Annotated in this window: 53 protein-coding genes and 1 pseudogene (1 of these 54 cut by a window edge); 22 read left to right on the plus strand and 32 right to left on the minus strand. The window is 72.7% G+C overall.

The window, feature by feature from the left end:
- Positions 1-71: 71 nt before the first annotated feature.
- The gene (locus BIV23_RS18935) at positions 72-1709 is read right to left on the minus strand and encodes a FadD3 family acyl-CoA ligase (RefSeq protein WP_071382079.1); all 1638 of its coding nucleotides are present in this window, start codon (positions 1707-1709) and stop codon (positions 72-74) included.
- A 99-nt stretch (positions 1710-1808) separates the two neighbouring features.
- Here BIV23_RS18935 and BIV23_RS18940 point away from each other — a divergent pair, with 99 nt between their 5' ends.
- The 3 genes from BIV23_RS18940 to BIV23_RS18950 are packed head-to-tail and all read left to right on the plus strand — an operon-like array spanning position 1809 to position 4155.
- Positions 1809-2963 carry a lipid-transfer protein gene (locus tag BIV23_RS18940; RefSeq protein ID WP_071372629.1) on the plus strand — a complete coding sequence of 385 codons (1155 nt, stop codon included), beginning with the start codon at positions 1809-1811 and terminating at the stop codon, positions 2961-2963.
- An 11-nt stretch (positions 2964-2974) separates the two neighbouring features.
- A complete protein-coding gene (locus BIV23_RS18945; RefSeq protein WP_071382080.1) occupies positions 2975-3382 on the plus strand; it encodes a Zn-ribbon domain-containing OB-fold protein in 408 nt (135 codons plus the stop codon).
- Positions 3379-4155, plus strand: coding sequence for an enoyl-CoA hydratase/isomerase family protein (locus tag BIV23_RS18950; RefSeq protein WP_425443499.1), 777 nt, complete (start codon positions 3379-3381; stop codon positions 4153-4155). Before BIV23_RS18945 ends, BIV23_RS18950 begins: the two co-directional genes overlap by 4 nt.
- Before the next feature lie 153 nt (positions 4156-4308).
- Here the strand turns inward: BIV23_RS18950 and BIV23_RS18955 are convergent, their stop codons facing one another.
- On the minus strand, positions 4309-6654 hold the full coding sequence (locus BIV23_RS18955; RefSeq protein WP_071382082.1) for a serine/threonine-protein kinase: 2346 nt from the start codon (positions 6652-6654) through the stop codon (positions 4309-4311).
- 198 nt (positions 6655-6852) lie between these two features.
- Positions 6853-7527 carry an AfsK-binding protein KbpA gene (gene kbpA, locus BIV23_RS18960; protein ID WP_071382205.1) on the minus strand — a complete coding sequence of 225 codons (675 nt, stop codon included), beginning with the start codon at positions 7525-7527 and terminating at the stop codon, positions 6853-6855.
- Between the two features lie 272 nt (positions 7528-7799).
- On the opposite strand from kbpA, the gene BIV23_RS18965 reads away from it, so the two are divergent.
- Positions 7800-8435 (plus strand): TetR family transcriptional regulator, encoded by a 636-nt coding sequence (locus BIV23_RS18965; RefSeq protein WP_071382083.1) that lies wholly within the window; start codon positions 7800-7802, stop codon positions 8433-8435.
- Positions 8436-8511: 76 nt separating this feature from the next.
- On the opposite strand, the gene BIV23_RS18970 is transcribed toward BIV23_RS18965, so the two are convergent.
- A complete protein-coding gene (locus BIV23_RS18970; protein WP_071382084.1) occupies positions 8512-8964 on the minus strand; it encodes an Lrp/AsnC family transcriptional regulator in 453 nt (150 codons plus the stop codon).
- Positions 8965-9046: 82 nt separating this feature from the next.
- Here BIV23_RS18970 and BIV23_RS18975 point away from each other — a divergent pair, with 82 nt between their 5' ends.
- Complete coding sequence (locus BIV23_RS18975) at positions 9047-9691, plus strand: LysE family translocator (RefSeq protein ID WP_071382085.1); 645 nt, start codon at positions 9047-9049, stop codon at positions 9689-9691.
- On the opposite strand, the gene BIV23_RS18980 is transcribed toward BIV23_RS18975, so the two are convergent.
- Positions 9681-10151, minus strand: coding sequence for a nitroreductase family deazaflavin-dependent oxidoreductase (locus tag BIV23_RS18980; protein ID WP_071382086.1), 471 nt, complete (start codon positions 10149-10151; stop codon positions 9681-9683). The two genes, BIV23_RS18975 and BIV23_RS18980, sit on opposite strands and share 11 nt — an antisense overlap.
- On the minus strand, positions 10148-11386 hold the full coding sequence (locus BIV23_RS18985) for an acyl-CoA dehydrogenase family protein (RefSeq protein ID WP_071382087.1): 1239 nt from the start codon (positions 11384-11386) through the stop codon (positions 10148-10150). The genes BIV23_RS18980 and BIV23_RS18985 overlap by 4 nt, the downstream gene beginning before the upstream one ends.
- Positions 11387-11494: 108 nt before the next feature.
- On the opposite strand from BIV23_RS18985, the gene BIV23_RS18990 reads away from it, so the two are divergent.
- The 3 genes and pseudogenes from BIV23_RS18990 to BIV23_RS19000 all read left to right on the plus strand — a co-directional run bounded on the left by BIV23_RS18990 (position 11495) and on the right by BIV23_RS19000 (position 13644).
- Entirely contained in the window at positions 11495-12667 is a 1173-nt protein-coding gene (locus tag BIV23_RS18990; RefSeq protein ID WP_071382088.1) for a thiolase C-terminal domain-containing protein, read from the plus strand.
- A 94-nt stretch (positions 12668-12761) separates the two neighbouring features.
- Positions 12762-12899 (plus strand): annotated as a pseudogene (locus BIV23_RS51945) (pyridoxamine 5'-phosphate oxidase family protein); the annotation flags it as partial.
- A gap of 79 nt (positions 12900-12978) precedes the next feature.
- Positions 12979-13644 carry a pyridoxine/pyridoxamine 5'-phosphate oxidase gene (locus BIV23_RS19000; RefSeq protein ID WP_071382206.1) on the plus strand — a complete coding sequence of 222 codons (666 nt, stop codon included), beginning with the start codon at positions 12979-12981 and terminating at the stop codon, positions 13642-13644.
- A gap of 23 nt (positions 13645-13667) precedes the next feature.
- Here the strand turns inward: BIV23_RS19000 and BIV23_RS51950 are convergent, their stop codons facing one another.
- The 5 genes from BIV23_RS51950 to BIV23_RS19020 form a co-directional block, all read right to left on the minus strand.
- On the minus strand, positions 13668-14057 hold the full coding sequence (locus BIV23_RS51950) for a hypothetical protein (RefSeq protein ID WP_071382089.1): 390 nt from the start codon (positions 14055-14057) through the stop codon (positions 13668-13670).
- A gap of 116 nt (positions 14058-14173) precedes the next feature.
- A complete protein-coding gene (locus BIV23_RS19010; protein WP_071382090.1) occupies positions 14174-14698 on the minus strand; it encodes a GNAT family N-acetyltransferase in 525 nt (174 codons plus the stop codon).
- Between the two features lie 25 nt (positions 14699-14723).
- On the minus strand, positions 14724-16016 hold the full coding sequence (locus tag BIV23_RS19015; protein ID WP_245790574.1) for an asparagine synthase-related protein: 1293 nt from the start codon (positions 16014-16016) through the stop codon (positions 14724-14726).
- Positions 16017-16361: 345 nt separating this feature from the next.
- Positions 16362-16523, minus strand: a complete 162-nt coding sequence (locus tag BIV23_RS50390) for a hypothetical protein (protein WP_177239952.1) — start codon at positions 16521-16523, stop codon at positions 16362-16364.
- A 157-nt stretch (positions 16524-16680) separates the two neighbouring features.
- Positions 16681-17139: an ATP-binding protein gene (locus BIV23_RS19020; RefSeq protein ID WP_079173241.1), complete on the minus strand. Its 459-nt coding sequence runs from the start codon at positions 17137-17139 to the stop codon at positions 16681-16683.
- Between the two features lie 189 nt (positions 17140-17328).
- Here BIV23_RS19020 and BIV23_RS19025 point away from each other — a divergent pair, with 189 nt between their 5' ends.
- The gene (locus BIV23_RS19025; protein ID WP_071382093.1) at positions 17329-18663 is read left to right on the plus strand and encodes an NsdA family TPR-like regulatory protein; all 1335 of its coding nucleotides are present in this window, start codon (positions 17329-17331) and stop codon (positions 18661-18663) included.
- 6 nt (positions 18664-18669) lie between these two features.
- Here BIV23_RS19025 and BIV23_RS19030 read toward each other — a convergent pair whose 3' ends face one another.
- From BIV23_RS19030 to BIV23_RS19040, 3 genes are read right to left on the minus strand one after another with little or no spacing between them, the layout of a single operon-like run.
- Positions 18670-19536: a GNAT family N-acetyltransferase gene (locus BIV23_RS19030; RefSeq protein ID WP_071382094.1), complete on the minus strand. Its 867-nt coding sequence runs from the start codon at positions 19534-19536 to the stop codon at positions 18670-18672.
- Positions 19537-19554: 18 nt separating this feature from the next.
- Positions 19555-19950, minus strand: coding sequence for a Zn-ribbon domain-containing OB-fold protein (locus BIV23_RS19035; RefSeq protein WP_071382095.1), 396 nt, complete (start codon positions 19948-19950; stop codon positions 19555-19557).
- Positions 19947-20399, minus strand: coding sequence for a DoxX family membrane protein (locus BIV23_RS19040; RefSeq protein WP_071382096.1), 453 nt, complete (start codon positions 20397-20399; stop codon positions 19947-19949). The genes BIV23_RS19035 and BIV23_RS19040 overlap by 4 nt, the downstream gene beginning before the upstream one ends.
- A 166-nt stretch (positions 20400-20565) precedes the next feature.
- Here BIV23_RS19040 and BIV23_RS19045 point away from each other — a divergent pair, with 166 nt between their 5' ends.
- The 4 genes from BIV23_RS19045 (at position 20566) to BIV23_RS19060 (ending at position 25600) form a co-directional block, all read left to right on the plus strand.
- The gene (locus tag BIV23_RS19045) at positions 20566-21765 is read left to right on the plus strand and encodes a flavin-containing monooxygenase (RefSeq protein ID WP_071382097.1); all 1200 of its coding nucleotides are present in this window, start codon (positions 20566-20568) and stop codon (positions 21763-21765) included.
- Positions 21766-21909: 144 nt separating this feature from the next.
- Positions 21910-24132, plus strand: a complete 2223-nt coding sequence (locus BIV23_RS19050) for an acetate--CoA ligase family protein (protein WP_071382098.1) — start codon at positions 21910-21912, stop codon at positions 24130-24132.
- Positions 24129-24929 carry an enoyl-CoA hydratase/isomerase family protein gene (locus BIV23_RS19055; protein WP_107471210.1) on the plus strand — a complete coding sequence of 267 codons (801 nt, stop codon included), beginning with the start codon at positions 24129-24131 and terminating at the stop codon, positions 24927-24929. Before BIV23_RS19050 ends, BIV23_RS19055 begins: the two co-directional genes overlap by 4 nt.
- Before the next feature lie 62 nt (positions 24930-24991).
- Positions 24992-25600, plus strand: a complete 609-nt coding sequence (locus BIV23_RS19060) for a flavin reductase family protein (RefSeq protein WP_071382099.1) — start codon at positions 24992-24994, stop codon at positions 25598-25600.
- Here BIV23_RS19060 and BIV23_RS19065 read toward each other — a convergent pair.
- A complete protein-coding gene (locus BIV23_RS19065) occupies positions 25597-26910 on the minus strand; it encodes an MFS transporter (RefSeq protein WP_177239954.1) in 1314 nt (437 codons plus the stop codon). The genes BIV23_RS19060 and BIV23_RS19065 overlap by 4 nt on opposite strands.
- Positions 26911-26981: 71 nt before the next feature.
- Here BIV23_RS19065 and BIV23_RS19070 point away from each other — a divergent pair, with 71 nt between their 5' ends.
- Complete coding sequence (locus BIV23_RS19070; RefSeq protein ID WP_071382101.1) at positions 26982-28007, plus strand: GlxA family transcriptional regulator; 1026 nt, start codon at positions 26982-26984, stop codon at positions 28005-28007.
- Here BIV23_RS19070 and BIV23_RS19075 read toward each other — a convergent pair.
- From BIV23_RS19075 to BIV23_RS19085, 3 genes are read right to left on the minus strand one after another with little or no spacing between them, the layout of a single operon-like run.
- The gene (locus BIV23_RS19075) at positions 27997-29046 is read right to left on the minus strand and encodes a Zn-dependent alcohol dehydrogenase (protein ID WP_071382102.1); all 1050 of its coding nucleotides are present in this window, start codon (positions 29044-29046) and stop codon (positions 27997-27999) included. The genes BIV23_RS19070 and BIV23_RS19075 overlap by 11 nt on opposite strands.
- Positions 29046-30194, minus strand: coding sequence for an acyl-CoA dehydrogenase family protein (locus BIV23_RS19080; RefSeq protein WP_071382208.1), 1149 nt, complete (start codon positions 30192-30194; stop codon positions 29046-29048). The genes BIV23_RS19075 and BIV23_RS19080 overlap by 1 nt, the downstream gene beginning before the upstream one ends.
- 10 nt (positions 30195-30204) lie before the next feature.
- Positions 30205-31140: an SDR family NAD(P)-dependent oxidoreductase gene (locus tag BIV23_RS19085; RefSeq protein ID WP_071382103.1), complete on the minus strand. Its 936-nt coding sequence runs from the start codon at positions 31138-31140 to the stop codon at positions 30205-30207.
- An 86-nt stretch (positions 31141-31226) separates the two neighbouring features.
- On the opposite strand from BIV23_RS19085, the gene BIV23_RS19090 reads away from it, so the two are divergent.
- The gene (locus BIV23_RS19090; protein ID WP_071382104.1) at positions 31227-32153 is read left to right on the plus strand and encodes a cyclase family protein; all 927 of its coding nucleotides are present in this window, start codon (positions 31227-31229) and stop codon (positions 32151-32153) included.
- A gap of 268 nt (positions 32154-32421) precedes the next feature.
- Here BIV23_RS19090 and BIV23_RS19095 read toward each other — a convergent pair whose 3' ends face one another.
- The 4 genes from BIV23_RS19095 to BIV23_RS19110 form a co-directional block, all read right to left on the minus strand.
- Positions 32422-32907, minus strand: a complete 486-nt coding sequence (locus tag BIV23_RS19095) for an ATP-binding protein (protein ID WP_071382105.1) — start codon at positions 32905-32907, stop codon at positions 32422-32424.
- A 564-nt stretch (positions 32908-33471) separates the two neighbouring features.
- On the minus strand, positions 33472-34371 hold the full coding sequence (locus BIV23_RS19100) for an acyl-CoA dehydrogenase family protein (protein ID WP_071382106.1): 900 nt from the start codon (positions 34369-34371) through the stop codon (positions 33472-33474).
- 2 nt (positions 34372-34373) lie between these two features.
- Positions 34374-35507, minus strand: coding sequence for an acyl-CoA dehydrogenase family protein (locus BIV23_RS19105; RefSeq protein ID WP_071382107.1), 1134 nt, complete (start codon positions 35505-35507; stop codon positions 34374-34376).
- Positions 35507-36700: an amidohydrolase family protein gene (locus BIV23_RS19110; protein WP_071382108.1), complete on the minus strand. Its 1194-nt coding sequence runs from the start codon at positions 36698-36700 to the stop codon at positions 35507-35509. The genes BIV23_RS19105 and BIV23_RS19110 overlap by 1 nt, the downstream gene beginning before the upstream one ends.
- Positions 36701-36791: 91 nt before the next feature.
- On the opposite strand from BIV23_RS19110, the gene BIV23_RS19115 reads away from it, so the two are divergent.
- Complete coding sequence (locus BIV23_RS19115; protein WP_071382109.1) at positions 36792-38294, plus strand: class I adenylate-forming enzyme family protein; 1503 nt, start codon at positions 36792-36794, stop codon at positions 38292-38294.
- Between the two features lie 22 nt (positions 38295-38316).
- Here the strand turns inward: BIV23_RS19115 and BIV23_RS19120 are convergent, their stop codons facing one another.
- Together BIV23_RS19120 and BIV23_RS19125 are read right to left on the minus strand one after the other, a co-directional pair.
- On the minus strand, positions 38317-39741 hold the full coding sequence (locus tag BIV23_RS19120; RefSeq protein WP_177239955.1) for a maleylpyruvate isomerase N-terminal domain-containing protein: 1425 nt from the start codon (positions 39739-39741) through the stop codon (positions 38317-38319).
- A complete protein-coding gene (locus BIV23_RS19125) occupies positions 39738-40307 on the minus strand; it encodes a sigma-70 family RNA polymerase sigma factor (RefSeq protein WP_071382110.1) in 570 nt (189 codons plus the stop codon). The genes BIV23_RS19120 and BIV23_RS19125 overlap by 4 nt, the downstream gene beginning before the upstream one ends.
- 355 nt (positions 40308-40662) lie before the next feature.
- On the opposite strand from BIV23_RS19125, the gene BIV23_RS19130 reads away from it, so the two are divergent.
- Complete coding sequence (locus tag BIV23_RS19130; protein WP_071372601.1) at positions 40663-41043, plus strand: STAS domain-containing protein; 381 nt, start codon at positions 40663-40665, stop codon at positions 41041-41043.
- A gap of 176 nt (positions 41044-41219) precedes the next feature.
- On the plus strand, positions 41220-41732 hold the full coding sequence (locus tag BIV23_RS19135) for an EF-hand domain-containing protein (RefSeq protein ID WP_071382111.1): 513 nt from the start codon (positions 41220-41222) through the stop codon (positions 41730-41732).
- Between the two features lie 183 nt (positions 41733-41915).
- Here BIV23_RS19135 and purU read toward each other — a convergent pair whose 3' ends face one another.
- Together purU and BIV23_RS19145 are read right to left on the minus strand one after the other, a co-directional pair.
- Positions 41916-42797 (minus strand): formyltetrahydrofolate deformylase, encoded by an 882-nt coding sequence (gene purU / locus BIV23_RS19140; protein WP_071382112.1) that lies wholly within the window; start codon positions 42795-42797, stop codon positions 41916-41918.
- A 99-nt stretch (positions 42798-42896) separates the two neighbouring features.
- On the minus strand, positions 42897-43397 hold the full coding sequence (locus tag BIV23_RS19145) for an SCO4402 family protein (protein WP_071382113.1): 501 nt from the start codon (positions 43395-43397) through the stop codon (positions 42897-42899).
- Positions 43398-43514: 117 nt separating this feature from the next.
- Between BIV23_RS19145 and BIV23_RS19150 the strand changes: the two genes are divergently transcribed.
- The gene (locus BIV23_RS19150) at positions 43515-44840 is read left to right on the plus strand and encodes an ABC transporter substrate-binding protein (RefSeq protein WP_071382114.1); all 1326 of its coding nucleotides are present in this window, start codon (positions 43515-43517) and stop codon (positions 44838-44840) included.
- Positions 44841-44919: 79 nt separating this feature from the next.
- Here the strand turns inward: BIV23_RS19150 and BIV23_RS19155 are convergent, their stop codons facing one another.
- Entirely contained in the window at positions 44920-46494 is a 1575-nt protein-coding gene (locus BIV23_RS19155; RefSeq protein WP_071382115.1) for a hypothetical protein, read from the minus strand.
- 202 nt (positions 46495-46696) lie between these two features.
- Positions 46697-48082 (minus strand): NsdA family TPR-like regulatory protein, encoded by a 1386-nt coding sequence (locus BIV23_RS19160; protein ID WP_071382116.1) that lies wholly within the window; start codon positions 48080-48082, stop codon positions 46697-46699.
- 283 nt (positions 48083-48365) lie between these two features.
- Between BIV23_RS19160 and BIV23_RS19165 the strand changes: the two genes are divergently transcribed.
- Positions 48366-49031 (plus strand): bifunctional DNA primase/polymerase, encoded by a 666-nt coding sequence (locus BIV23_RS19165; protein ID WP_071382117.1) that lies wholly within the window; start codon positions 48366-48368, stop codon positions 49029-49031.
- Positions 49032-49225: 194 nt separating this feature from the next.
- Here BIV23_RS19165 and BIV23_RS19170 read toward each other — a convergent pair whose 3' ends face one another.
- Together BIV23_RS19170 and BIV23_RS19175 are read right to left on the minus strand one after the other, a co-directional pair.
- Complete coding sequence (locus tag BIV23_RS19170; protein ID WP_071382118.1) at positions 49226-50110, minus strand: alpha/beta fold hydrolase; 885 nt, start codon at positions 50108-50110, stop codon at positions 49226-49228.
- Positions 50111-50443: 333 nt separating this feature from the next.
- Complete coding sequence (locus BIV23_RS19175) at positions 50444-51136, minus strand: iron-dependent transcriptional repressor DtxR (protein ID WP_069780244.1); 693 nt, start codon at positions 51134-51136, stop codon at positions 50444-50446.
- A 217-nt stretch (positions 51137-51353) separates the two neighbouring features.
- Between BIV23_RS19175 and BIV23_RS19180 the strand changes: the two genes are divergently transcribed.
- Positions 51354-52109, plus strand: a complete 756-nt coding sequence (locus BIV23_RS19180) for an SIS domain-containing protein (RefSeq protein WP_071382119.1) — start codon at positions 51354-51356, stop codon at positions 52107-52109.
- Positions 52110-52136: 27 nt separating this feature from the next.
- Here BIV23_RS19180 and BIV23_RS19185 read toward each other — a convergent pair whose 3' ends face one another.
- Positions 52137-53561: a PAS domain-containing protein gene (locus BIV23_RS19185; RefSeq protein ID WP_071382210.1), complete on the minus strand. Its 1425-nt coding sequence runs from the start codon at positions 53559-53561 to the stop codon at positions 52137-52139.
- Between the two features lie 420 nt (positions 53562-53981).
- Positions 53982-54656, minus strand: coding sequence for a pyridoxamine 5'-phosphate oxidase (gene pdxH, locus BIV23_RS19190; RefSeq protein ID WP_177239964.1), 675 nt, complete (start codon positions 54654-54656; stop codon positions 53982-53984).
- A gap of 227 nt (positions 54657-54883) precedes the next feature.
- Between pdxH and BIV23_RS19195 the strand changes: the two genes are divergently transcribed.
- Positions 54884-55669, plus strand: partial view of a citrate synthase 2 gene (locus BIV23_RS19195; RefSeq protein WP_071382121.1) — the 5' portion only. 315 nt of this gene lie beyond the right edge of the window; only the first 786 of its 1101 coding nucleotides appear in the window; it begins with the start codon at positions 54884-54886; the stop codon falls past the right edge of the window.

The following is a 55669-nucleotide window of genomic DNA, read 5'->3' on the forward strand; positions in this document are numbered from 1 at the left end:
TACACACCTCGCGGAAGCACGACACTGGCCAAAGAAGCGGGCGGCCCCAGGGCGACCTCTCCGACCTCGGATCAGTACAACCCCCTGCCTTCACCCCCTCGCCCCCTCCCCCGCAGCTCTCCCTTCATCACCTTCCCGCTCGCGTTCCTCGGCAGTTCGGGGACGAATTCGACTGCCCTCGGGACCTTGTAGTTGGCCATCTCGCGGCGGGACCAGGCGATCAGGTCGTCGGCGGTGAGGGGGGAACCCGGGCGGCGGACGACGTACGCCTTGCCGACCTCCCCCAGCCGTGCGTCCGGTACGCCGATCACGGCCGCCTCCCGCACCTCGGGGTGGAGGGCGAGGAGTTGCTCTATCTCAGCCGGGTACGCGTTGAAGCCGCCGACGATGAACATGTCCTTGATCCGGTCGGTGATGCGGAGGTTGCCCGACCCGTCCAGGACGCCCACGTCGCCCGTGCGCAGCCAGCCGTCCGGTGAGATCGTCTCCGCCGTCGCCCCGGTGTCGCCGTAGTAGCCCCGCATGACGTTGAAGCCGCGCACCAGGATCTCGCCCGCCTCGCCGGTCGGCGCCGGTGCGCCCGATGCGTCCACCACCCTCAGCTCCGTGCCCGGGATCGCACGGCCGGATGTCGATGCGATCAGCGCCGGATCGTCGCCCCGGCGGCACATCGTGACGACCCCGCTCGCCTCGGACAGGCCGTACGCGGTGAGGACCGTCTCCACGCCCAGTTCCCCGCGCAGGCGCTCCACCAGGAGCAGCGGGACGACCGCCGCGCCGGTCACCACCAGGCGCAGGGCGGAGAGGTCGTGGGCGTCCCGGGAAGGGTGGTCCAGCAACGACTGGTGGAGGGCCGGCGGGCCGGGGAGTACCGACACCCGTTCCGCCGCGATGTTCGCCAGCGCCGTCTCCACGTTGAACACCGGCTGCGGGATCATCGTCGCCCCGCGCGTCAGGCAGGCGATCACCCCCGCCTTGTAGCCGAAGGTGTGGAAGAAGGGGTTGACGATGAGGTAGCGGTCCGTGGCGCGCAGACCGGCCAGGTCGGCCCAGATGTCGTACGCCCGCAGTGTCTGCCCGTGTGTGATCATCGCGCCCTTGGGGCGGCCCGTCGTACCCGACGTGTAGACGATGTCCGAGAGTGAGTCGGCCGACAACTCCGCCTCCCTCGACCGTACTTCCTCCCCCGATACCCCCTCCCCTCCCGCCAGGAAGTCCTTCCACGTCCGGAACTCCGGTGGTGCGTCCTCGGACAGGACCACCGCGTCCGTCAGCTCGGGCAGCCCCGGCAGTGGGCCCCGGGTGCCGGTGCCGGGTGCTTCCGTGCCCTCTCCGGCCGCTCTGCGCAGGGATGCCACGTACGACGTGCCGAGGAACGTGCCCGTCACGAAGAGCAGCCGGGCCCCGCTGCGGCGCAGTACGTCCGCCGCTTCCGCGCCCTTGAAGCGGGTGTTGAGGGGGACGAGGACGGCGCCCGCGCTCACCGCGCCCAGCGCGGCGACGATCCAGTCGAGGGAGTTGGGGGCCCAGACCGCGACGCGGTCGCCGGTGCGTACACCGCTCGCGATGCAGGCGGCCGCCGAGCGGTCCACCCGTGCGCCGAGCTCGGCGTACGTGATCCTCGTCCGGCCGTCCACCACGGCCTCGCCGTCCGCGTACCGCTTGGCCGACCACCGCACCAGCTCCGGAACAGTCCCCCAGTCGCCCATGACAGGCTCCCTTCACCACCTCGCACGCACCTGACTGTCCGTCAGATTAGCTGTAATCTGACATGCAGTCAGGTGTGAGGACGCGATGAGGGGGACACCATGGCAGCCGCCGGACTGAAGGACGCCACCGCCGTCGTCGGGATCGGGCAGACCTCGTTCGCCCGGCATCTGCCGGAGGACGAGAAGACGCTCGCCTGCCGGGCCGTGCTCGCGGCACTCGACGACGCCGGGATCGCGCCCGGCGAGGTCGACGCGCTCGCCTCCTACACCATGGAGGAGACCGACGAGGTCGAGCTGGCGAAGGCGGTCGGGTTCGGGGATCTGACCTTCTTCAGCAAGGTGGGGTACGGCGGGGGCGGGTCCTGCGCGACCGTCGCGCACCTCGCCGCCGCCATCGCCTCCGGGCAGGCCTCCGTGGGCGTGGCATGGCGGTCCCGGAAGCGGGGCAGCGGGCCGCGGCCGTGGACGAACACCACCGTCCAACTCCCCACCCCCGCCCAGTGGACCCGGCCCTTCGGGCTGCTGCGGCCCGCCGACGAGATAGCCATGCTGGCGCGGCGGTACATGCACGAGTACGGGGCCACCCGCGACCACCTCTTCAACGTCGCCCTGGCCTGTCGCAACCGCGCCAACCAGAACCCGGCCGCCGTGATGTACGAACGGCCGCTGACCCGCGAGATGTACATGACCGCCCGCTGGATCAGCGAGCCGCTCTGCCTCTTCGACAACTGCCTGGAGACGGACGGGGCGTTGGCCTGTGTGGTCGTCGGGCGGGAGCGGGCGCGGGACTGCCGGCAGCGGCCCGTCTACGTCCACTCCGCCGCCCAGGGGCTGCCCGCACAGCACCACGGGATGGTCAACTACTGGAACGACGACCCGCTCACCGGGCCCGCCTGGAGCACCGCCCGGCAGCTGTGGAAGCACGCCGACCTCACGCCGGACGACGTGGACGTGGCGCAGATCTACGACGCCTTCACCGCCCTCGTCCCGCTCTCGCTGGAGGGGTACGGCTTCTGCGGGCGGGGTGAAGGGGGCGCGTTCACGGAAGGGGGCGCGATCGAGATCGGGGGGCGGCTGCCGCTCAACACCTCCGGGGGCGGGCTCTCCGAGGCCTATGTGCACGGCTTCAACCTCATCACCGAAGGGGTGAAGCAGCTGCGCGGCACCAGCACCGCCCAGGTGCCCGGCGCCGCCACCTGCCTGGTCACCGCCGGCGAGGGCGTGCCCACCTCCGCCCTCCTCCTCAGGAACTGAAGGAGCCGACCATGCTGACCCCCGTCACCGACGCCGACGGCGCCCCCTTCTGGGAGTACGCGGCCCGCGGTGAACTGCGCGTCCAGGCCTGCGGCGACTGCGGTGAGCCGCGCTTCCCGCCCCGGCCCTGCTGCCCGCACTGCCAGTCGTTCGCGAGCAAGTGGCGGGCGGTGTCGGGGAGGGGGCGGATCTGGTCGTACGTCGTGCCGCATCCCCCGCTGCTGCCCGCGTACGCGGAGCAGGCGCCGTACAACGTCGTCGTGGTGGAGCTGGAGGACGCTCCCCGTATCCGGCTCGTGGGCAACGTGGTCGGGCGGGCCGGGGATCCTCTCGACTCCCTCGATCCGGGGCGGCTTCGGATCGGGGCGCGGGTGCGTGTCGTGTTCGCCGGAGGCCTGCCGCAGTGGGTTCTGTCGTGAACACCGTCCGGGTCGACGTCGACAAGGACACCGGTGTCGCCGTCGTCACGCTGGACCGGCCCGCGCGGCTCAACGCCGTCGATCTGGAGATGGTCCGTGAACTGACCGGTGTATGGCGGGAGTTCAGGGTCGACGACGCGGTGCGGGCGGTCGTGCTCACCGGGAGCGGCGAGCGGGCCTTCTGCACCGGGATCGACCGGGACGTCGTCGTGCCGCAGCCGTCGTCGCCGTACATGCAGGACGATCCGCTGCTGCGGCTCGGGCCCAAGGCGAACGACCTGTGGAAGCCGGTCGTGGCCGCCGTGCGCGGGATGGCCTGCGGGGGTGCCTTCTATCTGCTCGGCGAGTGCGATGTCGTCGTCGCCGATCCGACGGCCGTCTTCTTCGATCCGCACACCTCGTACGGCATGGTCAGCGCTTACGAGTCCATGCTGCTGGCCGCGCGGATGCCGTACGGGGAGGTGGCCCGGATGATGCTCATGGGCACCGCGGAACGGATCTCCGCCCGGCGGGCCCATGAGATCGGTCTCGTGTCGGAAGTCACGGAGGAGGGCGGGGCGTTGGCCGCCGCGGTGCGCTGCGCGGGCGTGATCGCCGGGTATCCGGCGGGGGGTGTGCAGGGGACCGTGCGGGCGCTGTGGGCGGCACGGGAGGCGGCGCTGGCGCAGGCGTTCGCGCAGGCGCCGCACCTCATCGCCCTCGGCAATCTGCCGGCCGGGCGGCAGACGGAGCTGTTCGCGGGGCGGCGCGGCGGAGGCTTCCGGGTGCGGTGACCGTCCGTCGTCACCGGCGGCACCGCATGGCGGGTGTCCGGGGCCGGGGGTAGCGTCAGCCGTGGGACGGCCGCCGTCCGGAGCCCTTTCCGTGACAACCGGTACGACGGCCGTCACGCACGCCGCCGGGCGAGGCCGCGCTGTGCCGTCCCGCTATGCCGTCCGCGCCGTGCCCGTGCCCTTCTCCGCGTCCAGCGCGTACACGCACCGGTCCTTGCTGCACGCGTACACCACGCCGTCCTTGACCACCGGGGAGCCGGTGATCTCGCCGCCCGTCGCCAGCTTCCAGCGCAGCCGGCCGTCGTCGGCCTTGAGGGTGTAGAGGAGGTGGTCGGTGGAGCCGAAGTGGATGCGGCCCTCGGCCACCGCGGGCGCGCCCACGACGTCACCGCCCGCCTGGAAGCGCCACTTGGGCGTGCCGGTGACCGCGTCCAGGGTGTAGAGCGCCTTCCCGCTGCCCACGTGGACATGACCGGCGGCGACCAGGACCGGCTCGATCGAGGAGCGGGCCTCGGTCGCGATGCGCCAGCGGTCGCGGCCGTCGGTGGCGTCGAGGGCGTAGACCGTGCCGAGGTAGTCGGCGAGGTAGACGCCGCCGCCCGTGACCGCCGGGCCGGGCGCGAAGGTCGGCGGGCTCAGGAAGACCGCCGGGGCCTCGAAGTGCCAGCGGACCATGCCGCTCGCCGCCTCGACGGCGATCACCCGGGTGCCCGCGGAGACGTAGACGTAGCCGTCGACGGCCGGGGTGAGGCGCACGGGCACACCGCCGCAGGAGGCCGCGTCGCCGACCGGGTACGACCAGCGCTCCTCGCCGGTGCGGGCCTCCAGGGCGCGCAGCCGGCCGTTCTGCCACACGTAGACCGTGCCGTCGTGGACGAGCGGGCCGGCCTCGGGGGACTCGAAGTCGGTCTGGCAGCCGCTGGTCTCCCACAGCTTCTGCCCGGTGGCGGCCTCCCAGGCCTGGACGCCGCCGCCGCGGGTGCCGGTGACGACCGTGCCGTGGTCGGCCTTCAGGGAGTACACCCAGGCGTCCGTCGACAGCCGCCACAGGTCGGTGCCCTCGCGGGCGTCCAGGGCGAACAGGGTCGGGCCGTCGGAGGCGTGGATACGGCCGTCCGCCACCGCCATGGACCAGGCGACGTCCCGTGTCTTGAAGCGCCGGCGGCCGGTGGCCACGTCCAGGGCGTGCACCTCGAAGGAGGTGACGTAGACCAGGTCGCCGCCCACGGTGGGGGTGCCCCAGACATCGTTGGACATGCGGAACCGCCAGGGGCGCCAGCCGCTCGCCGTCTCCGGGGGCACGGGCGGCGCGGCCGGCAGGGCGGGGTCGGCGCCGGCGACGCCGGGGCGCGGGCGGGACCAGGTGGCCACCAGGCCGGCCTCCGGCGGGGGCGCCTTGACGGCGGCGGCGCGGGCGTCGGCGACGCGCGGGCCGGGGCCGATGGGCACCTGGGCGCCGGCGAGGCGGACCGGTCCGGCGTCGGGGACGCCGACGGGCGCCTGCGGGGCGGGGTCGTACGAGGGCAGCGGGGGGACCGCCGAACGGCCGCCGCTGCGGCCGCCGCCGGTGCCGGCCGGGGTGGCGGGCCTGGGGGCGGGGCGGCCGCCGCCGCGGCGGGACTCGATGAGGGCGACGGCCTTCTCGGGCAGCCAGGCCGAGGCGGTGCCGCTGTCGTCGGAGCCGGAGCCGAAGAGATGGGGGGCGAGCTGGGCCTGGAGGTCGGCCGGGGAGGGGCGGCCCGCGGCCTCCATCTGCATGCAGACCTCGATGAGCGGGCGCAGCTCGTCGGGCAGGCCGGTCAGGTCCGGGCCCTCGCGCAGCAGCATGAAGACCGTCTCGACCGGGTTGGCGCCGTGGAAGGGCGGGTGGCCGGTCGCCGCGAAGACCAGCATGGAGCCGAGCGAGAAGACGTCGCTGGCGCCGGTGACGCTGCGGGAGTCCTTGGCCTGCTCCGGTGACATGTAGGCGGGGGTGCCGACGGCGACGTTCGTCATGGTCAGGCGCGTGTTCGAGACACCGGACGCGATGCCGAAGTCGATCACCCGGGGGCCGTCCTCGACCACGAGGACGTTGGACGGCTTCAGATCCCGGTGCACGAGTCCCGCACCGTGGATGGACTGGAGGGCCTCGGCGACGCCCGCCGCGAGCCAGCGCACGGCCTGGGCCGGGAGGGGCCCGCAGTCGTTCACTATCTCTTCGAGGGAGGGCGCGGGCACGTAGGCCGTGGCCAGCCAGGGCACGGCGGCGCGCGGGTCGGCGTCGACCACGGCGGCCGTGTAGAACCCGGAGACCGCGCGGGCCGCCTCCACCTCACGGGTGAAGCGGACGCGGAAGAGCTGGTCCTCGGCCAGTTCGGTGCGCACCGTCTTGATCGCCACGCGCCGGCCGGACGCCGAGCGCGCGAGATAGACCAGCCCCATGCCGCCGGCGCCCAGCCGCCCCAGCACCTCGAACGGCCCGATCCGCCGCGGATCGTGCTGCGTCAGCTGATCCACCACTTGCCTGCCACCTCCCCGTACTGGCCGCGCCACCCCATATGTACGCGACCGACGTGCAGCGTCTCACCACCGCACCGCCGTGGCGGCACGCACCCTGATTCTTCCTGGCCGGGCGGCTCGTTGCGAACCCGGCGAAAAATCGGGGTGTCTGGCACTTAATCCGATCAAAGCGGACGGATTGCCGCCGCGTCGGCCGGATCATCGCTGCAATAGTGCGAACGACGCCCCCTGATTGTCGGTGACGACCGCCACAGCTCCGTACGACGTCTCGAAGGGTGGCGCCTGCACCCGGCCGCCGAGCCGCTGGACGGCCCCGAGGGCGTCACCCAGGCCGGTGACCCGGAAGTGGGCGAGGACGTGCGGGGGCATCTCGGCCGGGAACACCTCGGTGACCTCGGCCCGCCCGAAGTCGGGCTCGGCGCCCGCGCCGAAGAGGGCGTCGTGGAAGAGCGTGCCGTAGAAGGTGTTGGCGGCGGAGATGTCGCGCGTGTACAGCTGGGCCCAGACGAAGCTGCCGGGCTCGCGGCGGACCCCGAAGCCCCGGTGCCGGCCCGGCTGCCACAGGCCGAACACCGCACCCTCGGAGTCGGCGGCGAGGGCGGCGGTGCCCAGGTCGTCCAGCGGGGTGGGCGCCGTCACCACCTGTCCGCCGGCCGCGAGGATCCGCCGGGTGAAGGCGTCGGCGTCCGGGGTGGCGAAGTACACCGTCCATACGGTGGGCATCCGGCCGTCGGTCTTGGGCACGAGCGCGGCGACCGGCCGCCCGTCCAGCCGGGCCCAGACCGAGGAGCCGTACGCGTCCTCGAAGGACCACCCGAACAGCTCGCCGTAGAAGCGCTTGCCCGCCTCGACGTCGGGCAGCTGGGCGTCCACCCAGCAGGGCACGCCCTCCCCGTACGGCTCAGCCGCGCCTGCCGCCTCGACCACTTCCCCCTCGACCACTTCTTCCGCCCCGTCCACCTCTTCCACCCCATCCGACGCTTCGTTCGCGGATGCCCTGTTTTCGGCCATGCCGCCAACGTAACCGGCCCGCCCGCACCCCGCAGACCAGGCACTCCACCCCCAGAGCACCCATGCACCCCATTTGCAGTCGGCCGAATCGCGCTCCGATCACCCCTCGGTAAGCTGACGGCATGACAGGACAAGTGCGTACCGTCGACGGCCGCGTGGCCGGACGGCGTGGGCAGGCGACCCGGCAGAAGCTGCTCGACTGCCTCAGCGAGATGCTCAGCTCCTCCCCGTACCGGGACGTCAAGGTCATCGATGTCGCCCGGAAAGCGGGCACTTCGCCCGCGACCTTCTATCAGTACTTCCCGGACGTCGAAGGTGCCGTCCTGGAGATCGCCGAGCAAATGGCCACCGAGGGCGCCGGGTTGACCGAGCTGCTCGAAGGGCGGTCGTGGGCCGGCAAGTCCGGGTGGCAGACCGCGCAGGAACTCGTGGACGGATTCCTGGAGTTCTGGCGGAAGAACGACGCCATCCTGCGGGTGGTCGACCTTGGCGCGGCCGAAGGGGACAAACGGTTCTACAAACTCAGGATGAAGATCCTGAACTCGGTGAACAACTCCCTCGCGGACTCGATCGCCGAACTCCAGGCCAAGGGCAGGGTCGACAAGGACGTGAACCCGGCGGCGGTGGCCGGCTCGCTCGTCGCGATGCTCGCGGCGGTGGCGGCCCACCAGAAGGGCTTCTCGACCTGGGGCGTGAAACAGGCCGAACTGAAGCCGAACCTCGCGCTGTTGGTCCACCTGGGCGTGACGGGAAAGAAGCCGAGCAAATAGGCCCTCCTTCTTTCTCCCTCCCCAAGTCCTGTCTGGCAGGCGGCGGTTCACTCATGATGAGCCGCCGCCTGCGCTGTCATGCGGGCAGCGGCCGGTCCCGTACGACGTGCTTCATCACCAGGGTCGACGTCAGCCGCTGCACGCCCGGCAGGGTCGCGAGCCGGTCGTCGTACAGCCGTTGGAAGGCGGCGAGGTCGGCCGTGGCGATGCGCAGCAGATAGTCGGGCTCGCCGAACAGCCGCTGGGCGTCGAGCACGTGCTCCAGCTCGCTGACCGCCCGCTCGAAGTCGGCCACCGTGTCCCGGTCCTCCTGCCGCATGGACACGAAGACCAGTGCCTCGAAGTTCAGCCCGAGCGCGCCCGGGTCGACCACCGCGCGGTAGCCCTCGATGGCGCCGGAGCGCTCCAGCTCGCGCAGCCGCCGGTGGCAGGGCGAGACGCTCAGCCGCACCCGCGCGGCCAGCTCGGTCACGGTCAGCCGCCCGTCCTGCTGGAGCTCGGCAAGGATTTTCCGATCAACGTCGTCCATGAGGCAGATCTTCCCTCTGAATGCTGGAGGACGGGGAAACTTCGGGAACACTTTTGGGCCAATCGCACCTAATGTCACCGGCATGGATTCGGGACTGCTCTTCTCCTTCCTCGCCGTGGACCTGCTGCTGGTGGGCGTACCGGGTGCCGACTGGGCGTACGTCATCGCGACGGCCCTGCGCGGCCGCTCGGTGCCGCGCGCGGTGGCGGGCCTGGTCTCGGGGTACGCCCTGCACACGGTCCTGGCGACGGCAGGTCTGGCGGTCCTGGTGGCGGGCTCGCCGAAGCTGCTGACCGCGCTGACGGTCGCGGGCGCCGGGTACCTGCTGTGGCTGGGGTGGGGGGTCCTGCGGCGCCCGGCCGTACCCGGCGCGGACGGGGCCCCGGACACGGCCCCGGAGGGGACCTCGCAGGCGGCCGAGGGGCGGCTCTTCCTCCGGGGCGCCACGATCAGCGGCCTGAACCCCAAGGGCCTGCTGCTGTACCTCTCCGTCCTCCCCCAGTTCCTCACCCTGCGCGGGGCCCATCTGCCGGTCCCGGCCCAGACGGCGGCCCTCGGCCTGCTGCACATGGCGTGCTGCGCGGCCGTCTATCTCACCGTGGGCGTCCTGGCCCGCGCCCTGCTGTCCGCCCGGCCCGCGGCGGCCCGGGCGGTGACCCGGACGTCGGGGGCGGCGATGCTGGGCATCGGGGCGATACTCCTCGTGGAGCGCCTGGCTACCTTGTGACCAGACGGAACAGCCGGATCTCCCTCGTCACCCGCTCCTGGTAGGCGGCGTACGGCGGCCAGAACGCCACGGCCGACCGCCAGGCCGCCGCCCGCTCCTCCCCCTCCAGCAGCCGGGCCGCCACCGGGATGTCCCGCCCCTTCCAGCTGATCGAGGCGTCCGGATGGACGAGGAGGTTGTGGGTCCACGCCGGATGGCCCGGACGGCCGAAGTTGGAGCCGACGAGCAGCCAGCTCCGTCCGTCCGCCTGCGGCACACAGGCCAGCGGAGTCCTGCGGGGCAGCCCGCTGCGGGCACCGGTGGACGTGAGGATCACGCCGGGCAGCATCTGCGCGCTGAGCAGCACCCGGCCCCGGGTGAGCCGGTGCACGGCGCGGTCGAGGGCCGGGATCACATGCGGGGCGACCTTCGCGAACCCCCGCGTCGAGGACACCTTCTGCACGGTCCGGACGCCGATCACACCGCCACCTCCCCGCGCCCGAACAGCCCGGCGGCCTCGGCGGCGCGCTCCCGCAGCCGGTGCGGCGGGCCGAACAGCAGCTCGTCCCCGGCCGCCCGCTTGAAGTACAGGTGGGCGTCGTGCTCCCAGGTGAAGCCGATCCCGCCGTGCAGCTGGATGCCCTCGGCGGCGGCCAGCCGCAGCGCCTCCAGGGCCTGGGCGAGGGCCAGCCCGCCGGCCGTCCCACCCGCCTCCCGCCGCCGCCCTTCCAACGAGGCGCTTCGCGCCGCACCTTCTGATTCCTGTGCGGTCGCCCAGGCGGCGTAGTACGCGGCCGAGCGGGCCGCCTGCACCGCCACGTACACCTCGGCCAGCCGGTGCTTCACCGCCTGGAAGGAGCCGATCGGCCGGCCGAACTGCTCGCGCTGCCCGACGTACTCCACGGTCCGCTCCAGCGCCCGGTCGGCCGCCCCGACGGCCTCGCAGGCGAGCACGGCGGCGACCGAGCCCCCCAGGCCGGCGAGGGCAGGCAGCACCTCCGTGTCCTCCTCCCCCAGCAACTCGGCGTGCACGTCGCGCAGTTGGACGCGTGCCTGGGGGCGGGTGGCGTCGAGGGCGGTCTGCCGTACCCGGACGACCCCCGGGGCGTCGCCCGGCACCAGGAACAGCCGGGTCCGGGCGCGGGCGAAGCCGCCGGTGTGCGCGGCGACGAGCAGCAGCCCGGCGCTGTGCCCGTCGAGCACCTGGTCGGCCTGCCCGTACAGCAGCCAGCCGTCCGCCGCGCGCCGGGCCTGGACACCGCCGGCCCGGCCGCCGCCGGCCGAGAAGTCGCCGTTGTCGCCGGTCAGGGCGAGCGCGGTGGCGAGGCCGGTGCCCGGTACGGCGAGGGCGGCGGTGAGGGTGCCGGATGCGAGGCGGGGCAGCAGTCCGGCGCGCTGGGCCTCCGTACCGAGGGCGAGCACGAGGGGCGCCACGAGCACGGCCGTGGCGAGCAGCGGGGTGGGGGCGAGGGCGCGGCCGGTCTCCTCGCAGGCGAGGGCCAGTTCGGTGACCGGACAGCCGATCCCGCCGTACCGCTCGGGCAGGGCGAGCCCCGGCAGGCCGAGCCGGTCGGCGAGGGCGGACCAGAGGGCGGGGTCGTGCCCGGCGGGGGCGTCGAGGGCGGCGCGCAGTTCCTCGGGGCCGCAGCGCTTGTGGAGGAGTTCGCGCAGGGTGCGGCGGATCTCGTCCTGTTCGGCGGTGAGACGCGTGTCCATGGCTTTCCCCTGCCTCTTCGCTGCCTCTTCCCGGCCTCTTCCGCCGGATCTGACGGTCCGTCATATTAGGAGCGCCGAAGCGAGATGCACAGGGGACGGAGGACCCGTATGACTGCCGGGAGCCGGAGAGTCGCCGTGGTCGGGGTGGCGCTGTCGGACTGCGGGCGGGTGGCCGACGCGACGCCGTACACGCTGCACGCGCAGGCGGCCCGCCGCGCCCTCGCGGACGCCGGACTGGACCGCGCGGTGGTCGACGGCCTCGCCTCCGCCGGCCTCGGCACGCTGGCGCCGGTCGAGGTCGCCGAGTACCTGGGCCTCCGCCCGACCTGGGTGGACTCCACCTCGGTCGGCGGTTCGACCTGGGAGGTGATGGCGGCGCACGCGGCGGACGCCATCGCGGCGGGCCACGCGAACGCCGTCCTCCTCGTCTACGGCTCCACGGCCCGCGCCGACATCAAGGCGGGCCGCCGGACGGGCGACCTGTCCTTCGGCGCGCGCGGCCCCCTCCAGTTCGAGGTCCCCTACGGCCACACCCTGATCGCCAAGTACGCGATGGCCGCCCGCCGCCACATGCTCGAACACGGCACGAGGGTCGAGCAGTTGGCGGAGGTGGCGGTGCAGGCGCGGGCGAACGCCGCGCTGAACCCGGAGGCGATGTTCCGCACCCCGGTCACGGTGGACGACGTACTCGACGGCCCGATGATCGCCGACCCGTTCACCAAGCTGCACTGCTGCATCCGCTCGGACGGCGGCGCGGCGGTGCTGCTGGCCGCCGAGGAGTACGTACGGGACTGCCGTACGGCCCCCGTCTGGATCCTCGGCACCGGCGAGCACACCTCGCACGCGGCGATGTCCGAGTGGCCGGACTTCACGGTCTCCCCGGCGGCGGTGAGCGGCCGGCTCGCCTTCGAGCGGGCCGGGGTGCGGGCGCGGGAGATGGACTTCGCGCAGATCTACGACGCCTTCACCTACATGACCCTGGTGACCCTGGAGGACCTGGGCTTCTGCGGGAAGGGCGAGGGCGGGGCGTTCGTGGAGAAGGGGCGGCTGCTGGTGCGGGGCGGGGAGCTGCCGGTGAACACGGACGGGGGCGGGCTGTCGGCCCAACACCCCGGGATGCGCGGGCTGTTCCTGCTGGTGGAGGCCGTGCGGCAGCTGCGCGGGGAGGCGGGCGAACGGCAGGTGCGGGGCCGGGACGGTCAGCCGCCCCGGCTCGGGGTCGCCTCGGGGACGGGGGGATGGTTCTGTTCGTCCGGGACGGTGGTGCTCGGCCGGAACTGATCGGCCGGGCGGCCGCGCGGGAAGACGGTCCGTACCGGCCGCCGTTGCCGCGGCCGCACACCGGACAGCTGGAGGAGACCGACTTGGCGCCCGCCGCGCGGAGCGCGAGGCGTTCCCGGCCGAGCCGCACGTCGCCGCGCCGGCGGTGGACGCGGGCCCGGGGCGGGCGCCGCTGACCGTGCCGATCCGGTACCGGTACGAGCCCGGCGGGGGCGTATGGATCATGACGGGGCGGGGTCCCATGAGCACGGGGCGCGGGCACACGGCGGTGACCACGGGGATGTGACCAGCGGGATGTGACCATGGTGGGCATGGCAACTGATCTCCCGGCACTGCTGAGGTCGCTGCGGGTGTGGGACGCGGGCACGACGACGCTGCCCGCCTTCGACCCGGACACCGCCCCGCCGACGCCCCTGCTCCTCTTCACGGACTGGTTCGCGGACGCGGTGGCGGCCGGGCAGCCGGAGCCGCACACGATGTCGCTGGCGACCGTGGACGAGGAGGGGCGGCCGGACGTACGGATCGTGATGCTGCACGGCGCCGACGCGGACGGCTGGGCCTTCGCCACCCACCGCACCAGCCGCAAGGGCCGCGCCCTCGCCGCCCACCCGCACGCCGCCCTGGCCTTCTACTGGCCGGTACTGGGCCGCCAGGTCCGGATGCGCGGCCCGGTGACGGCGGCCCCCTCGACCGAGAGCCAGGCGGATCTGCACGCCCGCTCGACGGGCGCGCTGGCGGCGGCGCTCACGGGCCGCCAGAGCGACGACCTCTCCTCGCTGGACGAGCTGCGCCGGGCCTCGGAGGCCGCCTGGGACCGGGCCCGCGCGAACCCGTCCGAGCCGTCCCCGACCTGGACCCTGTACCGGCTGCGCCCCCGGACGGTGGAGTTCTTCCAGGGCGACCCGGAGCGCCGGCATGTGCGGCTGGAGTACCGGAGCACGGAGTTCGGGTGGAGCAGGGGGTTGTTGTGGCCGTGACGCCGTAGCCGCCTATGCCGCCTTCAGCTCGCTCCCACTCCCATCGGAACCGGGCGGGTACCGGCGCTGACGTGCACACCGTGGATCACGCTCGGCCCCACGTCGATGCCGCGTTCCGACATCTCCAGCGCCCAACGCCGTTCCGCCTGTGCCCGCCGCTTGGGGTCGTCCGGCCGCTTGCCGGGCTCGGCCAGCACATACGGACGTACCGATCCGATCGTGTCCAGGACGGGTCGCCGTTCGGCAACCTCGCGGGCGTACGGACTCTTGTGCTCCGGCAGGGAGTGCACGGACCACGAACACGTGGCGGGTGCCGCGCCCGGCCTGAAGGCCGGGGTCGCGCGGTGCTTCCCTCGGGCGGGCAGCAGCAGTGAGCACAGGCACGCGAGAGAGCGCGCGATAAGGTCGGCCATGTTCGTCAGCTCCCTTGCAGCTGATGGGCGTTCCGCCCCGGTGACGGCCTGCCCGCTGTCATCGGGGCTCTTTGTGGGCTGTTCCGAGCGCGTCGAAGAGGGTGGGCCAGGGTCCTCTACAGCGCCCAGAACCTCTCTTCCAGATCAGTGACGCGCTCGGCCCGGCGGCCCATCAGATAGACCTTGGTGTGTGTGCGCTGCACTTCGTGCACCAGCCTGAAGCCCTGGGTCTCGTTGTACCTCACCAATTCGGGGACGTAGCAGCCGCGGCGAACCCATGTACGCCCTTCCTGCGCGGCCCGGTCCACCGCCCACAGCCCCATCACGGTTCCCGGCTTCTTGTCGCGGTAAGCGGGATCGGTGACCGTCGAGTACAGGTAATGAGCCGACTCGTTCAGCTCGTCTACCGTCCAGCCCCATGAGGGAGTCTGTTCCTGGACGGTGGTACATCCGATGACGCGCCCGTCGTCCTCCGCGAGAACCCATACGTCGCCATCGGGATTCTCGGCCTGCCGGGCGAGTTCGGCCGCCTTCTCCCGCCAGCTCGGAAGCCCGCGTTCCTCCATCCAGTCGGAGCGGGCGAGGATCATGTCTTCGACGGCCGGGACGTCATCGGCTGTGGCCGAGCGCATGGCGAACATGCTGTCTCCTGATGGTTGGAGGGGACTACAGGAAGGACTGCGCGGCGAAGTGGAGGTCCAGGACTTCGAGCAGTTGCGCGTCTCCGTCCTCGCGGTACGGCTTCTCGGACAGTCGGCGGACAGCCATTCCAAGGCCGTCAGGGTCCACCAGCTTCTCGTCGAAGAGCGGCGAGCCGTCGTGGAGCATCTTGGCAAACAGAGGGCGAGCGATCGTGGTGAGCGTGTGCTGTACGACCTCCGCGAACGACTCGCGCTCTCGGGACTCGGTGACGTCCGGGCTCAGCCCGAGGGAGGCCAGCCGTCGCCGTTGGAGCTGCTTCAGCTCACGCCAGTGCATGGGCAGCCATTCGCCAAGCTGGACCATGCCCGGGTCGGCGAACGGGTGCACGGGCCAGATACCTGCTCGCATGAGTACCGGTGCCGTGGTCTCCAGCGAGAGCAAGGTCATCGAGTTGACAGCCGCAGGCGGAGCGATGCCGTCGTCGGCGAACTCCAGCGCGGCACGCGCTCGGTCTCCGATCCAGGGCAGGGCGTCGCTGATCTCGCCCATGGACCTGTGCGGATACTCGGTCTGCGACAGGGCCACCATCTCGTCTCCGCCGAGCCCGGTCACCACCGCACGAGCGCCGTGGTCGACCAGGACCTCGGTCAGCTTGGCGAACGGCCGGTGCAGGGGCTCCTCGTACGGGCTGATCTTCTCGCCCGTGACCCGGGCACACTCCGGCGACAACGGCGCGTACTCCAGGGCGTCGATCAGGTGATCCGGCTCGGCGAACGGCAGCGCCCTGATGATCTCCGAGCGTCGGCGGATCTGGTGGGCGCGCCCCGGGCCGGCGATCAGGAGAGCGGCAGTCGGGAAGCGGCCCGGGTACCGCTCGGCAAGGCGGGTCCCCACGGTGCCGGAGTCGAACCCGCCCGTGAGATGCAGCACCGTCTCGACTCGGTCGATCGGCCGGAGATCGAGTGCATCGTCCATCGCTTCCACGAACGTCCCGAGAACGTCCGCATCAGGAGCCAGTTCGCGCGGCCCGCTGTGCAACACCGGCTCGGGATGGTGCAGGTGGAGGTGGCCGCCGTAGATCGCCGTCGTCCGCTCGGTCACACGGTGGATGCCCCGGAACACGGTCTCGGTGCTGTACCGGGGCCGGTAGATCAGCAGCCGCGCGACTTCACGGGGGCTGAGGCCGGCGGTGTGTTCGGCGAGGTCGGCCATGTCCCACGACCCGTGCAGGCTCGCACGGTCGTGTGCGACGTAGAGCGGGGTGATGCCACCGGGGCCTGCGGTGACGCGGCACGGGTCACCGGGAGCGGTTTCCACGAACACGTAGTCCGTGGGCCATTGCTCCGCCAGAGTGCGAGCCTCCTCGAACTCACCGGAGGTGACGCTGCGCGGTGCCGGATCATACGTTCCCCGACCCACGACGCGCTCACGTACGACGAGAAGTGTGTGGTTACCGTCTGTGACAGCGACGTGTTCCACCAAGGGGTGCTCGTACGGGGCGATCTCGCTCATCCCGTCGGCAGTGAGGTAACGGTGTCCGTTCCATGTCCATACCGTGCTCGCATATGGAGTGAGGCGTAACTTGATCACGCGTGCTCTCCCTTCGGGTGAGCCCGAGGGGCGCGACGGTTTGCGTCCCCTCGGGCGTTGCGGCCGAGCGGTTCAGGTGGCGGTGGTGTCATACGTCTTGGCGCCGTCCGACGAACCCGCGACCTTCTTGTACTCGTGCGTCTCAGCCGGTGACTGCACCCGACGGTGGGCCTTCGTCGTGAACAGCTTGCCGAAGCGGCGGTTACGCTTCGGCGGGGGTGTGAACTCGTCCACTTTGCTCCTCCTTCAACTCTGCTGATGCGTCACGACTGTGGTGCGGGGTCCTGGCCGGGGCGGCAGGTACAACGTCCCGGGCCCCGGCCGGGGGGTCTGGTGTGGGAGGGCGGCACTGCCGTGCGGCCGTCGGCCATGGGCGCTCCGTACCGGCCGGTCACCGGCCGCACGTCAGCTCGACCCACACGGTTTTGCCGTTGCGTGACGGCTGTACCAGCCAGCGGGAGGCGAGAGCATTCACGATCGCCAACCCACGGCCCGTCTCGGCGTCGTCGGCGGCCTCCCGGCGCCGGACGCGTCGGCCCGACGGGTCCGTGACCGACAACCACACCGTGTGCCGGTCTGGACGCTCCAGCGTCAGACGGCAGGTGCCGGGTTCATCCGGCAGGAGGCACGCGGCACGGGCGTGCTGTACAGCGTTCGTCACCAGTTCCGAGACGACCGACACGACATCGTCCGCCATCGCCTCCAGCCCCCAACATGCCAATGTCGTACGCGCACTCAGCCTTGCCACGGACGCCGAGGACGGGTAGAGCGGAAGTGTCTGCGCGTAACCCGGAACCGATCCCATCAGGGGACTCAGGGCGGGAGTTGTGGGGAGTGCCGTAGTCGTCATGGTCGCCTCTTGTCGTCTCGGCGCCCGCCGGGTTCCCCCTCATGGGCGGGAAGGACCGGCGGGCCGTCAACCGGTCGGCCGGGAGTGATCACCGGACGGCCGGTAATCACTCAACCGCCTTACGTAGCGGCGGGTAAGGCGCGAGAGTGGAGATGGAGTTGCACAGGTTGCACACGCCCGGGGGTCTCGATGGGACGACAACCACTCACACCGAACGACGCTCTAGCGACGCTGATGCGAGAGGGGAACATCCAGAACGACCAGCTAGCACGCCGGGTCAATGCCGCCGGCGCCGAACTCGGCGTCAGCCTGTCCTACGGCAAAGCGGCCGTCTCGCAGTGGCTGAAAGGCCACCGGCCGAAGACGGAGGCGCGACCCGCCATCGCTGAGGCGCTCTCGCGCCTCCTCTCGCGCCCCGTAACGTCGGCGGAACTCGGCTGGGACGAAAGCCCCGCCGTCTCCCCGGACGTGGCGTCAGGGATCGTCGATCTCGGAAGGGCAGACATGGACCCATCCCGACGCGCTCTACTCGGCGCGGGCCTGTACTCGGCGGCACTGGCCATCCCCAGGTACGAGGACATCGCAGGCAGGATCGATCACGTCTCCGCCGGTCGCACTGTCCGTATCGGCCGGTCCGACGTGGGCACCGTCGAGCGGATGACGGAACGCATCGCGGACATCCTTGACGACCTCGGGGGCGGCCACGCCCGGCCCATGGCGGCGGCGTTCCTCGTCAACACGGTTGGTCCGTACCTGCGCGCGGACGGCACGGACGAGGTGAAGCGCGCCATGCGGGCGGCTGCTTCCGACCTCACGTACCTCACGGGCTGGATGGCCATGTACGAGCGACAACACGGCGTTGGCCAGCGCTACTACCTCAAGGCGCTGAAGCTCGCCGGCACGGCCGAGGACCACGTGACGTACTGCCGTACCCTGCGCGGCATGGCGTTGCAGGCGTCGAACCTCGGCTACGGCCCGAAGGCCCTCGAACTCGCCGACTCCGCCGCGGAAGCCGCGCCCGTTTCCGGACCCCGACTGGTGGCGTTCCTGCGTGGTCAACAGGCCCACGGCGCGGCCATGGTCGGGGACAGGCGCCAGGCGTTCGCCCGGCTCCGGGAAACCGAAGCGGCGCTCTCGCAAGCCGACGGCCGTAACGACCACATCGGCGGATACGACCGCGCCGCCTACGAATTCCACGTCGGGCACGTCATGTGGGAACTCGGCGACCGGCCCGGATCAGTCAAGGCCCTGCGCCGGTCGAACAAGGTACGCCCCACGAACGAGCGGCAGGGCCGCGTACACGCCACCGGTCTCCTCGCCTCTCGGCTCATGGAGATGCGACACGTAGAAGAGGCGTGCCGGGAATGGGACACGTTCCTGGACGAATACGCCGGTATCTCCAGCGTCCGAGGTGACGACCACTTCGCAACCCTCCGCAGGAGCATCCGGCCGTACGAGAAACTCCCAGCCGTGCGCGAACTGTCCTCGCGGGCCCGCGAGGTAGCTCGGCAGAAATCGGCCTGACCCGCCTCAGTCCCCGAACCCCCACACCGCGAAGTCCGCCACCGGCCGGTACCCGATCCGCTGGTACAGGCCGTTGCTCGTCGGGTTGGCGAGGTCCGTGAAGAGGACGACCTCCGTGGCCCCGGCCTCCCGCGCGGCCCGGCTCGCCGCCGCCGTGGCCGCGCCCGCGTAGCCCCGGCCGCGCAGCTCGGCCGGGGTGTAGACCGGGGCGATGCGGACCTGACCGGCGATCCGGGGGGTGACCCCGACGAGGGAGACGGGTGTGCCCTCGGCCGTCTCCCAGAGGGTGACACCGTCGTGGGAGAGGCGGGCGTCGGCCCACTCGCCCGGGTCCTGCCCGCGTGACGTTCCGACGTCCTCGTGGAAAGCGCCGTACCAGCGGGCCAGCAGCTCCCGGTCTCCCTCGTCGGCGATCCGCGCCCGTCCCTCGGGCCTCGGCTCCGGGACCGTCAACTCCTCCAGCCGGTACAGCCGTTGCCGCTGGCGGGCGCTGCCCGCCGCCCCCGTCCGCCGTTGCCAGGCCGCCGCGAAGGCATCCGCCGTCTCGCGCGCGGCGGAGATCGCGGTGACCGGGTGGTCCAGCTCGGCGAGACGGGCCGCCAGGGCGTCCGCCCGGTCCGGGGTGAGCGGGGTGACGTGCACGGGGAAGGGCGGGGTGTGGAGCAGGACCGCGCGGATCGGACCGTCCCCGTCTTCGGACAGGATGCCGAAGACGGGGTCCTCGGGGCCGAAGATGTGCGGGCCGCGGCGGCGCAGTCCGTCCGTCACGGTCAGCGGGACCGTGTGCAGGGCCGGGCGGGAGTGCAGGAAGTCTCCGGCGCGGGCGAGAAACTCGTCGAGGTCTTTGGTGAGATACCAGTTCTCAGGGCTCATGCACCCCTATGATCGGGGTCAGCCGCCGGGTTCGAACACCGGTTTTCCGTCCCGGTACGCCACTCGCAGCGCCATCCCCGCGGTCAGGGTCCCCTCCACGCAGTTCACGAGCTCCGTCATCATCCGCGGCCCCTCCGCCAGGTCGACGACGGCGGCGACGTACGGCGTGCGGGCGCCGAAGGGCGGCAGGTCGTTGCGGTGGACGGTGGACCAGGTGTAGAGCGCGGCCCGGCCGCTCGCCTCCTCCCAGGTCACGTCCTCGCTCCAGCAGTGCGGGCAGAACTCGCGGGGGTAGTGGTGGGCCCGGCCGCAGGCCCCGCAGCGGCGGATCAGCAGCCGGCCCGCGGCGGCGGCCTCCCAGTACGGGCGGGTGAAGGCGTCGGTCTCGGGGACGTCGTGGCGCACGGCACTCATCGGAACCACCCCAGCCAGGCGTCGATCGACCAGCTCTGCCAGGCCATCGCGAAGAGGCCGACCAGCGAGATCAGCGCCATCATCGAGTTCTGCCCCTGTTCCGCCCAGTCGTGGATCATGAGGACGAAGTAGACGGCGTTGAGCAGCATGCCGCCGATCAGGGCCACCGGGGTCAGGAAGCCGAGGATCAGGCCGAGCCCCAGGGCGAGTTCGGCGTACGCGACGACGTACGCCATCAGCTTCGGGCGCGGTCGGACGACTGTCGCGAAGCCGGTGCGCACCGCCGCCCAGCGGTGCTTCTCCGCGATCCCGGCCGCCCACGCGATGCCGCTGCCCCGCTCGAACCAGGCCTTCTTGTCCTTGTGCCGCCAGCTCTCCAGCCACCACAGCCCGAGGCCGATCCGCAGCACCGCCAGCCACTGAGCGCCGTCCAGCCATATGGAGTTCATGCATCTGACGGTACGTCAGATCTCTGCCGATGCCCACCTGCTCGTTCACCGCACCGGGGCATTTCTTCACCGGTCGCGAACCCTTCCCGTACACCCGTGATCAATCCGCAACCAATTCCGGTCTTGACCGAGACCCATCAAGCAGGTGGGTGATTACGCTCCGGGTATGGCCGATTCACATTCCGCTTCCACCCCCGCCTCCGCGCGGCCCGCCCCGGCCTTCGCCGGCCACCCGGTGTACGTCATCGGCGCCGGGCCGGGCGGCCTGGCGGCCGCGTACGCGCTGCGGGCACGGGGCATACGGGCGGTGGTCCTGGAGAAGGCGGACCGGGTGGGCGCCTCCTGGCGCGGACACCACGACCGTCTCCGGCTGCACACCACGCGACGGCTGTCCGCCCTGCCCGGCCTCGCGATCCCCCGGAGGTCCGGGCGCTGGGTCGCCCGGGACGACATGGTGCGCTATCTGGAGACGTACGCCGAGCACCACGAGCTGGAGATCGTCACCGGAGTGGAGGTCTTCCGCGTCGACCGGACGCCGGACGGCACCGGCTGGCTGCTGCACGCCTCCGGCGGCCGGGAGCTGACCGGCAGCGCGGTCGTCGTCGCCACCGGCCACCACCACACCCCGCGACTTCCCGACTGGCCGGGCCTCGACGACTACACCGGGGAGCTGCTGCACGCCGCCGCGTACCGGAACGCCGTGCCGTACGCCGGCCGGGACGTGCTGGTCGTCGGGGCCGGCAACACCGGTGCGGAGATCGCCGTGGACCTGGCCGAGGGCGGGGCGGCGCGGGTGCGGCTGGCGGTACGGACCGCCCCGCACATCCTGCGCCGCTCGACGCTCGGCTGGGCGGCGCAGTACTCGGGCGTACTGGTACGGCGGCTGCCGGTGGGCCTCGTGGACCGGCTGGCCGGGCTGTTCGCGAAGGCCACCGTGCCGGACCTCACGGCGCACGGGCTGCCCCGCCCGGACACCGGCCTCTGCAGCAGGGCGCGCCAGGGCGCGATCCCGGTGCAGGACGTCGGCCTGATCGACGCCGTGCGGGCGGGCACGGTGGAGATCGTGGCCGCCGTCGACTCCTTCGAGGGCGGGCACCCCGGAAAGGTCGTCCTCGCCGACGGCAGCCGGGTCGAGACGGACGCGGTGATCGCGGCGACGGGCTACGCGCGGGCGCTGGAGGAGCTGGTCGGCCATCTCGACGTCCTCGACGGGCGCGGCATGCCGGTCGTGCACGGCGGACACACCCCCGCGCAGGCGCCCGGGCTGTACTTCACCGGGTTCACCGACCCGATCAGCGGCATGCTCCGCGAACTGGCGCTGGACGCCGGGAAGATCGCGAAGGCGGTGGCCGGACGCCTCCGGTGACGGGGCCGACAGCGAGGGCCGGTGACACAGTGGCCCACCCGCCGGTAACTTTGAATGTCCGACCAGTTCCTGACACTGCGTCAGTTCAGTAATCTGACAATGCGTCAGTTTACTTCTGCTGTCTCACAGGAGCGGGGCGGACCGATGCTTGGATCAACCCACGGCACCCTCACCACCGACTCCCGCCGGGCCCGGGTCATCGCCTGCGGCGAGCAGCGGCCCGGGCCCGCGGTCCACGACCGGGTCGACGACCTCGACGTCGGCGGGCGCCCGCTGTACGCGGACGTACCGGACCTGACCCGCTTCTTCCGCCCCGAGTCCGTCGCCGTGATCGGCGCCTCGGACGCCGAGGGGCGGCCCAACACCGGGATCACCCGGCAGCTGCTCGCCTGGGCCGAGCGGGTCGGCGCGCGGGTGCACCCGGTGCACCCGACCCGCCCGGCCGTCTTCGGCATCCCGTGCGCCGCCTCCGTCGCCGACCTGCCGCCCGGCCAGATCGACCTGGCCGTCCTCCTCGTCGCCGATCCGCTCCCGCTGATCGAGCAACTGGCCGACGTGAAGGTGAGGTTCGCCGTCGCCTTCGCCTCGGGCTTCGCCGAGACCGGCGAGGCGGGCGCCGAGGCGCAGGAGCGGCTGGCGCAGGCCGTACGACGCTCAGGCCTGCGCCTGCTCGGCCCGAACACCAACCTCAACGCCTTCGAGCACTTCCGCGAGGACCTCACCGGCCCGGCGATCGCCCTGATCACCCAGTCCGGCCACCAGGGCCGCCCGGTGTTCTCGCTCCAGCAGCTGGGCATCCGCCTCTCGCACTGGGCGCCGACCGGCAACGAGGCCGATCTGGAGACCGCCGACTTCATCTCGTACTTCGCCGAGCAGCCCGAGGTCGGCGCCATCGCCGCCTACGTGGAGGGCCTCAAGGACGGCCGTGCCTTCCTGCTGGCCGCCGACCGCGCCGCCCGCCGCGGGGTGCCGGTGGTCGCGGTGAAGGTGGGCCGCACCGAGACCGGGGCGCGTACGGCCGCCTCGCACACCGGGAAGCTGACCGGCGCCGACGACGTGGTGGACGCGGCGATGCGGCAGTACGGCGTCGTACGCGTCGACGGGCTCGACGAACTCCAGGACACGGCAACCCTGTTGGCGCGGGCGCGCACCCCGCTGGCGGACGGGGTGGCCGTCTACTCGATCTCCGGCGGCACCGGCGCGCACGTCGCCGACCTGGCGGCGGGGAGGGGGCTGAGGCTGCCCCGGCTGTCCGAGGACCGGCAGGCACAGCTGCACCGGTGGATCCCGGAGTACCTGAGCGTGGCCAACCCGGTGGACAACGGCGGCCATCCGGTGGGCGACCACCGCGGCCGGAAGATCATCGACGCGCTGCTCGCGGACCCCTCGATCGGGGTCCTGATCTGCCCGGTCACCGGCCCCTTCCCGCCACTGAGCGACAAGCTGGTCGCGGACCTCGTGGCGGCGGCCGAGGAGACGGACAAGCTGATCTGCGTGGTATGGGGCTCCCCGGTCGGCACCGAACCCGCGTACCGCGAGGTGCTGCTCGGCTCCTCCCGGGTGGCGACCTTCCGTACGGTCGGCAACTGCCTGACGGCGGTCCGGGCCTGGCTGGGCCACCACGCCTTCGTCAGCGACTACCGCTCCCCCTTCGACGAGGCCCCGCGCACCCCCTCCCCCTCGTACCGCAAGGCGGAGGCCCTGATGAGCCCGGGCCGCCGGCTCAGCGAGCACGCGGCCAAGCAGCTGCTGCGCGCCTACGGCATCCGGGTCCCGCGCGAACAGCTGGTGACCAGCGCGGCGGCGGCCGTACGGGCGGCCGCCCAGGTCGGCTACCCGGTGGTGATGAAGGCCTCCGGCGCGCAGATCGCCCACAAGACCGAACTGGGCCTGGTCAAGGTCGGTCTGACCTCGGCCAGCCAGGTCCGGGAGGCCTACCGCGAGTTGACGGACATCGCGCGCTACGAGGGGGTCTCGCTGGACGGGATCCTGGTGTGCCAGATGGTCGAGCAGGGCGTGGAGATGGTCGTCGGGGTCACGCACGACGACCTGTTCGGCCCGACCGTGACGGTGGGCCTCGGCGGGGTCCTGGTGGAGGTCCTGCACGACACGGCGGTCCGCGTCCCGCCGTTCGGTGAGGACCAGGCCCACGCCATGCTCGCCGAACTGCGTGGCCGGGCCCTGCTGGACGGCGTCCGCGGCCGTCCGCCGGCCGACCGGGACGCCCTGGTGGAGGTGGTCCTGCGGGTCCAGCGCATGGCGCTCGAACTCGGCGAGCGCATCGCAGAGTTGGACATCAACCCGCTGATGGTGCTGCCGCGCGGGCAGGGCGCGGTGGCGCTGGACGCGCTGGTGGTGTGCCGATGACGCCGCCGGTGCCGGGCGCCGGGATCGAGCACGAGGTCCGGGATCACGTCGCGTATGTCACCCTGTCCCGCCCGGAGTCGCTGAACGCCCTCACCCCGGACATGCGGGACCGCCTGATCGGCCTGCTGACGGCGGCCTCGGCGGACCCGGAGATCCGCGCGGTGGTCCTGACCGGCACCGGGCGGGGCTTCTGCGCGGGGGCGGACCTGCGGGGCGGCGGGACCGGGCAACGGCTTCCCGGAGACGTGGCCCGGGTCCTCCGCCAGGGCGCGCAACGCCTGATCGCGGCCGTACTGGACTGCGAGAAGCCGGTGCTGGCCGCGGTGAACGGCACGGCGGCGGGCCTCGGCGCGCATCTGGCGCTGGCCTGCGACCTGGTCCTGGCAGCCGAATCGGCCCGCTTCATCGAAGTGTTCGTCCGCCGGGGCCTGGTGCCGGACGCGGGCGGCGCCTATCTGCTCCCCCGCCTCCTGGGGCCCCATCGAACCAAGGAACTGATGTTCTTCGGCGACGCCCTCCCGGCGCCGGACGCGGAACGCCTGGGCCTGGTCAACCGGGTCGTCCCGGACACCGACCTGGAGAAGACGGCCCGCTCGTGGGCGGCCCGCCTGGCGGCCGGTCCCACCCGCGCCCTGGCCCTGACCAAGCACCTGGTGAACACCTCTCTCGGCACGGACCGCGAGGCCGCCTTCGCCGCGGAGGCCTGGGCCCAGGAGATCAACATGACGACCGAGGACGCGCAGGACGGTCTGCGGGCGTTCGTGGAGCGCAGAAGCCCTCAGTTCCGGGGGCGATGAGGGCGACGAGGCGACACCGAGGCTTCTCATCTGACGTACCGTCAGCTTCAATGGACGGTGTGATGGGACACGCAGGGGCGGCAGCGGCAGCCGTCCGATACCTCAGGTCGGCCCCGGCGCCGAGGCCGGTGGAGCCGTTGCCGCGGCCGGAGTTGCGGTGCGTCCGGGAGGGTGAGCGGGCGCCGGTGGAGGCCGGGGAGTTCCGGCGGGTGCTGGGGCACTTCGCGACCGGGGTCACGGTCGTCACCGCCCCGGCCGCCGAGGGCGAGCCGGGCCCCGCCGGCTTCGCCTGCCAGTCCTTCTCCTCCCTCTCCCTGGAACCGCCCCTGGTCTGCTTCCTGGTGGGCCGTACGTCGAGCACCTGGCCGCGCATCGCCCGGGCCGGCGTCTTCTGCGTCAACGTCCTCGGCGTCGGCCAGGGCGAGCTGTGCCGGGCCTTCGCGGTGAGCGGCGCGGACAAGTTCGCGGGGGTCGCGTACGACCCGGCGCCCGTCTCCGGCTCGCCCCGCCTGGCCGGTGCGGCCGCCTGGATCGACTGCACGATCCAGGCCGTGCACACCGGGGGCGACCATCTGATCGTCGTGGGCCGGGTGGAGGCACTGGGCACGGATGGGGACGGCGCCGACCCGCTGCTCTTCCACCGGGGGCGGTTCGCGCGGCTCGGTTCCTAGGAAGCCGTCACCGGCCGGGCCGCCACGGCGCGGCGGATCACCAGCGACATCAGGGCCGCCGCCGCGCACAGGGCGCCGGAGGTGTACCAGACGAGGTCGTAGGAGCCGAAGACGTCGCGGGCGACGCCGCCGAGGTAGGCGACCACGGCCGCGCCGATCTGGTGGGAGGCGAGCACCCAGCCGAAGACGATGGCGCTGTCCTCGCCGAACTGCTCCCGGCACAGGGCCAGCGTGGGCGGGACGGTGGCCACCCAGTCGAGGCCGTAGAAGACGATGAAGAAGAGCATCGGGGGGTGGACGGCCGGGCCCAGCAGCATCGGGAGGAAGAGCAGGGAGAGGCCGCGCAGGGCGTAGTAGACGGCCAGCAGGCGGCGCGGTTCGAAGCGGTCGGTGAACCAGCCGGAGGCGATCGTGCCGACCACGTCGAACACCCCGATGACCGCGAGCAGCGAGGCCGCCGTGGTGACCGGCATGCCGTGGTCGTGCTCGGCGGGCACGAAGTGGGTCTGGATCAGGCCGTTGGTGGAGGCGCCGCAGATCGCGAAGGTGCCGGCCAGCAGCCAGAAGGTGCCGGTGCGGACCGAGGTCGACAGCACCGTGAGCGTGCGGCGGGCGGCGCCCGTCACCGGCGGCGGCTTGGGCACGAACTCCCGCGCGCCGTACGGCTGCACGCCGATGTCCGCCGGGTGGTCCCGCAGCAGGAGCCAGACGAAGGGGACGACGGCGAGGGCGGCCAGGGCGACGGTCACGGCCGCCGGGCGCCAGCTGTGGTGCTCGACGATCCAGGACAGCACCGGCAGGAAGATCAGCTGGCCGGAGGCGGACGCGGCGGTGAGGATGCCGCTGACCAGTCCGCGCCGCTCGGTGAACCAGCGGTTCGTGACCGTCGCCGCGAAGGCGAGCGCCATCGACCCGGAGCCGAGGCCCACCAGCAGGCCCCAGCACAGCCACAGCTGCCAGGCCGCCGTCATCCACACGGTCAGCCCCGACCCGGCCGCGATCACGACCAGCGCGACGGCGACCACCCTGCGGATGCCGAACCGGTCCATCAGGGCGGCGGCGAACGGGGCGGTGAGGCCGTAGAGCGCGAGGTTGAGGGAGACGGCCGCACCGATCGTGCCGCGCGACCAGCCGAACTCCTGGTGCAGCGGGTCGATCAGCAGGCCGGGCAGCGAACGGAACGCGGCCGCGCCGATGATCGTGACGAACGTGACGGCGGCGACGAACCAGGCGCGGTGCACGCGCGAGCGCCGGGCGGGCGGGACCGGTGCCGTCTGGCCGGGGGCTGCGGCTGGGCTTGTCTGAGTCACGTCATAGAGCGTCCGATGTCCCGTCCCGCGCATCCAGTGGCCCGCAGGACAGTATTCGCTAGGATCGGGCCATGGGTATCGACCGGGACACAGCCACCGCCACCGCGGCGTCCGAGGAATTCCGCCCGCACCGCGTCGTCGTCCTCGCCCTCGACGGCCTGCTCCCCTTCGAGCTGGGCATACCGCACCGCATCTTCGGCCGCCCGAAGGACGAGCGGGGCCGGCCCCTGTACGAGGTCGTGACCTGCTCCGTGCGGCCGCCCGGCCCGGTCGAGACGGACGCCGACTTCACGATCCACGTCGCCCGCGGGCCGCAGGCCCTCGCCGAGGCCGACACGGTGATCGTCCCCGCGTCGTACGAACTCGGCCCGGTCTTCGAGGAGGGCCGCCTCACCGGCGAACTGGCCGCCGCCCTCGCCCTCATCCGCCCCGGCACCCGCCTCGCCTCCATCTGCACCGGCGTCTACGTCCTCGCCGCCGCGGGCTACCTCGACGGCCGCCCGGCGACCACGCACTGGGCCGACGCCGAGCGCTTCCAGCGGCTGTTCCCGAAGATCGAGGTCGACGCCGACGTGCTGTTCATCGACGACGGCGACGTGCTCACCTCGGCCGGGGTGGCCGCCGGGATCGACCTGTGCCTGCACATGGTGCGCCGCGACTTCGGCACGGCCGTCGCCAACGACGTGGCCCGGCGCACCGTCGTCCCGCCGCACCGCGACGGCGGCCAGGCCCAGTACATCCAGCGCCCGGTCCCCGACCCGCAGGTGGCGACCACGACCGCCGCCCGGGCCTGGGCGCTCGGCCGGCTGCACGAACCGATCCAGCTGCGCGACATGGCCGCGCAGGAGGCCATGTCGGTACGCACCTTCACCCGCCGCTTCCGCGAGGAGGTCGGGGTCAGCCCCGGCCAGTGGCTCACCCGGCAGCGCGTGGAGCGCGCCCGCCAGTTGCTGGAGACCAGCGGCCTGCCCATCGACCAGGTCGCCCACGAGGCCGGCTTCGGCACGGCCCAGTCGATGCGCCAGCATCTGCAACAGGCGCTCGGGGTGACACCGACCGCCTATCGCCAGACGTTCCGGACCGGCGTCAGAACGTGAGCACCGCCCGTGCCACCCGCCCCGACTCCGCGTCGGCCCGGGCCTTCTCGAAGTCCTCCACGGGGTACACGGCCGTCACCAACTCGTCGAGCAGCAGCCGTCCTCGGCGGTACAGCTCGGCGTACAGGGGGATGTCCCGCTGGGGGCGCGAGGAGCCGTAGCGGCAGCCCAGGACCGACTTGTCCAGGAAGAGGGAGGAGACGAGGAAGGACGCCTCGGCCGTGGCCGGCGGGACCCCGAGGAGGACGGCCTGTCCGTGCCGGTCGAGGAGGTCGATCGCCTGCCGGATCAGCTCGGTGCGGCCGACGCACTCGAAGACGTGGTCGGCGCCCGTGGGCAGGACGTCCCGCACGCCGTCCGCCGAGGTCAGGAAGTCGGTCGCGCCGAACTGCCGGGCCGCCTCCGCCTTGGCCGGATTGGCGTCCACGGCGACGATCCGCAGCGCCCCCGCGATCCGCGCGCCCTGGATGACGTTCAGCCCGATCCCGCCGGTGCCGATGACGACGACGCTGTCCCCGCGGTCCACCCGGGCCCGGTTCAGCACCGCGCCCACGCCGGTGAGCACCCCGCACCCGATGAGCGCGGCGGACGGGAGGGGGACGTCCGCCGGGATCGGGACCGCCTGGACGGCCTTGACGACCGTGCGTTCCGCGAAGGCCGAGTTGGCGGCGAACTGGTACACCGGCCCCGCGCCCCGCGTGAAGGGCCTGCCGGGGCGGCCGATGGCCTGGCGGCACATGGTCGGCCTGCCCCGGTCGCACTCCGCGCAGGTGCCGCAGTTGGCGAGCGTGGACAGCGCCACATGGTCCCCGGGCGCGACGTGCGTGACCCCGGGGCCGACCGCCTCGACCACTCCGGCACCCTCGTGCCCCAGCACCACCGGCACCGGGAAGGGAATCGTGCCGTCCACCACGGACAGGTCGCTGTGGCACAGCCCCGCCGCCGCGACGGCCACCAGCACCTCGCCGGGGCCCGGCTCCCGCACCGCGAGATCGTCGACCACCCGTACCTGTTCGCCGTCGAACACCACTCCACGCATCACACGGCCCCCTTGGGCTCTCTGGGCAGACCGAGCACGCGCTCGGCGATGATCGTGCGCTGGACCTGGTCGGAGCCGCCGTAGATCGTGTCGGCCCGGGAGAAGAGGAACAGCTGCTGGTCCGCGTCGAGTTCGTACGGCGCCGTGGGCGACCAGTCCGCCGGGCCCACCGAGGCCGCCGCGCCCCGGACCCGCACCGCCAGCTCGCCGAGGCGCTGGTGCCAGCCGGCCCAGAGCAGCTTGGCCACGCTGGGCGAGCCGGGATCGCCGGAGCCGCCGAGGGTGCGCAGGGCGTTCCAGCGCATGGTGCGCAGCTCGGCCCACTGCCGTACGAGCAGCGACCGTACGACGGGATCGGCCACGGCTCCGCTCTCCACGGCACCCCGCACCACCCGCCCCAACTCCTCGGCGAAGCCGATCTGTTGGGCGAGGGTGGACACCCCGCGCTCGAAGCCGAGCAGGCTCATGGCGACCCGCCAGCCCTGCCCCTCGCCCCCGACGACGTGCTCCACGCGCGCGTGCGCCCCGTCGAAGAAGACCTCGTTGAAGTCGCTGGTGCCGGTCAGCTGCCGGATGGGCCGGACCTCGATGCGGCCGGGCTGGTCCATGGGCACGAGCAGGAAGCTCAGCCCGTGGTGGCGGCGGGAGTCCGGCTCGGTGCGGGCCAGTACGAAGCACCAGTCGGCCTCGTGGGCGAGCGAGGTCCAGATCTTCTGCCCGCTGATCCGGTACCGGTGCCCGTCCCGCACGGCCGCCGTCCGGATCCCGGCGAGGTCGGACCCGGCCCCGGGCTCGCTGTAGCCCTGGCACCACAGCTCCGCCCCGGCGGCGATCGGGGGCAGGAACCTCTGTTTCTGCTCGTCGCTGCCGTGCGCGACGAGGGTGGGCGCGAGCAGGTTCTCGCCGATGTGCCCGGACCGCCCCGGCGCCCCCGACCGCGCGTACTCCTCGGCCCAGGCGACCTGCTGGGTGAGGGTGGCGGTGCGGTTGCCGTATCCCGCCTCGGGCCAGCCGAGCCCGATCCAGCCGGCCGCGCCGAGGGTGCGCTCCCAGGTGCGCTTGTCGCACGACGCGTCGGCGTGGGCGGCCAGCCAGGAGCGGGCCTCGGCACGGAACGCGTCGTCCTCTTCGCTGAACCCGAAATCCATGGGGACCGCCTCAGGCCGTCCGGGCGTCGGGCCGCGCATTGGGCCGGGAGCCCGCCCGCGCCGCCTGCTCCATCGCCACCAGCCGGTCCAGCATCGGCATCGGGTCCGCGCCCACCGACCCCGGCAGCACCTCGGCTATCCGCTCCGGCGTCCAGGAGGAGCCCTCGGCGTAGACGGAGCGCAGCTCACGGGGCTGGGCCCACACCGCGATCTTCGGGCCCGCGACGGTGTACACCTGCCCGGTGATCCCCTGCTCCGCGGCCCCGTCGGACAGCAGGTACACCACCAGCGCGGCCACGTCCTCCGGCTCACCGATCTCGGCCAGCTCCATGGGGACGTTCGCCGACATCCGCGTACGGGCCACGGGGGCGACGGCGTTCGCGCTCACCCCGTACTTGTGCAGCCCCAGCGCGGCGCTGCGGACCAGCGAGATGATCCCGCCCTTCGCGGCGCTGTAGTTGGCCTGGGAGACCGAGCCCTGGTGGTTGCCGCTGGTGAAGCCGATCAGCGTGCCCGCGCGCTGCTGCCGCATCACCGCCGAGGCGGCCCGGAAGACGGTGAACGTGCCCTTGAGGTGGGTGGCGAGCACGGGGTCCCACTCCGCCTCGGTCATGTTGAACAGCATCCGTTCGCGCAGGATGCCCGCCACGCACACGACCCCGTCGAGCCGGCCGTACGCCGTGACCGCCGTGTCCACGACGCGCTGTCCGCCCGCCATCGTGGAGATGTCGTCGGCGACCGCGACGGCCTCGCCGCCCGCCGCCTCGATCTCCTTGACGACGGTCTCGGCGACCTCGCTCGTCGGCGCGGTGCCGTCCGTGGCGACCCCGTAGTCGTTGACGACGACCTGCGCGCCCTCGGCCGCCGCCGCGCACGCGACCGCGCGGCCGATGCCCCGCCCGGCCCCCGTCACGGCGACCACCTTGCCTGCCAAGAAGTTCCCCACGCCCGGCCCCTTCCCGCGGTTTCTGACGGTCCGTTAGATTCTATGGCCCGTCGGACACACGGACACAAGCCCCGGGGAGGCACCGGATGACACTGCCGCAGGAGTTCCGCGAGATCGCGGGGCGCGTGAACAACTGGGGGCGCTGGGGGGCGGACGACGAGATCGGGACCCTGAACCTCGTCACCGACGAGGTCGTGCGCGCGGCCGCCGCCTGCGTGCGCACCGGCCGCCGCGTCCCGCTCGCCCTGCCCCTGCGGGAGGACGGCGTGCAGACCGGGATGATCCCGGGCCGGGTCAACCCGCTGCACGCCATGGTGCAGGTCAACCAGGAGCTCTTCGGCCCCGGCACGGTCGCGTGCAGCGACGACGTGGTGACCATGGGGCTCCAGGCGGGCACCCACTGGGACGCGCTCACCCATGTCTCGCACTCCGGGAGGCTCTACAACGGCCGCCCGGCGCACACGGTCACGGCGCACGGCGGCGCCGAGTTCAGCGGGATCGCCACGGCGCGGCACATCGTCTCGCGCGGGGTGCTGCTGGACGTGGCACGCGCGCGGGGCACGGACCGGCTGGCGGGGGGCCACGCGGTCACGCCGGAGGACCTGGAGGCGGCCGAGGAACTCGCGGGCACGCGCGTGCGTGCCGGCGACATCGTGCTCGTGCGGACCGGCCAGGTGCAGGTCTACCTGGCCGGCGACAAGCACGGGTACGGCTATCCGTCGCCGGGGCTGTCCGTGCGTACGCCGGAGTGGTTCCACGCGCGCGACGTGGCCGCCGTCGCCAACGACACGCTCACGTTTGAGATATTTCCGCCCGAGATCGACAATCTGTGGCTTCCCGTGCACGCGCTGGACCTCGTGGAGATGGGGATGCTCCAGGGCCAGAACTGGAATCTGGAGGAGTTGTCCACAGCCTGTGGAGAAGAGCGGCGATACGCCTTCCTGCTGTCGGCCATGCCGGAGCCGTTCGTGGGCGCGACGGGCACACCGGTGGCGCCGGTGGCGATCCTGTGAGGCGGCGAACGCGGCGGAACCGGATGGCGGCGCACCCCCCGACGGCGCGTCTCCCCCACGGCCGTGCGCGCACGCCGCCATCCGATGCGACCCACACTCGGCGAGGGCCCCTGTCGCGGACCCCTGCCGTCCCCTCGCGGCGAATCGACGCCCACCAGCGTGTTCAGCCGGTCACGCGACGTCAACGCCGGTACGGGGATTTGTTACGTACGCCCACTTCACGGGCCGGGCGCACGGATGCACCCCCGGCGCACCACGGCACCGGGACCTACACCGCCTCGAAGGCCAGCCCCTCGTACGCGGACAGTGCGCCTCCGTACGCCAGTGCCGCACCCTCCCGGGGCTGCGAACAGCGGTCCAGTTCGCACCAGATACTCTTGCCGGCGCCCTCCGGGCTCCAGCCCCAGCGATCGGCGAGGCAGTCCACGAGGGCGAGCCCCCGGCCGCCGGTGGCGTCACCGCGGGCGCAGCGCGGCACAGGGGCGCGCGAGCTGGTGTCGGCCACCTCCACCCGCACCGTGGCCGAGGGGGCGGCCCTCTCCGGCGCGTCGGCCGGTCCGCCCGGCAGGGAGAGTCTCAGCACGGCCGGACGGCCCGTGTGCACCACGGCGTTGGTCACCAGCTCGGAGACGAGCAGGACCAGGTTCTCGGCCAGCGGCTCGTCGGCCGCTATACCGAACCCGGCGAGCCGCGAGAGCGCCCACCGCCTCGCCCGCCCCACCTCCGCGGGGTCGGGCCGGATCTCCAGCTGCACTTGAAGCACCTGCACCGCTCACACCATCCGAACCGGCGGACACATGACCCCGCACCGCCCGGCCGCCACGGCGTAAGCCGCGACGACGATCACGACGAGGGCCACGATCGTAGCCATTTTCTGCATGGCCAGAACAACGGCCAGAGCGGGGATCACGGACCGTGATTCCCTGATGAGACAGCATGGTTGACGTACAGTCACCCCAACAAGCGCTTCGGGCATATTCCAGCGCGAAGGAGTATGTGTGAGGCATACTGTGCGACGCTCGTGCCGGGAAGTCGAACAGACGGCACACGACGCGGCGTACGGCGCCGGGACCGCCCCGCGAGCCGCGGTGCGCACCGCTCCGCCCGGCATCGCCCCAGGGGCATCGCCGGCCCGGCTCGCGCTCACAGCCACTCGCATCCCACACAAGGTACCGGAGCGGGCGCCCGACTCCAGGCTGTTACGAGTCACACGATGGACACAACCGGGTATCAACGCTCTGTGATGCCATCTGGCCACGATCCGCGACATCTTGGGCCACGACTTTCCCGCGCCGCAGTCCAGGACGGTGCGGGCCGCTCAGCCGGCCAGCCGCACCGCGAGCAGTTCCTCACTCTGCGTGCTCCCACCGCCACGCTCGGCCCGCACCCAGGCCCGCTTGAGATGCAGGTGGACGTCGGCTTCCCAGGTGAAACCCATGCCGCCGTGCACCTGGAGACAGTCGCGCGCCCCGCGTACGGCGGCCTCGTCGGCCAGCAGCCGGGCGGCGGCGATGTCGGCGGGATCGGCGGTGACGGCGGCCGCGTACACCGCCACTCGGGCGATTTCGCTCCGCACCAGCAGGTCCGCGCACAGATGCTGAACGGCCTGGAACGCCCCGATCGGCCGCCCGAACTGCTCACGGGTCCGGGCGTGTTGCACGGCCAGCTCGCACACCCGCGCGGCTGTGCCCAGTTGTTCGGCTGCGGTCAGGAGAACGGCGACCGGGTCGGTGGACATGGGACCGGTGCGTACGGGGCCGGCGGCGGGTGCGGTGCCGTTGATCCGGTGCAGCGGGGTCAGCGGGTCGATCGACCGCACCGGTGCGACCCCGGCCGTATCCCCGAGCACCCGGTCCGCCGCCGCCAGCCACTCCACCAACTCCCCGTCCACGGCCGCCACCACCGTCTCCCCCGTGGCCGCGCCCGGTACGGCGGCGGCCGCAAGGTGCGTGGCGATCAGCGGGCCGGGCACCAGCGCCCGCCCCGCCTCCTCGAAGGCCAGCACGGCCTCGGGCAGGCCCAGCCCGACCCCGCCGGCCGCCTCGGGCAGGCGCAGGGCGAAGAACCCCGCCCCGCCGAGCGCCCGCCACAGCGCCCGGTCGAGCCGCCCCGGCGCCGCCACGGCCGCCCGCAGCGCCTCCCGTCCGAAGCACCGGCCCAGCAGCTCCCGTACCCCTGCCTGCAACGCCCGCTGGTCGTCCGTGAGTTGGAACCGCACGCTCATCTCCCCCTCGGCAGGCCGAGGATCCGCTCGGCCACGATGGTGCGCTGGATCTGCGAGGTGCCGGCGGCGATCGTGTACGACAGGGACGACAGGCGGTCGATGACCCACGGCCGGTCCAGGTCGAGGCGGTCGGGGCCGAGGACGTCCGCCGCCGCGTCGTAGAGCTCCTGGCGGGCGTGCGAGTAGCGGAGTTTGAAGACCGAGGCGCCCGTGCCCGGCACCCCGCCGCCGGTCTCCGCCGCGCTCACGTTCCACTGGGTCAGCCGCCACAGCGCCCGGAACTCCGCCTCCAGCCGGCCGAACCGGCGGCGCAGCACGGGGTCGTCCCAGCGGCCGTTCTCCCGTGCCGCGCGGGCGAGTTCGCCCAGCACCCGGCGGCAGGCCACCACCTCGCCGACGAAGGCCGTGCCCCGCTCGAAGGACAGCGTCACCATGGTCACGCGCCAGCCGTCGTTCTCCGCGCCGACCCGGTTTCCGGCCGGCACCCGCACCTCGTCCAGGAAGACCTCCGCGAACTCCGCCGAGCCGGCGAGGGTGCGCAGCGGCCGTACGGTGATCCCGTCGGCGTCCATGGGCATGGCCAGCCAGGTGATGCCCCGGTGCCGGGGCGCGTCCGGATCGGTGCGCACGAGCAGTTCGCACCAGTCGGCGACCTCGGCGTGCGAGGTCCAGATCTTGGACCCGCTCACCACGTAGTCGTCGCCGTCCCGCCACGCGCGCGTGCGCAGCGCGGCGAGGTCGGAACCCGCGTCCGGTTCGCTGAACCCCTGGCACCACACCTCCTCGCCGCGCAGGATCGGCGGCAGCCAGCGCGCCCGCTGCCCGGCCGTGCCCTCGGCGGCGATGGTCGGCCCGGCGTGCAGCAGGCCGACGAAGTTCGCCCCCACATAAGGCGCCCCCGCGCGCTCGGTCTCCTCCAGGAAGATCAGCCGGGTGGTCGGGGAGGCGTCCCAGTGGACCTCGGCGTACCCGGCGTCGTGGAGCGTCCGCTGCCAGCCGAGGTCGTACGCCCGGCGCGCGGGCCAGTCGTCCGGGGACGGCTTCGCCGGCAGGGTGGGCAGCACCTTGGCGAGCCACTCGCGCAGCCGGGCCCGGAACTCCTCCTCCTCGGGCGTGTACGACAGGTCCACTACCGGTCCAGATCCAGTCCGAGCATGCGGATGGCGTTGCCGCGCATCAGCTTGTAGACGGTCTCGTCGTCCAGACCCTTCACATGGTCGAGGGCGACCTCCTTGGTGTGCGGGAAGGTCGAGTCGACGTGCGGGTAGTCGGTCTCGAAGGTGGCGTTGTCGCGGCCGACGACGTCGATCGAGGCGACGCCGTGCTTGTCGCGGAAGAAGCAGCAGTAGATCTGCCGGTAGTAGTACGTCGACGGCGGCTCGGGGATCAGGTCCCTGACCCCGCCCCAGGCCCGGTGCTCCTCCCACACGTCGTCGGCGCGCTCCAGGGCGTACGGCACCCAGCCCATCTGGCCTTCCGAGTAGGCGAGTTTGAGCTGCGGGAACTTCACCAGGACCCCGCTGAAGAGGTAGTCCATCATCGAGGCCATCGCGTTGTTGAAGCTGAGCGAGGCCTGGACGGCGGGCGGGGCGTCGGGGGAGGCGGCGGGCATCTGCGAGCTGCTGCCGATGTGCATGTTGACGACCGTGCCGGTCTCCTCGCAGGCGGCGAAGAACGGGTCCCAGTGGCCGGAGTGGATGGACGGCAGCCCGAGGTGGGTGGGGATCTCGGAGAAGGTGACCGCCCGCACCCCGCGCTCGGCGTTGCGCCGGATCTCGGCGACCGCCAGTTCCACGTCCCACAGCGGGATGAGGCACAGCGGGATCAACCGCCCCCCGCTGTCCCCGCACCACTCCTCCACCATCCAGTCGTTGTAGGCGCGCACGCAGGCGAGGGCGACCTCCTTGTCGTGCGCCTCGGCGAAGGTCTGGCCGCAGAAGCGCGGGAAGGTCGGGAAGCAGAGGCTGGCCTCGACGTGGTTGAGGTCCATGTCCTCCAGGCGCGCGGCGGGGTCCCAGCAGCCGCGCCGCATCTGTTCGCGCGTGATCCCCTCCAGCGTCATCTCGTCGCGGTCGAATCCGACGGCGGCGATGTTGCGCTTGTACGGGAACTTCAGGTCCTCGTAGATCCACCAGTCCGTCGGCTGCCCCGCCGGGTCCATGGTGATCTGGTACTTCCCGGCGACGTAGGCCAGTTCCCCGATCCCGGCGGTCAGCGGCTTGGGGCCCCGGTCCCGGTACCTGGCCGGGAGCCAGGTCTCGAAGAGGTGGGCGGGCTCGATCACGTGGTCGTCGACGCTGATGATGCGGGGCAGTTCGGTCATGGTTCCCCTCCGCCGGACAGTACTTATCTGATGACCCGTCAGATAGCATGACAGCTGACGACCCGTCAGCCAAGCAGTCAGGGGGGCACCCGTGAACGAGACCCCGCACACTCTGGGTTCCGCGCCGACCCTGTGGGACCTGGTGGACCGCCGGGCCCGGTGCACCCCCGACCGGCCGGTCCTCCTCCAGGGCGAACGCCGGCTGACCTTCGGCGAGCTGCGCTCACGCGCCGAACGGGTCGCGGCGGGCCTGTACGCCATGGGCGTGCGCCCCGGCACGGTGGTCGCCTGGCAGCTGCCCACCCGCGTCGAGACCGTCCTGCTGTCCTTCGCGCTGGCCCGCCTGGGCGCCGTACAGTCCCCGGTCATCCCCTTCTACCGGGACCGCGAGGTCGGCTTCGCGCTGCGCGAGTCGAGGGCGGAGTTCTTCGCGGTGCCGGGCGTGTGGCGCGGTCACGACCACACGGAGATGGCGCGGCGCCTCGGCGCGAAGGGGATCTTCGAAGCGTACGACGGGAGCGCCCTCCCCGACGGCGACCCCTCGACGCTCCCCGCCCCGCCCGCCGAGGGCGCCTCGGTCCGCTGGATCTACTGGACCTCGGGCACCACCTCCGACCCCAAGGGGGTGCTGCACACCGACCGCTCGCTGATCGCGGGCGGCTCCTGCCTGGCGCACGCGCTTCGGCTGACGGCCGACGACGTGGGCTCGATCGCCTTCCCCTACGCCCACATAGGCGGCCTCGACTACCTGGTGATGCTCCTGCTGTACGGCTTCCCGGCGGTGCTGTTCGAGCACTTCGCGCTGCCGGACGCGCTCGCGGAGTACCGGCGGCACGGGGTGACCGTGGCCGGCGGCTCGACGGCCTTCTACTCGCTCTTCCTCGCCGAGCAGCGCAGACAGCCACGGGAGAAGCTGATCCCGACCCTGCGGCTGCTCGCGGGCGGCGGCGCCCCGAAGCCGCCGGAGGTCTATCACGCCGTCGTGCGCGAGATGGGCGTCCAGCTCACGCACGGATACGGCATGACCGAGGTCCCGATGATCACCATGGGCGACCCGGAGGACACCGCCGAGAACCTGGCGACGACCGAGGGCCGCCCCCCGCGGGGCATGGAGATCCGGATCGCCGACGGCGAGGTGCGGCTGCGCGGCGAGGCCGTCTGCCGGGGCTACCTGGACCCCGCCCAGACGGCCGCCGCCTTCGACGCCGAGGGCTTCCTGCGCACCGGCGACCTGGGCCACGTCACGCCCTCCGGCCATCTGGTCCTCACCGGACGCCTGAAGGACGTGATCATCCGCAAGGGCGAGAACATCTCGGCCAAGGAGATCGAGGACCTGCTGGCCACACATCCGCTGGTCGCGGACGCGGCGGTGATCGGACTGCCTGACGCGGACCGGGGAGAGCTGGTGTGCGCGGTGGTGGAACAGGCGCCGGGGGTCCAGGAGTTGACCCTCTCCGCAGTGGTCTCCCACCTCCGGGCCGGCGGCCTCTCCGTCCACAAACTGCCCGAGCGGCTGGAGGTGGTGGCGGCACTGCCGAGGAACGAGGCGCTGCGCAAGGTGCTGAAGTACAGGCTGCGGGAGCGGTTCTCGTAACCCCCGCCCCCGAGGGCAGTGCCTACATCCGGCTCAGCCCCGCCGTCGCGAACAGCACGTCCCTGATCGCCTGGCGGTCGCCGTCCTGGCCTGCGGCCGCTTCCTCCGGGGGGATGCGGCCCGCGGCCAGCCGGCAGAACTCCACGCCGTCCAGGGCGACATGGGCCACCTCGAACTCCGCGGAGCCCACCGCCGCCGGGGAGTCCAGCGGGATCAGCCACTCGCCGCCGGCCGCGCCCTCGATCTCCAGACGCAGGCTGCGGCCGGGGGCGCCCGCCGCGACCAGGTGCGGGGTGGTGCCCGGGGCGGAGCGGCCGGTGCGGCGCCGCTCGGCGAGCGCGGCAGGGAGCATGCGGGCCGTGAGGTCGATCATCTTGTTGAGATGCCGGGGCGCGGGCGGGTCGTAGGGGTAGTCCACCGCCTCCGCGATGTCCTCGGCGTGCACCCAGCACTCGAAGGCGCGGTCCAGCATCGCGTCGTGCAGCGGGAGGGAGAAGTCGCCGTACGACACCGGGAGTCCGCCCGCGTGGCTGCCCGTGAAGGCCACCGTGCGCACCAGGCTGTGGCTCTGCTCCCGCCAGGGTCCGCGCACCGAGCGGGTCGGCGGGAAGTGGGAGGTCCGCCAGTGCGCCTCGGTGCGCTCCGCCGGGCCGGTCGGACAGGTGGCGTCCGTGCCGGCGGCCTCGGTCAGCGGGTCCTCCAGGCCGAGGGCGAGTGCGATCATGCCGTCCACGGAGAGAAGGTGGGCTATCACCCCGGCGACGGTCGTACGACGGCTCGTCGCGGTGTCGCCCTCGAACCAGCGCAGCCGGACCGGTGCGTGCCACTCGGCGTCCCCGAAGTCCTGGAGCAGGGCGTCGAGGCGGGCGGTCTCGGCGTCGTACGGCGCCGCCCACGGCGGCAGCGGGATGCGGGGCGGGCGGCGGTCCAGGCAGGTCTCCAGGACGCGGGTGCGCAGGGCCGGGTCCAGGTCGAGGCTCTCCGGCTGGTGCAGCAGGCCGACGGCCTCGCGCAGCCGGCGGGCCTCGTCGGCGCAGCCGCCGCAGGAGCCCAGGTGGTCCTCGACGGTCGCCGTCTCCGCCGCCGAGCAGGCGGCCAGCGCCCAGGCGCCGAGGAGCGACTTCAGGACGTCGTGCGGCAGGTCGAGCGGCACGGGGGCGGGATCTCCCAGGTCGGCGAGGTCGGGCAGCGGCCGTCCGCCGTCCTCCACGGAGGCGCGGGGCGTCGGTATGCGCGGGCGGTCCGGCTCGGGCGCGCCGGAGCCGGGCGTCAGCTGTCCCGGGCCGTCGCCGGAGCCGTCGCCGTCGCGCCGGCCTGGGTGCCGGCGCTCACCGGGGCCGTCGTCGGCGCCGTCGCCCCGCCGGCTCCCGTGCTCCGCACGCCTGTTGTGCTCCTCCTCGGGTCCCTCGTGCTCGTCGTGTGCCTCGAACCGGTCCGCGCCGCTCACACCGCGCCCCCGTATCCCGGAGGCGCCCCGGCGTCGTGGGCGGTGGAGAGCAGCTGCAGGCCGAGGCGGAGCCGACGGCGGGCCTCGTCCTCCGTGACGCCGAGGTCGACGGCGGTCTGGCGGTAGTCCCGGCGCTGGAAGTAGGCCAGTTCGAGCGCGGCGCGCAGCGGGGCGGGCATGGAGTGGACGATGAAGTCGGCGCGGGCGGCGACCGAGGCGCGGCGGACCTTGCGCTCCAGTTCCTCGGCGGCGCCGGCCTCCCGGGGCAGCGCGGCGGTCTCGCAGTCGCGCAGCCGCTGCACCGCGAGCCGGTGGGCCACGCCGGCCACCCAGGAGCGCAGCGGGCCCTGTCTGGGGTCGTAGCTCTCGGGGTGCTCCCAGACGTGGGCGAAGACCTCACGGGTGACGGTGTCGGCGGCCTTCTCGTCGCCGAGGACGCGGTGGGCGAGGTTGTGCACCAGCGAGGCGAACCTGTCGTACAGCTCGCCCAGGGCGGCGGCCTCGCCGCGGGCGAGGCGCTGCTGCATCTTGCGGTCCCAGCGGGGCGGTACGTCCTTCGTGGCCATGCGGTCCCCTCCCCTCGCCCGTGCTCCGGTCCTACAGCGTCTCTGCACCGTCTTCCCGAATGTAGTCGGCACCTCTGACAGCGCACGCCCCTTTGTGTCAATGCGCGCCCCGTGAGGCACCGCAGGTGATAGTGCCCCCTTCACACATTCTCCACACAGGGCGTGGGCGTCGTCACGACATCTCTGATCGAACACGATCGATAGTGACCGAAACAAGTCCCTTGTCGATCACGTCCGGTTTCCTGCTCGACGTTTCAGGGAACGGCCGCTGGGCAGCCGCGCGGAAGCAAGCGTAGGAACTGCTTCCGTTTTCTGGCGGCTCAGGCGGTTCCGGGAGTTCCGGCGAGCGGAGGGCATAGCCGTGGCATTCAACGTGACCGGCGTCGAACAGGGCGAGTGGGCCGTCCTGCGGGTGTCCGGGGAACTGGACCTGATGACCTCGCCGGTGCTGCGCCAGCGGGTGCACGACGTCGTCGCCGACGGGCACCACAGCCTCGTCGTGGACCTCTCCGACGTGTTCTTCTGCGACTCCAGCGGGGTCGGCGTCCTCATCGCCGCCCGCCGCCTGATCCGCTCCTGCCAGGGCCGGCTGCGGCTGATCCTGCCCGACCGGGGCGCGGTCGACGGCTCCCACGTCAACCGGGTCCTCGGCGCCCTCGGCGTCCGCCGCCTCTTCGACGTCCGCCCCGATCTCGACTCCGCCACGTCCGACGAGGCGGACCCGCTGTCGGCCTGACGCGCCGCCGCACCCCGCGCCGCAGCGTGCCCCGCTCGTCGCGACAAGTCCACACATCTGTCGCAGGATTCCCCCGGTCTTGGCACAACCGCCGGTTTCCCGCCGTCTTCCGGCCACCCGCGTCGTACGCTCCGGGCGAGATCGACCGACGCACACGTAAGGCGGCCCGAACAGACATGGTCAGCACCGAGTACGAACGCAGGATCGCCGCCCGGTTCGCCACCCTCGACCAGGACGGCAACGGCTGGATCGACCGCGAGGACTTCAGCGCGGCGGCCAAGGCGCTCCTCACCGAGTTCACCGTGCCCGCCCGCTCCGCCCAGGGGCAGGCGCTCTACGCGGGCGCGGAGGCGCTCTGGCAGGGCATGGCCGGCATCGCGGACCGGGACGGCGACCAGCGCATCACCCGCGAGGAGTTCGTCACCGGCGCGGTCAAGCGCCTGCGCGACACCCCCGCCCGCTTCGCCGAGATCGCCCGCCCGTTCCTGCACGCGGCGCTGGCGGTGGCGGACACGGACTCCGACGGCCGGATCACGGTCGCGGACACCGCACGGGGGCTGCGGGCCCTGCGCGTGCCGGAGGCCGTGGCCGGGGCGACCGCCGCCGCCCTCGACGCGGACGGCGACGGCGTGATCGGCGAGGCGGAGATCGTGCCGGCGTTCGCGGGGTACTTCACGATCTCCGAGTGACCCCGCGACGCCACGACGCCGCTGCGGCCGCTGAGCGGGTCCGGCGAAGTCCGGGGGGGGTTCGGCGGCGCCCCGAAGGGGCGCGGGGCTCCGTCGATACGCGGCTGCGCCGCGTGGGCGCGACCAGCCGCGACGGGCCCCGCGGACGACCGACGGCGCAGTGCGGCACGTCCAGCGGAGCGCCTACGCGAAGACGACCGTCCGCCGGCCGTTGAGCAGGATCCGGCGCTCGGCATGCCACTTGACCGCCCGCGCCAGCGCCTGGCACTCCACGTCCCGGCCGATGGCCACCAGCTGGTCCGGGGTGACGCCGTGTCCCACCCGCTCGACCTCCTGCTCGATGATCGGCCCCTCGTCGAGGTCGGCCGTCACGTAGTGGGCCGTGGCGCCGATCAGCTTCACACCGCGCGCGTGGGCCTGGTGGTACGGCTTGGCGCCCTTGAAGCTCGGCAGGAAGGAGTGGTGGATGTTGATGATGCGGCCGCTGAGCTGCTTGCAGAGGTCGTCCGAGATGACCTGCATGTAGCGGGCGAGGACGACCAGTTCGACGTCCTCGTCGCGGACGATCTCCAGCAGCCGCGTCTCGGCGTCCTGCTTCGTGTCCTTCGTCACCGGGATGTGGTGGAAGGGGATGTTGTACGAACCCACCAGTTCCTGGAAGTCCGTGTGATTGGACACCACGCCCACGATCTCCACGGGCAGCGCGCCGATCCGGGCCCGGAAGAGCAGGTCGTTCAGGCAGTGCCCGAACTTGCTGACCATGAGCAGGATGCGCATCTTCGCGTCGGCCTCGTTGATCTGCCAGTCCATGTGGAAGGTGTCGCCGATCGCAGCGAAGCTCGCCCGCAGCTTGTCCACCGTCACCGGCTCCTCGGCCGAGAAGTGGACGCGCATGAAGAACAGACCGGTGTCGTGGTCGCCGAACTGCTGGCTGTCCTCGATGTTGCAGCCGGTCATGAAGAGATAGCTGGACACCGCGTGCACGATGCCCTTCTTGTCCGGGCAGGAGAGGGTGAGGACGTACTGGGCCGACGGCGCGGCGGCGGGCGCGGACTGCTCGTTCATGCACCACAGGGTCTCATGTCGACCACCCGCCGTGGGCGATCGTCCCGCAGGACGGAATGCCGCCCCGGGCCCAGGAGGTCCTACGAGGTCCTCGGCGGTTCAGGCGGTCCGCGTCAGGATGCGCAGCACTTCCAGCGTCTTCGGCGGCGTCTCCGGGTCCTCCCCGTCGCTCACCGACATGCGGACGTGCGCGTCCCGCGCCGCCCGCACCGCCTCGGGCCAGCCCTGGTGGTCGAGATACGCGGAGACCGGCGCGTCCGGGCCGACCTGGTGCATGATGCGCAGCACCCGCAGCACGGCGGTGTCCACGAGCGCCGCCTCCTGCGAGTCCCGGAAGATCGTGCCGACGTATCTCTCCGCGGACCAGTTGTCCAGCCAGGTGTCCTCCACCAGCCGGTACACGGCGTCGGTGACGTCGCCGTACCCGTCCACGCCGGCCAGCCAGACGTCGCGCTGGAAGACGGGGTCGGAGAGCATGTGCAGGGCCGAGCGCACGTTGCTGCGCCAGCGCCACCACGGCATGTCGCTGAGAGGCATGCCGCCCATGGTGGAGGAGCGACGGCCGCGACGGGAAGAGTTCTCCGAACCTTGCACGGTCATCGATCGTACGTTCCTCGCCACACGCGCCTCACCGGCCCCCGCAATTCACCTCACCGTCACCTTTCGTTGACCGAGGGTCACTCCCCGGTTAGTGATGTGAGGGAAGCGTGGGCGCACATGACCGGCAGGCCGCACAACCGCACCACCCACCCCCGCTCCTTCTTCCGGCCCGTCAGAGCCGCCGCCCTGTCCACGGGCGCCGTGGCCCTCTGCGCGTCACTGACCGCCGGGTGCGGGGTCATCCCCGGTGCCACGGGGGGCTCCGGGGACGACCCGATCAAGGTCATGACCTGGGCGCCGGAGAACACCGCCGCGACCAACAAGCCCGGCATGCCCGCGATGGCCCGTGCCTACGGAAAGTGGATCAACGCCCACGGCGGGATCGACGGCCGCAAGCTGGAGATCCTGACCTGCAACGACCACAACGACAGCGTGGGCGCCGCCCAGTGCGCCCGGCAGGCCGCCCAGGAGAACGTGGTCGCGGTCGTCGGCTCCTACAGCCAGTTCGGCGACTCCTTCCTCTCCCCGCTGGAGAGCGCCGGCATCCCGTACATAGGCGGCTACGGCGTCACCACCGACGAGTTCACCGGCCAGATGTCGTACCCCGTCAACGGCGGCCAGCCCGCCCTGCTCGCCGGTCTCGGCCGCGCCCTCGCGGCCGGCTGCGGGAACGTCGCCCTGGTCCGCCCCGACAGCATCGCCGGCGACGAGCTGCCCCCGCTGCTGAACTCGGGCCTGAAGGCGGGCGGGCACGCGAACGCGGACGACGAGATGGCCGAGGAGAACGTCACCGAGTACAGCGCCCAGTCCGACCGGGCCCTGCGCGAGGCCACCAAGGACGCGCCGCGCAAGGGCTGCGTGGTGCCCGCCCTCGAGGACCGCACGGACACCTTCATGGACTCCTTCCGCCGGGCCCGCGAGAACTACCCCGACGTGCGCATGGCGACCGTCCTCGGCAGCGTCGACCAGACGCTGATCAACTCCACGGGCGGGGCCGAGGGGCCGTACGAGGGGTCGTACATCACCAGCTGGTACCCGCCGGCGACCGACGCGCGCTGGGACCTGATGAAGAAGGTGATCAACGAGGAGGCCTTCGGCGACAACCGCATCGACCCCGCGGACGCCGGAGTGCAGACCACCTGGATCGCCTACACCGTGCTGAAGGCCGTGCTGGACAAGATCGGCTCCGGTGACGTCACCGCCGACTCCGTGCGCCGCACCCTCAACGGCGGCCTGCACGTCTCCACGGGCGGCCTGACCCCGACCCTGAGCTGGCCCTACGAGGGCAAGCTCGCCGCCGTCGGCTTCCCGCGGCTGGTCAACGCGAACGTCGCCCTGGAGGTCGTGCAGAACGGCGCGCTGGTCGCGGCCGGCAAGGGCATCGGCGGCGTCGGCGGAACCGCCGACATGACGCAGACGCTGGAGAACGCCCAGGTGCAGTGAGCGCCGCCGGCCCCGGCGGGGATGCGGTGCGGGTGCCGACGGCGGTGCGGGTCACGGACTGCGGCTCACCGGCCGCGGCTCACAGCTGGGTGGGCTGGCGCTGGGTCAGGCCGTACTTCTGCGCGATCGCGTTCCACAACCCGGCCGCCTTCGCCTTCTGCTCGCTGGCGGTACCGCTGGCCCGGTTGCCCGCCTGGGCCTCCCCGGTGACCTTGGCATGGCCCTTGCGGCAGCCCTTGTGCTGGCCCTTGACCTGGTCGGCCCAGGCCGCGTAGTGGTTGTCGGCCGCGGCGGAGGCCTGCCAGGCCTGGGTCAGCGCGCCGCTCAGGGCTGCGTTGTTCGGCAGCTTGTCGACGGACAGCGTGCCGAGCCGGGTGACCAGCCCGTCGCGCTGCTTGGCCGCGGCGCGCAGGTCGGCGGCGGAGCCGTCGAGGTTGTCGCACCCCTTGACGGCGGCCACCGCGCTGATCACCGAGGCGCGGCTGCTGCCGCTGTCGGCGAGCAGCTTGTCCAGCTCGACCGCCTGCTGCCGGGCCGGGTCGGCGCCGGCGGAGCCCTGGCCCGTGGCCGGGGACGTGGCGGCGACCGTCTTGCTGTCGGTGCCCTTGCCGCCGCCGTCGCTGAGCAGCGCGCCGGCGCCCACGCCGATGACGACGATGCCGACGCCGATGCCCGCGATCAGCGGCACCCGCGACTTCCGCCGGGGCCGGTCGTCGTCGTGCGCCGGGTCGTACGCCGGGTGCTGCGCCGCGTACGGCGGTTGCGACTGGCCGTACGGCGGTTGCGCCGGGGCGTGCGCCGCGGGGCCCGGGTAGCCGCCCGGCGGTTCGACGCGCGGCAGCTGCTGGGTGGACCCGGCCACGCCGTCGGTACCCGCCGGGCCGCTGCGGAAGAGGTTGTCGAACTCGGCCGGCGGCTGCCGGTCCCCGCCCTGGGCCTGGGCCGCGTACGGCGGGATGTACTGGGTGGCCTCCGCGTCGGACGACGCGGGCGCCGGCTGCTGCGGTGTGACACCGAGGTAGCGGGTCTCCTCACCGCTCGCCTCGGGCGGCAGCGCGCCGGGGGCCACCGGGGGGATGTACTGCGTCGCGCCGTCGGCCGAGGCGGCCTGCACGGGCGGGATGTACTGCGTGGCGCCCTCGTCGGCGCCGCCGGACACGGCCGGGACCGGCGGTATGTACTGGGTGGCGCCGTCGGCCGCCGGGGGCAGCGCGCCGGGCTGCGCGGCCGGCACGGCGGGCGGCAGCGGCGCGGCGCCGGCCGGGGCGGCATGCGCGGCGGCCTGCGGATACTCCGGCCGGCGCTGCTGTGACGGCGGGTACTCCGGCTGGTGCTGGTACGGCGCGGGCGTGTCGTACGCCCCGCCCTGGCCGCCGTACGACGGGGCCGGGGCGCCCTCGGGAGGCAGTGCGCCGGGGCCCGCCTGGGGCGCGTCCCACTGCTGGGCGGCCGCCGGGGGCCAGCCCTGGCCGGGCTGGGACGGCTGCTGCCCGGGCCCCCAGGATCCGCTCCAGGCCTGCCCGCCGGCGGGGGCGGCGGGAGCGGGCGCGCCGGTCATGCCGGGCAGCACGGGCTCGCCTCCGTCGGAGGGCAGCACGATGCCTTCGCGCGCGTGCTGCGCCGCGGGCTCCTCGCGTTGTCCACTCTGCGTCACCGGGACTCCTACTAATGGGGGACCTTGTGAATCGTCGGGTCACGCTACCGGGTCCCCCGAGCCGGGTGCCACGCAGCTCAGGACACGACCTCGATCCCTGTGAGAGTGGTAACAAAACCGCCCCGCGATGCGCAGTACAAGGGCACGTGTCACACCCGGGGGTTCCGTTTCCCGGGTGTTCACCGCATCGCGGGGCCGGTGTTCAGGCGGCCTGCTGGAGATCGAGGCGCGCCCCGAACTCCCTTACCACCGCCTCCTCCCCGAACGGCTCCAGCCGTTGCTGGAGATCCTCCAGATACTCGGCGCCCCGGTTGGAGCGCAGCGACTGGAGCAGCTCGACCGCCTTCAGGCCGGTGGTGCAGGCCTGTTCGATCTCGCGCTGCTGCACCTGGGCCGTGGCGAGCAGCACATAGCCGATGGCGCGCCGGCGGGCCCGGTGCTCGGGGTGCCCGGCCAGCGACTGCTCGGCGTACCGGGCCGCCTGCTCGGCCTGGCCGAGGTCGCGGTGGCAGTGCGCCAACTCGTCGGCCAGATAGGCCTCGTCGAAGTGCCGGATCCAGGCCGGGTCGTCCCCGGAGGCGTCGTCCGCCTGCTCCATCGCCGTGACCGCGTGTCCGGTGGCCGTCTGTGCCGCGCGCGCGTCGCCGAGCAGGGCGTGCCCGCGCGCCTCGGCCGCGTGGAACATCGCCTCCACACGCGGCGTCACCTGGCCGCGCGCGCCCTCCTGCGCCGCCCGCGCCAACTGGGAGATCTCGCGTGGGTTTCCGAGCTGCGCGGCGAGGTGGCTCATGGACGCGGCGAGCACGTAGCCGCCGTAACCGCGGTCCCCGGCGGCCTGGGCGAGCCGCAGCGACTGGATGTAGTACCGCTGGGCCAGGCCGGGTTGGCCGGTGTCCACCGCCATGTAGCCGGCCAGCTCGGTCAACCGGGCGACGGCGGCGAAGAGTTCGCGGCCGACCGCCTCCCGGTAGGAGCCCGCGAGCAGCCCGGAGACGACGCTGTTGAGGTAGTGCACGACGACCGGCCGGACGTGCCCGCTGCCGAACTGGTGGTCCAGGTCGGTCAGCGCCTGGGTCATGGACCGTACGGCGGCGACGTCGGCCTGGCCGACTCTCGGGCCCGCCTGCCGGGCCACCTGGGAGTCCGGCGCCGAGATCAGCCAGTCGCGGCTGGGCTCGACCAGCGCGGAGGCGGCGACGGAGGAGCCGGACAGGAAGTCCCGGCGCCCCACGTCGCTGCGCCACAGCTCGCAGACCTGCTCGATGGCCCCCAGTACCGTCGGCGAGAACTGGAGACCGACCCCCGAGGCGAGGTTCTTGCCGTTGGCCATGCCGATCTCGTCGATCGTGACCGTACGGCCGAGCTTGCGCCCGAGCGCCTCCGCGATGACGGCCGGGGCCCGGCCCCGCGGCTGCTGGCCGCGCAGCCAGCGCGCCACGGACGTCTTGTCGTAGCGCAGGTCGAGTCCGTGCTCCGCCCCGCACATGTTGACCCGCCGGGCCAGCCCGGCGTTCGAGCATCCCGCTTCCTGGATGAGTGCCTGCAGCCGTTCGTTCGGCTGCCTCGCCACGAGAGGCCTTGCGGCCATGTACAACCCCCTGTGATGCGTTGCGATCCCCTGGAGCAAAGATCCGGCCGAGTCGATCCGTTCGGGAAGATCACTGCCCAGCTGACATACCGTCAATGCGCGACATGTGCGGTTTGCCGGGGTAAAGACGGTTGCCGACCCCTGTCTGGCTACCCACCCCACGCCCCGCTTCCCCCCACGCGCCCCCGGACGTGCACCCGTGCGCCCCGGCTGCGGAATCGATGCTCCTCCCCCGCGCGCGGTACGGCCGTAACTCCAGGTGGGTGCGGGAGTTGAGAGGAGCGTGGAAGAGACGATCGCGGGCGCCCCGAACAGTCAGATGACCGGTCAGATTCCGCAGCAGCGCGGGGAAACGCTGCTGGAGACCGCCGTACGGTACGCCGAGGAGCGGCACTGGGACGTGGTCCCCGGCACCTGGCTGGAAGCCGTCGACGGGCGGCAGCACTGCTCGTGCGGCGACGTCTCCTGCTCTGCGCCGGGTGCGCACCCCGCGCGCCCCGACTGGGCGACCCAGGCGACCGGCAGTGCGACCGTCGCGCGCCGGATGTGGCAGAAGCAGCCGACCGCGTCGATCCTGCTGCCGACGGGACGGACCTTCGACGCGCTGTCCGTCCCGGAGAGCGCGGGGTTCCTGGCGCTGGCCCGGATGGAGCGGATGCAGCTGACACTGGGGCCGGTGGCGCTCGCGCCGGACCGGCGGATGCGGTTCTTCGTGCTCCCGGGCGGCTGCGCGAAGGTGCCGGAGCTGGTGCGCAAGCTGGGCTGGTCGCTGTCGTCCCTCGACCTCGTGGCCCTGGGCGAGGGCTCCTACGTCGCCGCCCCGCCGACCCGCTTCGGCTCCCGCGGCGCCGTCCAGTGGGCCTGCCGCCCGACCCCGGCGAACCGGTGGCTGCCGGACGCGGAGGAGCTGATCTCCCCGCTGGCGTACGCGTGCGGCAGGGACCGGTAGCGTTCGCCTGTTCGTCTGCCGGGCTGCCCCTTCGTCGGCGGCTGCGGGTGAGTGGCGGGTTCTCGCGCAGTTCCCCCCGCGCCCCTTGAGGTTGGCGAGCCGCAGCATGCCTTCAGGGGCGCGGGGAACTGCGCGACAAGCCACGAACTGCCCGCAGTCGGCGACGAATCGGTACCCGGCAGACGCGCTGCCCCTCAATCCCCGAGCAAGCTGTCAAGAAACGGCAGCACAGCCGACCGCCAAGCCACCGGCCGGTCATAGTGGGCCAGGTGCCCCGCGTCCGTCACTTCCGCGTACTCCCCCCGGGGCAGCACCCGCACCATCTCCTGCGCCTCCGCGCGGCCCAGCTCGCCGTCCAGGCCGCGGACGACCAGCGTGGGGCACCGGACCTGGGCCAACTCCTCCCAGTGGGCGTCGTACACCCATGTCTCGCGGGAGTCGAGCATCTGCTCCGGCTCGAAGACGGGGCGCCAGCCGTCCGCCGACTCGTGCATGACCTCGGCGTAGTACGCGCCGCGCGCGGGGTTCGGGCGCTCCACCCAGGGGTCGTCCTCGCCGAACCACTTGCGGACGTCGGCGAGCGTGGCGAAGGGGACGGGCCAGGAGCGGAACCACTCGGCCCACTCGCGCTGCGAGGCCGCGCCGAGTGCGGAGGCCCGCATGTCGCAGATGATCAGGCCCCGCACGAGGTCGGGGCGTTTCGCGGCGAGCTGCCAGGCGGTCAGCGCGCCCATGGCGTGGCCGACGAGGACGGCGGGGGCGAGGCCGAGCTGTTCGAGCGCGGCCTCGGCGTCCTCGACGTAGGCCTCGCGGGTGTACGCGGCCTGCACGGGCTTGTCGCTCTGGCCGTGGCCGCGCTGGTCGAGGGCGACCGCGCGGTGCCGGGCGGCGAGCCAGCGGGCGGTCGACGCCCAGTGCGAGGCGCGGCCCATCAGCCCGTGGAGCAGCAGCATGCCCGGAGCGCCGGGCTCCGGGGCCGGCCGGTCCGCGGCCGCCGGGTCCGCCTTGGGGGGATCGGCGAACTCCCAGGCGGCCAGGCGCACCCCGCCCGCTCCCGTCACGTCGATACGTCGCGCCATGGGCTTGGCACCCCCCAGCTCCGCCTGCCTCGTACCGGTGTACTGCCGTACTCGCTCGTACTCGCTGCTGTCGCTGTCGTGCTCGTCGTGTCGTGTCGTGTGGTCGCAGATTATCGAATACCTATTCGAAAAATCTGTTTCCGCGGACAACACCCCTCATTCGAGTGACACCTCTCCAGGAATGATCGCCGCCGCCCAGGGGATCTTTCTGGCGGGAGGCGGACCGCTCGGGGAAAAACGGTCCGAGGGGGATGACCCTGAGAGCTCGGGGCTCCGGGTCAGCACAGGGGAGGACAGGCCCCGGCGCCGCAAGGCGCCGGGGCCCTTCGCTTGTCAGCGCTTGGCGACGAACACATGGGAGGCGACGTCCGCCTCCAGCTCGGCCGCCTCGCCGCCGCTGCCCACCAGCACGCCGCCGGCCGACTCGGTCACGCTCACCACGGAGCCGGGCTGCACGCCCGCGCGCCGCAGCGTGTACATCAACTGGGCGTCCGTCTGGATCGGCTCGCCGATCCGGCGGACGACGACCGTCTTGCCGTCCGCGCCCGCGTCCAGGTCGGCCAGCGAGACCATGCCCTCGTCCAGGAACGGGTCGGCGCCGTCCTTCTCGCCCAGCTCCTCCAGACCCGGGATCGGGTTGCCGTACGGCGACTCGGTCGGGTGCCGCAGCAGCTCCAGGACGCGGCGCTCCACGGCCTCGCTCATCACGTGCTCCCAGCGGCACGCCTCGGCGTGGACCTGCTCCCACTCCAGGCCGATCACGTCGACGAGGAGGCACTCGGCCAGCCGGTGCTTGCGCATCACGCGCGTGGCGAGCCGTCTGCCCTCGTCCGTGAGCTCCAGGTGTCGGTCGCTGGCGACGGACACCAGGCCGTCGCGCTCCATGCGTGCCACCGTCTGGCTCACCGTCGGCCCGCTCTGGTCGAGCCGCTCCGCGATGCGGGCTCGCATGGGCACGACGCCTTCCTCTTCGAGCTCGAGGATGGTGCGGAGATACATCTCCGTGGTGTCGATCAGTCCGGACATACGTGCCCCTCGATTACCTCTGCCGGAAACCTCTGCCCGAAGCCCGGCGCGTGCGCTGGCCCCGGCACCAATTCTGCCGGATCCCACTGACAAGCGGGGGACACCGGCAAAAGGAGGGGCCGAACCCCTTCGGGGCGCTCCCCCTCGGCCGTATTGACACCGCACTGGTCCAGACCGCACGGTGATCCGCGACACAGACGCTGCGAAGGGGCACCGCATGAGCGACGGCACGCCTGCCGACCTGTTCTTCGACGCCGCCATCAACCTGCTGCGACGGGTCCGCGAGGAGGAGGCCGAGCCGATCAGGGCGGCCGGCACCCTGCTCGCCGACACCGTCGCGGCCGGCGGCCGCCTGTTCGCCTTCGGCGCCGGGCACTCCTCGCTGGCCGCCCAGGACGTCGTCTACCGCGCCGGCGGCCTCGCCCTGATGAACCTGCTGGCCGTGCCCGGCGTCGTCGGTGTCGACGTCACCCCGGCCACCCTCGGCTCCGCCCTCGAACGCGTCGACGGCCTGGCGAGCGCCGTTCTCGACACCTCGCCGGTCCGGGCCGGCGACGCCCTGGTGATCATCTCCCTGTCCGGCCGCAACGCGCTGCCCGTCGAGATGGCGCTGAACGCCCGCGCGCTCGGTGTGAAGGTCATCGGCGTGACATCGGTCGCGTACGCCGCCGAGACGACGTCCCGGCACGTCTCGGGCACCTTCCTGAAGGACCACTGCGACCTCGTCCTCGACTCGAAGATCGCCGTCGGCGACGCCGAACTCACCCTCGACACCATCCCGGCGCCCTTCGCGCCCGCCTCCACGGTGGTCACCACCGCCCTGATGCAGGCCGTCATGGCGACCGCCGCCGCCACCCTCGCCGAGCGCGGCATCGAACCCCCGCTGCTGCGCTCGGGCAACGTCGACGGCGGGCACGAGTGGAACGGCCGGGTGATGCGGGAGTACGGCGACCGGATCTTCTACCGGCACTGACCCGGAGGACCGAACGGCAGGTACCGCCTATGCGCCGTGCGCCGTGTCCGCCAGGTCCAGCGCGGCCGCTATGCGTACGGCCACGTCCTCGGCGTAGGCCGTGTCGGAGCGCTCGAAGCGGGCGCGGCCGCAGCCGCGCAGGAAGGTCACGACGCCCAGGGTGCGGCCCCGGCTGCGCAGCACCGCGCACAGGGCGTGCACCGCGTCGTCGGGCCACTGCCGGGCCAGCGCCCACTGCCGCGCCAGCTCCGCCGGGACCGACCCGGCGTCCGCGCGCACGGAGCCGGCCCGCTCCACGCACTGCACGGCCGGATGCCCGGCGGCGTAGCGCACGGGCAGCCCGGCCGCGCCGGTCAGCATGCTCGGCCCCGGCGCCCCGGCGGGCGTCGCGGCCAGCCGCACCAGCCGTACGGCGCCCTCCTGCCCGTCTTCCCCGGCGGCGCGCGAGGAGCGGGCCACGCGGTCGATCAGGGCGTGGTCGGCGAAGCCGGCGAGCGCGAAGTCCAGGTGGACGGTGACCGCCTCGGCCGGGTCCTCGCACTCGGCGGCGGCGTGACCCGCGCGGTGCAGCTGGTTGGCGCGGAAGCGCAGCAGGGACGCCTCCTGATCGCCCTGCTTGGCCTCGGTGACGTCCTGGAACAGCCAGCCCACGCCGAGCGGTACCGGCTCCTCCGCGAGCGGCGAGGCGAGCCGTACGAAGCCGCTGCGCCAGCAGCGCCGCCGCTCGCCCTCCGGGGTGCGCAGGGTCACCCACATCTCGGCGGGTGCGGGCGGTGCGCCCTCGGACAGGACGTGGGTGAGCGCGGCCTCCAGGTCCTCGACGCCCTGGGCGAGCAGCTCGCCGAGGGGCCTGCCGAGCGCGGACGTGCGGCCGACGCCGAGGGCGCGGGCCGCGTGCGCGTTGACGACGGCGGGCCGCAGATCGGCGTCGATGAGGACGACGCCCCACGCCGCGTCCTCGAAGAGGGCCTCGCTCAGCGCGATCGAGCGCTCCAGGTCGATCTGCGCGTGCACCTCGCTGAACGCGCAGTACAGCCCGGCGGGCTTGCCGTCGGGGCCGCGTACGGCGGCGGACTGCGTGCGCACCAGCACCCGCCCCCCGTCCTTGGTCACCAGGGCGAACTCGTGCACCTGCCGGCCCGCCGCGTGCATGGCCGACATCAGCCGGGACTGGACCTCCTCGGCGTCGGCGCTGCGCACCGCCCAGCCCGCGAAGCCGTGCCGGCCGACCGCCTCGGCGGCCGTCCAGCCGAGGATCCGCTCGGCCTCCCGGTTCCAGTGCGTGACGACCCCGTCGGCGTCGAAGGCGCACAGCGCCGCGTCCATGCCGTCGAGCAGCGCGGCGAGCAGATCGGACCCCCCGAACTCACCGGGCTCACCGGACCGGCCCGGCTCGCCAGGCTCGTCCGGCCCCAGCTCGTCGGTGGTCCCACTCCGCCGGGAAGCACTCACCTGGACCCCCTGGAGGCTTGCGTCGGCGCCCGTACGGCGCGCGGTTCGCTCACTGACCTCATTCAACTGGAACGTGACACAGCCCACATCCTGTTCCCGCAAACTCCCTGAGCTTCGCCCCGTGCTCCCGGACGGTCACGAAAAAAGGGGTTGAACGGCCTCCGGCGGGTTCTTAAGGTGTGGAGCACACGAGAAGGGAGGTGGTTCGGCAGATGTATGAATACCGGACGCGTGAGGTGGCTGCGGGCTAGCGGCCCGTCACCCCGCTCTGTGCGGTGCCGGACCAGCGTGCAATACGAGCACGCAGCCGGCCTATCCCAAGCAGTCACCCGACCCGCGGGCTGCCGGTACGTCCGGCCGGCTCCTCCTCGGAGGAACCCAGCCCGCGGGTCGTCTGCGTTCCCGGGCCGTCCCCGTTCCTCAGGGACTGAGGCGTTCCACCGCCCAGGTGCCGTCCGGCCGGGAGACGTAGCGCAGGCGGTCGTGGAGGCGGTTCTCGCGGCCCTGCCAGAACTCGACCGTCTCCGGGACGACCCGGAAACCGCCCCAGTGCGGGGGGACCGGGACCTGTTCGCCCTCGGGGTAGCGGGCCTGGAGGTCCGCGTAGGCCGTGGCCAGTTCGGTGCGGGAGGCGATCACCGCGGACTGGGCGCTGGCCCAGGCGCCCAGCTGGGAGCCGTGCGGGCGGGTGCGGAAGTAGGCGGCGGTCTCGTCGCGGCCGGTGCGGCGGGCGGTGCCCGTGACGATGACCTGGCGGGCGATCGGATGCCAGGGGAAGAGCAGCGAGACATGCGGGTTCTCCGCGAGGTCACGGCCCTTGCGGGAGTCGTAGTTGGTGTAGAAGACGAAGCCGTCGCTGTCGTACCGCTTCATCAGGACCGTGCGTGAGCTGGGGCGGCCCGTCGCGTCCGCCGTGGAGACGACCATGGCGTTGGGTTCGTAGAGCGTGCCGTGCAGGGCCGTGCGCGCGGCGTCCTCGAACCAGCGCGTGAACTGGTCCATGGGGTGCGAGGCGAGGTCCTGTTCGGCGAGGCCGTCGACCCGGTACTGCTTGCGCATGGTGGCGGGATCGAGGTCGGGGTCGAGGGAGTCCATGCGGAATTCGCGGTCGGTCACGCGGTCATCTTGCCGTACTCGCCGCCGAAGATATCTCGAACAGTCGTGGCACTCAGTGTCGTTCGGTCTCCCGATATCTGGCACTGAGGGATATCGTGCTGGTTCCCCGCCGATGAGCCGTGCGTACGGGTGACCACCGGGTGACCACCGGCCGATCGGGGCATCACCGGGGTGACCACCCCCGACACATCACGAGGAGCCGCCTGATGTCCGATTTCGTACCCGGACTCGAGGGAGTCGTCGCGTTCGAGACGGAGATCGCCGAACCGGACAAGGAGGGCGGCGCCCTGCGCTACCGGGGCGTCGACATCGAGGACCTGGTCGGGCACGTCTCGTTCGGGAACGTGTGGGGGCTGCTGGTCGACGGCGCCTTCACCCCCGGTCTGCCGCCCGCCGAGCCGTTCCCGGTCCCGGTGCACTCCGGCGACATCCGGGTGGACGTGCAGGCGGCGCTCGCCATGCTCGCCCCGGTGTGGGGGCTGAGGCCGCTGCTCGACATCGACGTGCGCCAGGCACGCGACGACCTCGCACGGGCCGCCGTGATGGCGCTGTCGTACGTCGCCCAGTCCGCGCGCGGGCAGGGGCGGCCGATGGTGCCGCAGCGGGAGATCGACAAGGCCCAGTCGGTGGTCGAGCGGTTCATGATCCGCTGGCGGGGCGAGCCGGACCCGAAGCACGTCGCGGCCGTGGACGCGTACTGGACCTCCGCCGCCGAGCACGGCATGAACGCGTCGACCTTCACGGCGCGGGTGATCGCGTCGACCGGGGCCGACGTGGCCGCCGCGCTGTCGGGGGCGGTCGGCGCGATGTCCGGTCCGCTGCACGGCGGCGCGCCGTCCCGGGTGCTCGGCATGATCGAGGAGATCGAGCGCACCGGGGACGCGGAGGGGTACGTGAAGCGGGCCCTGGACCGGGGTGAGCGGCTGATGGGCTTCGGGCACCGGGTGTACCGGGCCGAGGATCCACGCGCGCGCGTACTGCGGCGGACGGCA

Origin of the sequence: Streptomyces monashensis, from assembly GCF_001866665.1 — a bacterium.
Lineage (GTDB): Bacteria > Actinomycetota > Actinomycetes > Streptomycetales > Streptomycetaceae > Streptomyces > Streptomyces monashensis.

Bases quoted from the DNA above. Each gene is read 5' to 3' on its own strand.
- BIV23_RS19110 (WP_071382108.1), bottom strand. From the start codon at position 36,700: ATGACCGAACTGCCCCGCATCATCAGCGTCGACGACCACGTGATCGAG.
- BIV23_RS19160 (WP_071382116.1), bottom strand. From the start codon at position 48,082: ATGGCCGCAAGGCCTCTCGTGGCGAGGCAGCCGAACGAACGGCTGCAG.
- BIV23_RS19080 (WP_071382208.1), bottom strand. From the start codon at position 30,194: ATGGATTTCGGGTTCAGCGAAGAGGACGACGCGTTCCGTGCCGAGGCC.
- BIV23_RS19025 (WP_071382093.1), top strand. From the start codon at position 17,329: ATGGGACGACAACCACTCACACCGAACGACGCTCTAGCGACGCTGATG.
- BIV23_RS18975 (WP_071382085.1), top strand. From the start codon at position 9,047: ATGGATTCGGGACTGCTCTTCTCCTTCCTCGCCGTGGACCTGCTGCTG.
- BIV23_RS19180 (WP_071382119.1), top strand. From the start codon at position 51,354: ATGAGCGACGGCACGCCTGCCGACCTGTTCTTCGACGCCGCCATCAAC.
- BIV23_RS19135 (WP_071382111.1), top strand. From the start codon at position 41,220: ATGGTCAGCACCGAGTACGAACGCAGGATCGCCGCCCGGTTCGCCACC.
- BIV23_RS19175 (WP_069780244.1), bottom strand. From the start codon at position 51,136: ATGTCCGGACTGATCGACACCACGGAGATGTATCTCCGCACCATCCTC.
- BIV23_RS19040 (WP_071382096.1), bottom strand. From the start codon at position 20,399: ATGAACTCCATATGGCTGGACGGCGCTCAGTGGCTGGCGGTGCTGCGG.
- BIV23_RS19050 (WP_071382098.1), top strand. From the start codon at position 21,910: ATGCTTGGATCAACCCACGGCACCCTCACCACCGACTCCCGCCGGGCC.
- BIV23_RS19020 (WP_079173241.1), bottom strand. From the start codon at position 17,139: ATGACGACTACGGCACTCCCCACAACTCCCGCCCTGAGTCCCCTGATG.
- BIV23_RS18985 (WP_071382087.1), bottom strand. From the start codon at position 11,386: ATGGACACGCGTCTCACCGCCGAACAGGACGAGATCCGCCGCACCCTG.
- BIV23_RS19170 (WP_071382118.1), bottom strand. From the start codon at position 50,110: ATGGCGCGACGTATCGACGTGACGGGAGCGGGCGGGGTGCGCCTGGCC.
- BIV23_RS18990 (WP_071382088.1), top strand. From the start codon at position 11,495: ATGACTGCCGGGAGCCGGAGAGTCGCCGTGGTCGGGGTGGCGCTGTCG.
- BIV23_RS19070 (WP_071382101.1), top strand. From the start codon at position 26,982: ATGGGTATCGACCGGGACACAGCCACCGCCACCGCGGCGTCCGAGGAA.
- BIV23_RS18945 (WP_071382080.1), top strand. From the start codon at position 2,975: ATGCTGACCCCCGTCACCGACGCCGACGGCGCCCCCTTCTGGGAGTAC.
- purU (WP_071382112.1), bottom strand. From the start codon at position 42,797: ATGAACGAGCAGTCCGCGCCCGCCGCCGCGCCGTCGGCCCAGTACGTC.
- BIV23_RS19045 (WP_071382097.1), top strand. From the start codon at position 20,566: ATGGCCGATTCACATTCCGCTTCCACCCCCGCCTCCGCGCGGCCCGCC.
- BIV23_RS19000 (WP_071382206.1), top strand. From the start codon at position 12,979: ATGGCAACTGATCTCCCGGCACTGCTGAGGTCGCTGCGGGTGTGGGAC.
- BIV23_RS19125 (WP_071382110.1), bottom strand. From the start codon at position 40,307: ATGGCCACGAAGGACGTACCGCCCCGCTGGGACCGCAAGATGCAGCAG.
- BIV23_RS19150 (WP_071382114.1), top strand. From the start codon at position 43,515: ATGACCGGCAGGCCGCACAACCGCACCACCCACCCCCGCTCCTTCTTC.
- BIV23_RS18970 (WP_071382084.1), bottom strand. From the start codon at position 8,964: ATGGACGACGTTGATCGGAAAATCCTTGCCGAGCTCCAGCAGGACGGG.
- BIV23_RS18935 (WP_071382079.1), bottom strand. From the start codon at position 1,709: ATGGGCGACTGGGGGACTGTTCCGGAGCTGGTGCGGTGGTCGGCCAAG.
- BIV23_RS19090 (WP_071382104.1), top strand. From the start codon at position 31,227: ATGACACTGCCGCAGGAGTTCCGCGAGATCGCGGGGCGCGTGAACAAC.
- BIV23_RS19035 (WP_071382095.1), bottom strand. From the start codon at position 19,950: ATGAGTGCCGTGCGCCACGACGTCCCCGAGACCGACGCCTTCACCCGC.
- BIV23_RS51950 (WP_071382089.1), bottom strand. From the start codon at position 14,057: ATGGCCGACCTTATCGCGCGCTCTCTCGCGTGCCTGTGCTCACTGCTG.
- pdxH (WP_177239964.1), bottom strand. From the start codon at position 54,656: ATGGACTCCCTCGACCCCGACCTCGATCCCGCCACCATGCGCAAGCAG.
- BIV23_RS19030 (WP_071382094.1), bottom strand. From the start codon at position 19,536: ATGAGCCCTGAGAACTGGTATCTCACCAAAGACCTCGACGAGTTTCTC.
- BIV23_RS19075 (WP_071382102.1), bottom strand. From the start codon at position 29,046: ATGCGTGGAGTGGTGTTCGACGGCGAACAGGTACGGGTGGTCGACGAT.
- BIV23_RS19055 (WP_107471210.1), top strand. From the start codon at position 24,129: ATGACGCCGCCGGTGCCGGGCGCCGGGATCGAGCACGAGGTCCGGGAT.
- BIV23_RS19010 (WP_071382090.1), bottom strand. From the start codon at position 14,698: ATGTTCGCCATGCGCTCGGCCACAGCCGATGACGTCCCGGCCGTCGAA.
- BIV23_RS19060 (WP_071382099.1), top strand. From the start codon at position 24,992: ATGGGACACGCAGGGGCGGCAGCGGCAGCCGTCCGATACCTCAGGTCG.
- BIV23_RS18940 (WP_071372629.1), top strand. From the start codon at position 1,809: ATGGCAGCCGCCGGACTGAAGGACGCCACCGCCGTCGTCGGGATCGGG.
- BIV23_RS19145 (WP_071382113.1), bottom strand. From the start codon at position 43,397: ATGACCGTGCAAGGTTCGGAGAACTCTTCCCGTCGCGGCCGTCGCTCC.